The organism is Nocardia sp. NPDC060249, assembly GCF_042728755.1.
GTDB lineage: Bacteria > Actinomycetota > Actinomycetes > Mycobacteriales > Mycobacteriaceae > Nocardia.
Window position 1 is genome coordinate 57,672 of record NZ_JBHXAQ010000014.1, and the last position, 56,650, is coordinate 114,321.

Sequence of the window (56,650 nt, forward strand, 5' to 3'; positions counted from 1 at the left end):
ACGAACTGTCGCTCGACATTACCCCGAACCAGGCCCGCACCGGCTGGGCCGTGGGCTGGAAGAAGCCGCAATTCTGGGGCAAGGCCGCACTCGAGCAGGAGAAGGCCGACGGCCCGCGCCGTACGCTGATGGGGCTGAAGGCACTGGATCGCGGTGTGCTGCGCCAGGGCCAGACCGTGCTCCGCGACGGCGAGCCGGTCGGCGAGACCACCTCGGGGACGTTCTCACCGTCGCTGAAGGCCGGTATCGCGCTGGCGCTGCTCGACACCGACGCCAAGCTCGAACCCGGCGACGAGGTGGAGGTCGACGTGCGCGGGCGCAAGCTGCGCGCCGCGGTCGTCAAGCCGCCGTTCGTCGACACCAAGACCAAGTAACTCCCCCGTAGTGGGGGCGAGACAGCACCGAATCGTCCCGGATAGGATTCCCACCATGACAGTCGCCGCACAGTTCACCCGTATCCCGCACCCCGCGCCCACCCCGGCGCAGCAGCGGGACGAGGTACTGGCGGCCCCCGGTTTCGGACGATTCTTCACCGATCACATGGTGTCGATCGACTACGCCGACGGCCGGTGGGGCAACGCGCGCGTCGAACCGTACGGCCCGCTCTCGATGGACCCGGCGACCATGGTGTTCCACTACGGTCAGGCGATCTTCGAAGGACTCAAGGCCTACCGCCAGCCCGGCGGCGAGATCGCGACGTTCCGCATCGATGCCAACGCCGCGCGGTTCCGTCGCTCGGCCGCGCGCATGGCAATGGCGGAACTGCCCGAGGAACTGTTCGTCGAATCCGTGCGCCAGCTGCTCGACGTCGACGCCGACTGGGTGCCCGCGGCCGGTGGCGAGGACTCGCTGTACCTGCGGCCGTTCATGTTCTCCACCGAGGCCGGACTGGGCGTGAAGCCCGCGTCGGCCTACAAGTACCTGCTGCTCGCTTCGCCCGCCGGGGCCTACTTCCCGCGCGGTGTGAAGCCGGTGCGGGTGTGGCTGTCGACCGAGTACGTGCGCGCGGCTCCCGGCGGCACCGGCGAGGCGAAGGTGGCGGGCAACTACGCCTCGTCGCTGCTCGCGCAGGCGCAGGCCACCGACCAGGGCTGTGACCAGGTGGTCTGGCTGGACGCCTGCGAGCGTCGCTACGTCGAGGAGATGGGCACCAACAACCTGTTCTTCGTCTTCGGCACCGGCTCGGAAGCGCGGCTGGTGACCCCCGAGCTGTCGGGTTCGCTGCTGCCCGGTATCACCCGCGACTCGCTGCTCACCCTGGCCGCCGACTCCGGCTACCCGGTGCAGGAGCGCAAGATCTCGGTGGAGGAATGGCGCAAGGGCGCCGAATCCGGGGAGATCAGTGAGGTTTTCGCCTGCGGGACGGCGGCGGTGATCACGCCGGTCGGCTGGGTGAAGTCCGGTGACGGGGAATTCGCCATCGGTGGTGGGGAACCCGGTGAGGTGACGATGGCGCTGCGCGACACGTTGACCGGGATCCAGCGTGGAACCTTCGCTGATACGCACGGGTGGATGCGGGCACTGTAAGCGCCACGAAGTATGGAGAGCGGGTCCCTCGTGCAGGGGCCCGCTCTTTCGCTGTCAGCCCGGCATCAAGGCTTGCCACTCGCCGAGGGATTTCGGGCGTAGCACGTAGTTGGTGTCGCGGACCGAAGACAGTGCGGCGCTGGGGGCTTCGGAGTACCAGTGCCCGGGGTAGACGACCGGGTTGCCGTCGAGGGCGGCGAGTTGGCGCAGGCTGCGGAACATCTCGTCGGTGTCGCCGCCGGGGAAGTCGGTGCGGCCGCAGCCGTCGATGAACAGGGTGTCGCCGGAGATGAGGCGGCCGTCGAACAGGAAGCACTGGCTGCCCGGGGTGTGGCCGGGCGTGTGGAGTAACTCGATGTCGAAGGCGCCGACCTTCACCTTGTCGCCGTGGTCGTGGCCGGTCAGTTCGCTGGGGGCGATGCCGGTGGTCTGGGCGACCCAGTCCAGTTCGAGCTTGTTGACATGGACCGGGACGCTGGTCTTCTCGAGCAGTTCGGCCACGCCGCCGAGGGTGAAACCGAGCATGGTGCCACCGACATGGTCGGGATGATGGTGGGTGGCGAGCACGCCGGACACGCGCATCCCGTCGGCCGCCGCGACGTCGACCAGGTCGGCCGCCTGGTAGGCGGGGTCGACCAGGAGGGTCTCGCCGGTCTCGCGGTCGCCGATCAGATACGCGAAGTTGCGCATCTGCGTGGCGATCGGATCGCCGACGGCGTAATCCCGGCCGGACAGCAGCTGGCGGAAATAGAGGCGCTCGGATGACATGCGGTCCACTGTATTGCCACCGGTGTGCTGGCGACGCACCCGAGTACCGTTGACCGGACGGTCTGTGGGAGCACACAATCGCCGATATCTTGGACTTGTGACCAGTACGAGTTTGCGGTAACCGAGCGTTTCGCTATAACGCCAGTGAGAAGCCCACTGCGGCAATCGAAACCGTGATCTCTACTACTGCGCCGAGAATATCGCCGGACAAACCTTCGAAACGGCGGACACAGTGCCGGGTGACCGCGACGGCCGACGCGAGGGCGGCGACCATGACAACGGGGCCGAGCCAGAGGTTGTCTGGAACCGCCCACACCGCGGCGCCGACAGCGAGCGCGGGCCAGATCAGCACGGCGGCGCGCGGCTGGGTGCCCGCGACCAACGCGCCGAAACCGGCGTCGGGGGCGGCGGGGATGCCGAGGCGGCAGGCGGGCACGACGGCGACTCGGCCCGCGGCGACGGCGAGGACGAGCGCGAGCCAGCGGTGCTGATCGGCCAGGGTGGCGAACGCGACCGACTGGATGGCGATGGCGAAAACGAGCGCGGCGACGCCGAACGGGCCCGCACCGCCGGACTTCATGATCTCGCGGGCACGCTGGGGTGGGCCGTAGCTACCGAGGCCGTCGACGGTGTCGGCCAAGCCGTCGAGATGCATGCCCCGGGTGAGCAGCGCCAGGAGGCCGACGACGAGCAGACCGGCGAGAAGCGCGGTCAGACCCGCGCTGACCAGCAGCCAGAGGACAGCAGCCGTGACAGCCCCGAGCGTGAGACCGATCAACGGGGCGAGCGTGATCGCGTGGCCGGCGGTGCGTCGGTCGACCACTGCCGGGCCGGTGACCGGGATGACAGTCAGCCAGGAGACGGCCAGCCGCAGGGCGTTCACGAGAAAGTCCATCGGTTGACGGTGGGGGCACGCACCGCGTGACAACCGTCGGCCGCGGTGCTGCGCTGCCGGGTCGGTCCGGCCGCGTTGGGGTCGCTCACTTGCCCAGGTCGACAGTGTCCGATTCCTCGGCCGAAGTACTCACGCCCGCGTCGGCGAAGGTCGACATCTCGGCGAGGGTGGCGACGGCGGCCCGCAGGATCGGCAGGACGGTCAGGGCGCCGGAGCCTTCCCCGAGGCGCATCTCGAGGTCGACCAGCGGGGTCAGCCGCAGGTGCTTCAAGGCCAGGTCGTGGGCCGGCTCGGTGGAGCGGTGCGCCGGCAGCCACCAGGCTTTCGCACCCGCGGCGATGTCCTCGGCGACCAAGGCCGCGGCGGTGACCACGACGCCGTCGAGCAGCACGGGCGTGCGACGGACGGCCGCCTGGGCGAGGAAACCGGTCATGGCGGCGAAGTCGGCGCCCGCGGCGACGCGGAGCAGGTCGACAGGGTCGGTGGCGACCGGGCGGGCGCGGCGCATGCCGTCGCGGATGGCGGCGACCTTGCGGATCCAGCCCTGGTCGTCGACGCCGGTGCCGCGGCCGACCGCGGCGACGGGTTCGGTGCCGGTGAGGACGGCGATGAGGACGGTGGCGGGGGTGGTGTTGCCGATGCCCATGTCACCGGCGATGAGCAGGTCGGCGCCCGCGTCGATTTCCTCGTCGGCGATCGCGCGACCCGCGGCCAGCGCGGCGGTGACCTCGGCATCGGTGAGGGCGTCCTCGCGGTCGATGGAACCGCTCGAGCGGCGCACCTTGTGCTGGGACACCGAGGGTTCGGTGTCGCCGTCGACGGCGATATCGACGACCCGCACGGTCGCGCCCGCCACGGCGGCCAGCGCGTTCACGGCAGCGCCGCCCGCCAGGAAGTTGGCCACCATCTGCGCGGTGACCTCGCTCGGGTACGCCGAGACGCCGTGCTTCGCCACGCCGTGATCACCCGCGAACAGCACCACCCTGGCGCGTTCGAACTGCTGGGGCGGGCACACGCCCTGGCAGGCGGCGACCCAGTTGCCGAGTTCCTCGAGCCGTCCCAGCGATCCGGCCGGTTTGGTGAGCTGCGTCTGGCGCTGCTCGGCCGCCACGCGCACCTGCGCGTCCGGGGCCGCGACCGGGTCGAATCCGTGCGTCACTGGCAAGCCTTTCGGAGGTGGTACGGGGTGTTCGACGCTCATCTTGCCCGGATCACGGCGCGCGGCGCCGACCGACCCGGCTCATTTCAATCGAACCGGCAGCCCGGCGACGATGAGATACGCCTCGTCGCACACCTGCGCGAGACGCTGGTTGAGCGTGCCGATCTCGTCGCGGAACAGTCGCCCCGAGCGGGTCGCGGGGATGACACCCATCCCGACCTCGGGAGAGACGATCACCAGCCGCTGCCGATACGCCGCGACGGCCGCGACGAGCTCGTCGCAGTCCGGGGCCACGGTGCCGCGCGGAGCATCCCACGCCCCGCGGGCATCGAGGCGGGCAGTGATCCAGGTGCCGATGTCATCGAGCAGTGTCGCCGGAGTCTCGGCGGCGAGAACCGTTGCGGGCTCGGTGTTCTCGACAGTGGTCCAGTGCGCGGGACGACGATCGCGGTGGACGGCGATCCGGTCGGCGAAGTCGAGATCGGCGGCGTCGAGAACAGCGGTAGCCAGATAGCGAACCGCGGGCGCGTCGGTCAGCAGGCCCTCGGCGAAGGCCGACTTGCCGGACCGCGCACCGCCGAGAACGAGGATGCGAGTGGACACCCGAGCACCGTAGCCGCCCAGTGATGTCGCGGGAACATCAGGCGGACAGAGCTTCCAGGATCATCGGGCGGGCGGTAGCGAGGGACTGTTGCCAGTACGGCCAGGTGTGGGTGCCGTTGGTGAAGTCGACGCGGGCGGGGATGCCGAGGGCGGCGGTGCGGTCGCGGAAGGTGCTCGCGGTGATCACGGCGAATGCCTCGATCCCCGCCGCGTTGATCGTGTTGCCGACGCCGCTCGGGAGGTCGAGGGGGCCGGGGACACCGTTGCCGCTGGTCACGTACAGCGGCAGACCGCGCAGCAGTTCGGCCTGGACGGTGGCGTCGTTGCGATTCCACGCGGGATCGCCCGCGGCGCCCCACATGTCATCGATGTTGAAGCGACCCTCATCCAGCATGGCCGCGCGCATCACCTGGTTCCACATCGGGGCCGCCGGGTTGAGGAACCCGGAGAACGATCCGGCGAACCGGAACTGGTCGCGATGGTGCGCGGCCAGTGTCATGGCGGCATTGCCACCCATGGAGACGCCGACGATGCCGTTGTTCGTGCGGGAGACGCCGTACCCGGCCAGGAAGTCGGGCAATTCGCGGGTGAGGAACGTTTCCCACTTGTAGGTGGTCGGTTGGCCGTTGGTGCTGCTCGGCCGGTACCAGTCGGTGTAGAAGCTGGAGTTGCCGCCGACCGGGAACACCAAAGTGACGTCGTCCCCGGCGAATTGGCGCAACGCGTCGGTGTCGGTGGTCCACTGGCTGTGGTCGGCGGGGGCGCGCAGACCGTCGAGCAGATACAGCGCGGAACTGCCGCCGCGCGCCGCCCACTGCACCTGGACCTTGATCGGACCCATGCTCGACGGGACGATCAGATCCTCGAAACCGCCCGCGGGCGTGCGCGTCACCGCTGCCGCGGTCGGCACGGCGACGGCCACGGACGGGCCGGCCGACGACACGACCACCGCCGCCGCGACGATGGTGAGAGCTCTGCTCAGCCGACGAAAACTACCCCACCCAGCATCAAACACCCTGCTAGCCGACCAGTTTGCGCCGATCGAGTCAAGCCGATTGTGCGGCTTCACAGCATCGCGGCAGTGCCGCGCCGCACCGCTCCAACTCGCCGACGCGGACCTCGGCACCGGTCGCTTCGCACAGCGGAATCCCGCGACGCAGTGAACGACGGCTCACCCGGTCGCGCCGAAGCGGCGGCGGTATTCGGTGGGAGCGAGGCCGACCTGTCGTTGGAAGTGGTGGCGCAAAAGGGCGCCGGAGCCGAAGCCGGACTCGTCGGCGATCCGCTCCAGGGCCATGTCGGTGGTTTCGAGCAGGTGCTTGGCGAACAGGACGCGCTGGGTGGTGAGCCATTTGACCGGGGTGGTGCCGGTCTCGGCGGCGAAGCGGCGGGCGAAGGTGCGGGTGGACATGCTGGAGCGGGCCGCGAGTTCGTCGACGGTGTGCGGCAGGGCGAGGTTCTCGGTGAGCCACGCCAGGGTGGTGGACAGGCCGATCGAACTGCACTCGGGGACCGGCTGCTCGATGAACTGGCGCTGGCCGCCGTCGCGCTGCGGCGGGACGACCATGCGGCGCGCGATGCCGTTGGCGGCGGCGGTGCCGATCTCGCGGCGGACCAGGTGCAGGCAGGCGTCGATGCCCGCGGCGGTGCCCGCGCTGGTGATCAGGTTGCCCTCGTCGACGAACAGGACGTCGGGGTCGACGGTCGCGTCGGGGAACATTGCGGCGAGCCTGTCGACATAACGCCAGTGGGTGGTGCACTTGCGGCCGTCGAGCAGACCGGCCGCGCCGACCAGGAAGGCGCCCGAGCAGACGGTGAGGACGGTCGCGCCCGCGTCGGCGGCCCCGCGCACCGCCTCGAGCACCCGGTCGTCGTACTGGTCGATCGGGGAGGCCGGGATGGCGACCAGGTCGGCCTTCGCGAGTTGGTCGAGACCGAACTCCGGGGTGACGGAGATGCCGGGAGTGGTGGAGCGCAGTGGTGTGCCCGGGTCGGCGCCGCAGACCCGGAAGTCGAAGCCGGGCAGGCCGTCCGCGGTGCGGTCCAGGCCGAAAACCTCACAGACGACACCGAATTCGAACATCGCGAGCCGGTCGCTGAGGACCACGGCAACCTTCGAGAGCATGCCTCATCGTAGCTGGCTGGATCTTTACGCACAATGACAGAACAGCCACTTTCGGCTGAAAATCATCGAGCGCAAAATTACTGCCATGCTTACTTTCCTGATCGTCCTCGCCGCCATCATCGGACTCGCCGTACTGATCGGTCGCGGCACCGCCGGATCCACCGGGATCGTCGACCGCGACGCCCAGCGCATGGACACCGAACTCAAGGCCATCGCGGGCTACGCCGACTACATCCGCCCGAGCCATCACTGAAAAGACGAATGCCGCCCCATCCGGAGGGATGAGACGGCATTCGGGAGTCCGGTCGAACTCAGACCGCGTCGCCGGGGCCTACCCGCGGCTTCGGGGCGCGCATCTTGCGGATCTGTGAGGCGCGAACGAAGGCGTACCAGCCGAGCTTGAAGCCGGTGTCGGTGGTGTCGGGGAACCGTTCGATCACCCGGTTGCTGACGATCTTGCCGAGGACGAAGCCCTCGATGATCATGAAGACCATCATCACCAGCATGGCCAGGGTGACGATGGTCTGCAGGCCGGGGGCCACGAACATCGACAGGATCAGCACCAGCGCCATCGGCATGAACAGGCCGACGAGGTTGCGGCGGGCGTCCACCAGGTCGCGCACATACGCGCGGACCGGGCCCTGATCGCGGGGCAGCAGGTACTTGTCCTCGCCGGCGAGCATGCGGGCACGGCGGTCCTGCACGGCGGCGCGGCGGTCGGCGGCGGCGGCCTTGCGGTCCTGTTTGGTGCCCTTGACGGCCTTGCGGCGCGCGCGGGCTTCCTTGGCGGTCAGCGGGGCGGGCGCGATCGGACCGCGCCGCTTGCCTTCTGCCTCACGCCTTTTCGGCGTCGGCCTGCCCTTACCGGGGGTGGTCGACGCGGTAGCGGCGGCCTGTTCGGGGTCGGACACCGACGGGTCGACGGACTCGTCGATGGTGCTGGACTCGTCACGACGAAACAATTTCACGTTCACCAGGCTATTCGATGATGCCGACCATCGGGAAATGCGGTCCGCTCAGCGGTGGGCCCGGTCTCATCCGGGGCCGCGCTGCGACACAGATCACGCCGTCACAGGGCGTACTGTGGGCACAAGCACCCAGGTGGCGTCTACTGGTTGCGCCGAGGGTGGCAAAATAGGAATAAGCAGTTGCTGCGACAGCGTTGAAATCAGTCGTGCGCTGTGCACCTGAGGTCCGTTGACGGGCTGAGTCGAACTAGGAGTGTCCATGACTGTGCAGAACGAGACCGCCACCGAGACCCACGGTGCGACGCTGACCGACGCTGCCGCCATCAAGGCGAAGGCGCTGCTCGACCAGGAGGGCCGCGACGATCTGGCCCTGCGGATCGCCGTGCAGCCCGGTGGCTGTGCCGGCCTGCGCTACCAGCTGTTCTTCGACGACCGCATCCTCGACGGTGACATCGTCGTCGAGTTCTCCGGCGTGAAGCTGGCCGTCGACCGCATGAGCGCCCCGTACATCGACGGCGCCTCGATCGACTTCGTCGACACCATCGAGAAGCAGGGCTTCACCATCGACAACCCCAACGCCACCGGCTCCTGCGCCTGCGGCGACAGCTTTAATTAGCGGCTGGCGCCGCGGGTTTTCGGCCTCGTCACCCCGAATCCGAGGGGCGATACTGCGCCTGCGGCGTTCCGTCTCGCCCCTCGGATCCGGGGCGGCCGAAAACGTGGTGGTTGCGTGGGGAGTGCGTAGGTGGTTGCCGAAGGCGCGGCGATTCACTCGTGAGGGTGGTCGTGGGGTCGGGAGATGTGTAGTTGCGGGGGAGTAGCGATTCACTCGCGGGGTGGTCGCTTTCGACGCGGTTGCGTTGAGGTGAACCACAGGGGTGTGGCGCTTGCTACCGTTGAAGTCCGGGATCTGGTGGTCCCGGGCTTTCTCTGTTTCCCCGTCTAGCGTCGAAGGGGCCCTGCCTCGTGTCTGTTGCCGTGTCCGCATCCATCGCCACCGACCACCTCATGCGCTTCCCCGGCCGGTTCGCCGATGCGCTGCTCGCCGATCAACTCGATCATGTGTCCTTGAGCTTTCTCGTCGACGATCTGCAGATCCGTCGCGGCGGAGTGGCGGGCAACATCGCCTACGCGATGGGTCTGCTGAAGCAGCGTCCGGTGCTCGTCGGTGCCGTGGGCGCCGACTTCGCCGAGTACCGCCAGTGGCTGGAGGCCAGCGGCGTCGACTGCTCGGCGGTGCACGTGTCCGCGACATCGCACACCGCCCGGTTCGTGTGCACCACCGATGAGACGATGGCGCAGATCGCGTCGTTCTACCCGGGTGCGATGAGCGAGGCGCGCGATATCGACATCGCCGCGATCGCCGCCGCCCACGATGTCGACCTGGTGCTGGTCGGGGCGAACGACCCTGACGCGATGGTCGCGCACACCCGCCAGGCCAAGGCACAGGGCATCGCCTACGCCGCCGACCCGTCCCAGCAGCTGGCCCGCCTCGACGGCGAGCAGGCCACCGAACTGGTCGACGGCGCCGCCTACCTGTTCACCAACAAGTACGAGTGGGCCCTGCTGCAGCAGAAGACCGGCCTGAGCGAAGCCGACATCACCGCCAAGGTCGGCATCCGGGTCACCACGCTGGGCTCCGAAGGTGTACTCGTCGTCGACGCCGACGGCACCGAGGTCCGCGTCGGCGTGGTGCCCGAGGTGGCCAAGGTCGACCCGACCGGTGTCGGCGACGGTTTCCGCGCCGGCTTCCTCACCGCCCACCGCGCCGGCCTGACCCTGGAACGCGCCGCCCAGCTCGGCTCCCTGATCGCCGTCCTCATCCTGGAGACCACCGGCACCCAGGAGTGGACCCTCAACACCGACGACGCCCTCGAGCGCCTCACCAAGGCCTACGGCACCGACGCCGCCGACGAGCTGGCCTTCCTGCTCTGACTTACGGAACACGAACGCCCCCTGGATCTTTCGAACCAGGGGGCGTTTTCCGTGGGTTACAGAGAGACGGGGTAGGTCGGTTCTTGGATTTCCGGCTTGATGCGGTCTTCGACGAAGATGCCGTGCCAGACCATGAAGACCAGGACGGTCCAGAGGCGGCGGCTGTGGTCGGAGACGCCTGCTTTGTGGTCGCGGAGCATCTGGAGGACGGCCGGCTTGTGCAGCAGGTGGCCGGTCTGGGACTCGGCGATCTGGGTTTCGGCCCAGTCGTAGAGTTCGGTGCCGCGCAGCCAGTGACGCAACGGGACCGGGAAGCCGAGCTTGGCGCGATGGAGGACGTGGTCGGGGACGATGCCGTCCAGGGCCTGGCGCAGCGCGTACTTCGAAGTTTCCCTGGTGATCTTCTGGTCGAACGGGATGCCCTCGGCGACGCGCATGACCTCGTTGTCCAGGAACGGCACGCGCAGTTCGAGGGAGTTGGCCATGGTCATCTTGTCGGCCTTGACCAGGATGTCGCCGCGCAGCCAGGTGAACAGGTCGAGATGCTGCATGCGCGCGACCGGGTCCCAGCCCGCGGACTGCGCGTAGATCGGCGCGGTGACGTCCTGGTGGGTCCACTCGGGACGGAAGTCGCGCAGGACCGCGCGCAGCTGGGCGTCGTTGAAGCTGCGGGCGTTGCCGTAGTAGCGGTCTTCGAGGCGCAGGGAGCCGCGCTGCAGCAGCGACTTGCCGCGCTTACCGTCGGGGATCTTGTCACCGAGCTTGCCGAGCAGCTTGCGCGCACCGGCGGGCAGGTATTCGAAAGGCTTGAGCGACAACGGTTCCCGGTAGATCGTGTAGCCGCCGAAGAGCTCGTCGGCCCCTTCGCCGGAGAGCACGACCTTGACGTGCTTGCGGGCTTCCTTGGCCACGAAGTACAGCGGGACGAGGGCCGGGTCGGCGACCGGATCGTCGAGGTACCAGACGATCTCGGGGATCGCGGCGGCGAATTCGGCGGGGGAGACCACCTTGACGATGTGGCGGGCGCCGATCAGCTCGGCGCTCTCGGCGGCGACGTCGACCTCGGAGTACCCCTCGCGCTCGAACCCGGTGGTGAAGGTGATCAGCTTCGGGTTGTGGCGCATGGCCAGCGCGGCGATGGCGGTGGAGTCGATGCCGCCCGACAGGAACGAACCGACGGTGACATCGGCGCGCATGTGCTTGGCGACCGAGTCCTCCAGCGCCGCGGCGATCTCGGCGTAGCGGGCCTTCTCCGAGCCCGCCACGAACGGGCGAACCCGGAAGTCGGGGCGGAAGTAGCGGGTCGTGACCGGCTCCTGGCCGACCTTCACCGTGGCGTAGTTGCCGGACTCGAGGCGGCGGATGTTCTGGTGCAGCGACTCGGGCTCGGGCACGTACTGCAGCACCGTGTAGTGCTCGAGCGCGCGCGGGTCCAGCTCGTCGGACAGCTCCAGCGGGCTCAGCAGTTCGAGCAGGCTCTTCTTCTCGCTGGCGAAGGCGGTGCCCCCGGGGCCGGTCGCGATGAACAGCGGCTTGATGCCGAACGGATCGCGCGCCAGGAACAGTTCCGAGGTCTCGGTGTCCCAGATCGCGAAGGCGAACATGCCGCGCAGCTTGCGCACGGCTTCGGGGCCCCAGAAGTGGAAGGCGGCCACGATGGCCTCGCCGTCACCGTCGGTGGCGAAGATCTTGCCCTCGCCGAACTCGGCGCCGTGCTCGGCCGCCAGTTGTTCGCGCAGCTCGAGGTAGTTGTAGATCTCGCCGTTGAAGGTCATCGCGTAGCGCTGCGGGTTGTCCGCCGGGCCCCAGCGCAGCGGCTGGTGCGAGTGCTCGATATCGATGATGGACAGGCGGTTGAACCCGAAGATCATGTGATCGTCGTGCCAGGTGCCCTTCTCGTCCGGGCCACGATGCCGCTGGCAGTGCAGCGCGTCGTACACCTGATCGACCACCGCGGTCGTCGCCGTATCAGCTGTCAGGAATCCGAGCAGTCCGCACACGGTGTCGACAACCTTCTCTCGTTCGATGATGGGGTGGCCACACACGGGCCCAAACGCTGTGTCCGAGTATGCCGCACACCTGCCCGACACGCCGCGCTCGCCCGCTCGCGCGAGGGACACAGCGACCGGCCGATGATCAAACCGCAGGTCGCGATGATCGGTGCGGTCACGGCGGAGTGTCGAAAGTGACCCCGCGACAAGACAGTGCCCGCTTTGGTCTACGCTGCGTAGTACTCAGGTCCTTCTCAGGTGTGCAGGCGTCACAGCGGCGATACTTCGAGAGGCCTGAAACTGCTTTGAAGAGGTGTCGGAACGGGCGAATCGCCGCCCGGACGACGCAATGTGTCGGAATGTGTGGCGACCAGGAAGGCGTGAGCGTGGCGCACAAGGCGAGCGAAGAGATCGGGGCACGACCCGAGAAGGGCCGGCAGGGCCGGGTCCTTCGGCGGGCCGGGCTGGCGGTGTCCTTGGGGATCACCGCGATGCTCGTCTCGGGCTGCTCGATCGACAATGTTTGGCTCCGGTTCGGCTGGCCGTCGGGTATCACCCCGCAGGCCACCCGGATGCGTGAGCTGTGGACCTGGTCGGTGCTGGCCGCGCTCGCCATGGGCGTGCTGGTCTGGGGTCTGACCTTCTGGACGGTCATCTTCCACCGCAAGCGCAAGAACTCCCCGGAGTTCCCGCGCCAGACCGGCTACAACGTGTCGCTCGAGCTGACCTACACGGCGATCCCGTTCGTGATCATCGCGGTGCTGTTCTACTTCACCGTGGTCGTGCAGAACTACGTGCACGAGAAGACCGACAACCCGGATGTCACCGTCGACGTGACCGCCTTCCAGTGGAACTGGAAGTTCGGCTACCGCAACATCAACAACGTCGGCGGGCTCACCTGGAACGGCATCGACACGGAGAAGGAGCTGCTGAACGAAGAGCAGCTCGCCGAATACCGTGAGCTGAAGAACGACAAGGGTCACCCGCAGCCGGGCCCCCTGCACGGCAAGCCGGCCAACGACATCCTCTCGTACCTGCACTACGACAAGGTCGAGACCTTCGGCTCCAGCGAAGAGATTCCGGTCCTGGTGCTGCCGACCGGTAAGCGCATCGAGTTCCAGCTCGCCGCCGCCGACGTGATCCACGCCTTCTGGGTGCCGGAGTTCATGTTCAAGCGCGACGTGATGCCGAACCCGAAGGAAAACCAGTCCGACAACGTCTTCCAGATCTCCGAGATCGAGAAGGAAGGCGCGTTCGTCGGCCGCTGCGCCGAGATGTGCGGCACCTACCACTCGATGATGAACTTCGAGGTCCGCGCGGTTTCGCCGGAGAAGTACGCCAAGTACATGCAGGCGCGCATCGACGGCAAGACCAACGGTGAGGCGCTGGCATCGATCGGCGAGTCGCCGGTGGCCACCTCCACGTACCCCTTCAACACCAAGCGTGATGCCAAGAGCGCTTCGGTGAACGAGAGCAAGTGAGGATTCTGATATGAGGATCGAAGCGCGGATCTTCGAACTGCTCACGGCGTTCTTCATCCTGGTGGGCATCGTCTACGGCTTCTTCACCGCCCAGTCGCGCACCGGTATCGAGTGGGCGGGCACCACCGCGATCGTGCTGACCGCGGGCCTGTCGCTGATCATCGGCACCTACTTCCGGTTCGTCGCGCGGCGCATCGACCTGCGTCCCGAGGACTACGAAGAGGCCGAGATCGTCGACGGCGCCGGTGACCTGGGCTTCTTCTCGCCCGGTAGCTTCTGGCCCATCCTGCTCGCGGCTGCCGGTTCGGTGACCGCGCTGGGCCTGGCGTTCTTCCAGTTCTGGCTGATCGGCCTCGGCGTGGTGCTCGTGCTCGCCGCCGCCGCCGGCCTGGTCTTCGAGTACTACCTGGGTGCCGAGAAGCACTGATCCACCAGAACACGGTCGTCGCGACGCCCTCGTAGTCGAGGGAATCGCGGCGGCCGTTGTCGTTGTCCCGAAAAACGACCGAGCCGGCCGTGCGACCGCACGACCGGCTCGGGGCATCGAATGCCTCAGTGCGCGAACACCAGTCCTTCCTCCTCCGGCCCTTCCACCTTGCGCGGACCGGACAGTTGCACGATCCGGCGCGGCAGCGCCGCGGCGACCACCGCGCCGATGAGGGCGGTCGCGCCACCGATCAGGAAGGCGATCGTGAAGCCGCGGTCCAGATAGAACACCGCGCCCTGCGTCATCTCCGGCGGGATCGGCGCGATGTAGGAGTTGTTCATGATCGTGAACGCGATGACCGGCAGGACGGCGGGGAACACGCTCTGCGAGACGCCGACGATGCTCGCGGTGCCCGCCTGCAACTGCGGCGGCACCGCCTCGATCAGCAGATTCGGGATGGCGGCGTAGGCCATGCCCATGCCGGTGCCGAAGATGCCCGCGAACACGATCAGCAGCGGCTTGCTGTCGTGCACGGCGGCGGTCAGCACGAATCCGGCGGCCATCAGCAGCATGCCGCAGGTCATCAGGATGCGGGGGCGGACATCGCGGCGGCCGACGAGCACGCCGACGAGCACACCGCCGACCACCACCATCAGCCCCACCGGCGCCTGGAAGATCGCGAAACCCTCCGCGGTGACGCCGAATCCGTAGTCGAGCCCGAACACGGCGGGCGTCATGGCCAGCATCGGCAGCAGGATGGTGAACAGCCCGCTGGCGCCGTAGCAGAGTCCGGCGCCGATGGTGGTCAGCAGCACCGAGCGACGGCCGAGCACGTCGAGGTCGATCAGCGGTTCCCGGATCATTCGCGCGCTCACCAGCCACGCCAGCAGCAGCACCACGCCACCGGCGAGGTAGGCCATGGTCGTGCTGTCACGCCACCCCCAGGTCGGCCCGAAGCTGACCGCGACGAGGATGCCGGCGATGCCGCCGCCGAGCAGAATCGCCCCGAGCGGATCGATCCGTGAGCGCAGCCGCACCGACGATTCGGCCGTCGTGAAAAAGATCAGCGCGCCCAGCACGGCGAGACCGATGACGAAGAACCAGAAGATGCTGCGGAACCCGTGGTTGTCGATCAGCCACCCGGTGAGGAACGGCGCGGGGATCGCGATCAATCCCATGCCGCTGGTCGCGATGCTCACCGCCAGCGCGATCGTCTTCGCCGGGAACACGTCCCGGATCAGCGAATAGCTCAGGAACAGACAGGGAATGAGCAGGCCGGTCAGCGCGCGGCCCGCGATCAGGACCGCGTAGCTGCCCGCGACCGCCGACAGCAGCGATCCCGCCGCTGCCACGGCCACACAACCGAGGAGGGCTTTGCGCTTGCCGTACATGTCCGCCAGCTTGCCGATCAGCGGCGCGGTGACGGCGCCGACCAGCAGAAACGACGTCAGCAGCCAGGCACCCTGGGTGGTTCGGTAGTGCGCGGCGATCGACGGCAGGGCCGTCGAGATCATCATGTAGCTCACCGCGAGCATCTCCAGCAGGAGCACGATCGAGGCGAGCGAGAAGATCAGGCGTGGGGTCCAGCGGTCTGCGCCGGGTGCCGGAGTGGGAGCGACCATCAGAGGTCCTTTCGAGGATGGGGCCCGCATTCGACGAACGATCGAAATGCGTAACCGACATCACACTTTCTCCGGGTGAGCCGTAGAGCCGACTATCCCATCCACTGGGAGATGGATATGCCCGATAGTCGGATGGCCGCTGTCGAACCCGACATGACCAGCGGGTTCGGCGTGTAACACAGTGCGTGCAGACGCGCAGCCGGGCGTAACGCCGAACCCTCCTCAGACGCTGTAGCGCAGGCCCTGCTCCGAGCGGCAGATGTCGTCGATGCCGGCGACGATCTCGCGCAGCTGCTCCGAGGGCAGGGCCGACGGGCGCAGGCGGCAGGTGAAGGTGATCAGGCCGTAGTCGGCGGGCGTGAGGCCGCGGGCGGCGGCTTCGGCGCGCAGGTACTCCGAGCGCACGCCGTAGGTCATCGCGGAGATGACGGTGAAGCAGCCCGAGCGTTCGCGGTGCGCCGAGAACAGGTCGTGCAGGCCGTAGAAGACCGAACCGTAGTTGGCCAGCGGGGCGAACACGCCGACGCGGTAGGCGGGACCGCGCTCGGAGGAATTGATGACGGTGTCGGCCAGGTACTCGGCGTCGCGCATGGTGAGGACCTTCGGCGCGAACATCAGCGCGCCCGCTGCCGCGTTGCGCACCGGCATGCCCGCGCGCCCGCCCGCGGCGGAAGCGATGGCGCCCAACGACTTGCGGGTCCGCGTGCCGACCTCACGCCGGGCCCGCAGGCCGCGAGTGGGGGCGGTGGGGTACAGGCTCGACCACTGGCCGAAACGGACGGCGCCGAGGGTCACCTGGCCGGTGCCGACCGGGCGCGCCACCTTCAGCGGGGCGGTGTCGACCCAGCGGCCGACCTGTAGGGCCGCGCTGCCGGGGTTGGTGATCTCGTTGGTCGCGTGCTCGACGAAGGAGTCGAAGTCGAGGAACCGGTCGGCGTCGGTGGTGAGCATGGTGTGGTCTTTGTCGACCTCGACCACGTCCAGGGTGAGGGCGGTGATGATGCCCGCGCGACCGCCCGCGCCGAGGATGCGGTGGAACCGCTCGGTGTGGTGACCGCGCCCGCAGGTGCCGATCCGGCCGTCGGGGTCGACGTATTCGAGGTCGACGATCTGGTCGATGAACATGCCGTAGCGGTGCGAGGCGGTGCTCACCCCGCCGACGGAGGCGAAGCCGCCCGCGGTGATGTCGCGATGATCGCCGACCACCGGTAGGCCGAGACCGTGCGCGCCGAGGCGGCGGTCGATCTCGGACAGCTTCGCGCCCGCCTGCACGCGCACGGTGCGCCGGCCCAGGTTGATGTCGAGGACCGAGTTCATCTTGCGCAGCGAGAGCGCCCCGCGCTGATCGGTCAGACCATAGGACTCTTCGGTCTGTTCACCGCCGCGCACCGTCAACCGTTCCGACCGACCGCGCGAATCACGCACAGTGCGAACGACATCCGCCGTATCGGTGGGGAGATATTCTTCGGAGATGACGGTATGCGGCGTGCCCATGACCGCATAGCTAACCACAGGTGGGCGGTTCGTGCGCAGGGTACTTCGCACCTATTTCCGCGTGGGCGCGAGTTGCTTGGTGAACAGGACTTTTCCGGTCGCGTCGCACAAGTTGACGGTCATTTCTCCGGTGCGGCCGTCGATTCTCACCTCGCCGAAGTGCTGGTACTCCGGATCCATCGGGGAGGTGTTCGCGGTGGGCGGCGCGTGGACGTAGACCGCCTCGGGTCCGAACGTGGGATCGAGGGGGTTGGGGCCGAACGCGCCCGCGTTGAGCGGGCCCGAGACGAACTCCCAGAACTCGTCGAAATCGGTGAAGGCGGCGCGGGTGGGGGAGTAGTGGTGCGCGGCGGTGTAGTGGACATCCGCGGTGAGCCAGACGACGTCGCTGACCTTGTTCGCCTTGATCGCCGAGAGCACCTGGGCGATCTCGGTCTCGCGGCCCGAGGGTGCGCCGGGGGCGGCGTTGGCGGGGCCTTCGAAGGCGGTCTTGCCATCGGGGACGACCACGCCCAGTGGCAGGTCGGCGGCGACGATCTTCCAGGTGGCCCTGGAGTTCTTCAACCCCTCGGTGAGCCAGGCGATCTGGGCGGCGCCGAGGATCTGGCCCTGGGGCGCGGTATTGGCGGTGTTGGCGTCCTTGTAGGCGCGCATGTCCAGGACGAACACGTCGAGCAGCGGGCCGTAGGAGATCTTGCGGTAGAGCCGGCCATCGACGGCTTCCTTGGGCTCCAAGGGCATCCACTCGTGGAAGGCCTGCCAGGAACGCGTCGCGAGAGTGTCCATGCTGCGCTCGGTGTAGCCCTTGTCGGCGGCGACCGTGCCGCCGGGGGACCAGTTGTTGGTGGTCTCGTGGTCGTCCCACTGGACGATCTGGGCGACGGCGGCGTTGAACCGGCGGTAGTTGTCGTCGGTGAGGTTGTAGGCGTAGTTGCCGCGGAACTGGTCGAGGGTTTCCGCGGGGGCGTTCTTCGCTTCGGCGGTGATGTTGCGCCAGATCCGGCCGTCGGGCAGCGTCACCGATTCTTTCAGCGCGTTGTCGGCGTAGACGCAGTCGCCGGAATGCAGGAACAGGTGCGGGTCGCGAGCGGCCATGGCGGAGAACACCTTCATGCCGCCGAGGTCGGGGTTGATCCCGAAACCCTGGCCCGCGACATCACCGGACCACAGCAGCGAGATGTCGGCGGGCGCGGTCGGCGCCGTGCGGAACACACCGGTGAGCGCCTCCGAGCTCGCGCCGCCTTCCCCGTCGAGGCGCACCCGGTAGTGCACGAGCTGCCCGGCGGGCAGACCGTTCACCCGCACCCGCCCGGTGCCGTCGGTCGCGGGGGTGAGCAGCGGCCCGGTGAATCGCTTGACGTCCGTGAACTTCTCGCTCGCCGACGTCTCCACCACCAGCGTCGCCGGTGTGTCCGACCGAGCCCAGATCAACGCGCCATCGCTACGCGGGTCCCCGACCGCGACCCCGTGCGTGAGCGAAGGCCTGGCTCGCACCAGTGCGGGCCCGTCATCCCCGCAGGCCACCAGAGCGGGAGCAGTCACCACACCGAGAGCGGTGGCGCGCAGCAGCGTGCGCCGAGACATCGCGAAATCCGAAACAGCCATGAATCTCACGGTGCGCCACCGGTCGGAACACGCGGTCGTTAGCAAGGCAACGGAACATGAACGATGCCGTACGACGGGCCGAACGAGGGTGACGCCGCTACAGACCCGCGGCGGCGGCGGTTTCGGGGTACCAGCGGGTGCATTCGGCGCGGAGGGGGACCTCGGTGTGCAGTTGGCACAGCACTGCCAGGCCGCCGAGGAAGGAGCGCAGGATGGGGGTGTGGGCGGGGGGCATGGTGAGTTGGCGCAGGATGTTCGTCAGGCGCAGGTCGGTGGCGAGGCGCACTTGCTCGCGGAGCCAGTCGGCCGAGAGGGGGTAGGTGGGGGCGAGGAGGGCTTCGCGGACCGGTTGGAGGCGGGCGGCGACGGTGGCGATGTCGAGGTCGCGGCCGGGGGCGACGAAGCCGTGGCGGCGCATGGCGGCCTCGAGGTCGGCGGGGGAGTCGGCGATGACGGCGGCGCCGACGTCGCTCGCGACGTCGAGGAAGGTGCCGGGCCACGCAGTGCAGGCGCCGAAGTCGACGACGCCGAGCCTGCCGTCGGGCATCCGAAGGAAATTGCCCGGGTGCGGGTCGCCATAGACGAGGGCGGCGCGGGCGGGGGCGGAGAACAGGAAGCGCATGATCAGCACGCCGAGCCGATCGAGTTCGTTCGCGTTGCCGCGAATGATCAACCGGGACAGCGGAACACCGTCGAGCCATTCGGTGACCAGCACGTCGCCGCGCTGAGCGATCACCCGGCTCACCACCACGTCGGGGTCATCGGCGAAGGCGGCGGTGAAGGCACGCTGGTTGACGGCCTCGCGGGCGTAGTCGAGTTCGTCGCGGATCTCGTTGCACAGCGCCTCCACCACCGGCCGGGTGTCGGCGCCGGGCAGCAGCGCGGTGAACAGCGGTGTCGCGCGACGCAGGGCTTGCAGGTCGGCCAGGACCGCGCGGCGGGAACCGGGGTACATGACCTTGACCGCGACCTGAGTCCCGTCGTGCCAGCGGGCGCGATGGACCTGGCCGACCGAGGCGGCGGCGGAGGCTCGGTCGTCGAATTCGAGGAACAGTGAGCGCCAGTGCGGCCCGAGATGGGTGGCGAGCTCGGCGTGGACCGCGCCGGGGAGCATGGCGGGTGCCGAATCGTGCAGTCGGGCAAGCGCTTGGCGGTACGGCTCGGCCAGGTCAGGGGCAAGGCCGAGTTCGAGCAGGCCGAGGAGCTGGCCCAATTTCGCGACGCAGCCCTTGAGCTCACCGAGCACCTGGAACAGGTGTTCGGCGGTGCGAACACGGATGTCGCGGTCCACGGCGGCGGGGTCGCGACCCGCGGCGCGCCTGCCGAGGCCCGCGATGCGGCGGCCCGCATAGGCCACCGGCACCGCGGCCAAGCGGGCGCCGCGCACTACCCGGCCGGTGGGTGGATTGCCGTCACGAGGGGACGCACGCCGGGCGAACGGCATGACGCGAGCCTCGTCGGATTCGCCTCCGGCCATGTCCACCTCGCTGTCCCCGACGCCCGCCACCGGTGGTGGCCGCCGGCCTGTGCCCGGCAAAGGTTACCAATCGGGCGCGAAGGTGTCCGGGCAACGGCGCACGCGTGCGCGAAGGTTCGATCCGGGCAGCATCGATGGGCGTCGGCTCGTCGTGTGGCGCACCAGGTTTCGGGTCAGCCGGCCTTGGTCTCGGGGATGCGGGTGGCGTCGATCTGGTTGTCGGTGGGCGCGACGCCCTTCTTGAGGCTGTGCGCGTACACGTCGACATATTCCTGGCCGGTGAGCCGCATCAGCTCGTACATCACCTCGTCGGTGACGGCGCGTTCGACGAAGCGGTTGCCGCTCATGCCCTCGTAGCGCGAGAAATCAAGCGGCGCACCGAACTTCAGCGTGACCTTCTGGCGACGCCACTTGAACGGTCCGGGCGGGCTCACCTTGTCGGTGCCGATCACCGCGACCGGGATCACCGGGACGCCGGTCTCGAGCGCCAGGCGCGCCATGCCGGTCTTGCCCTTGTAGAGGCGGCCGTCGGGGGAGCGGGTGCCCTCGGGGTACAGGCCGACGAGGCGACCTTCGTCGAGGAGCTTGGTGGCGGCGGTGAGCGCGTCGTCGGCGGCCGAGGCGCCGCTGCGGTCGATCGGATACTGGCCGGTGCCGCTGAAGAAGAACTTCTGCAGGCGTCCCTTGAAGCCAGGGGTGGTGAAGTACTCCGCCTTGGCCAGGTAGTTGATCCGGCGCGGGCTCAGCAGCGGCGCGAACAGCCAGTCGGAGAACGACAGATGGTTACCCGCCATGATCGCGGGCCCGTCCGTCGGAACGTTCTCGACGCCCTCGACCACGGGCCGGTTGTATAGATGCATGAACGGTCCCGGGAAGACGAACTTGAGCAGCCAGTAGAACATGGCGTCCTTTCTTCGGGACCGGGATCGTGGTGTGCAGCCTCGTCGGAGAACGACTTTACCGCTGGTCGCAGGTCACAACCAACCCAGGACGGTAGCCGCTGCGCATGGATGTGACGCTCATCTCGCGATGTGGCCGACGACCGGTGTGTCGAGCGCGGCCCTCGCCAAGCCCGCTGCCCCGATCATGCCGGCGGCCTCCCCGAGCTGGGTGGTGCGCAGGCGCGCCAGCGGCCGATGCCCGGCTCCGGTGACCGCGCTCGCGTAGTGTTCGCGAGCCTCGTCGAGGAACAACGGCGCCGAACTGCTCACCCCGCCCGCGATCACCACCAGGTCGGGATCGAACAGATCGCTGACGAAGGCGAGGCCGAGCCCGAGCCACCGGGCGAAGTCGGCCATCACCCGGACCGCGAGTGGATCGCCGTCCTGTGCGGCGCCCGCGACCCGGCGGCCGGTGAGCGAGCCGGGGTCGCGCAGCACGTCGCGGGCCAGCACCGAACGCACGGGGTCGGTGGCGAGCATTTCGATGGCGGTGTCGGCCAGCGCCGTTCCGCTGCAGTAGCGCTCCCAGCAGCCGTGTTTGCCGCAGGGACAGGCGCGGCCCTCGGGGACGACCTGCAGGTGGCCGAGTTCGGGGGCGATGCCGTGGCTGCCGCGATAGAGCCGGCCGTCGATGAGCAGCGCGGCCCCGATACCGGTGCCGATCGCGACGAGCACCACCGTCTGCCCGCCCGCCGCCGCGCCGAAGCGGTACTCGGCCCAGCCCGCGGCGTTCGCGTCGTGTTCGAGGATCACCGGCAGGCCGAGGCGCGCGGTGAGCCGTTGGGCGACCGGGGCGTTCTGCCACGGCAGGTGCGGGGCGAACAGGACCGTCGATTGATCGCTCGAGATGAAACCGGCGACGGCCAGGCCGACCGCCGCGATCGGGTGCCGCCGGGCCAGCTCGCGCACCGAGCGGTCGATCGCGTCCTCGAGCGCGCGCGCCGAATGCGGGGTCGGCGCCTGCACGGTGTCGAGGACCTCGCCGTCGGCGTCGACCACCGAGGCGCGAATGTTCGTGCCGCCCACATCGATGCCGACGGTGAGCAGGTGCTGAGGGTCGATCCCGCTGGTCATCCCCGGATCGTCACCGGAATGTCGACATATCGCGAACGCGGCGCGGCGGCCGAGCAATCCTCGGCGGTGCGACGGCGGCGCCGGTTCGGATTGTCGGCCGTCGGCGGCGCGGTGGTGGCGAAAGCGTCCGCGCCCGACCCGTTCCCGTCGGCGTGGTCCGGTTCGGGGGTGATGTGCGGTGTGCGCGTGGTCCGGGGCGCGTTGTATTCGTCGACCCGGCGCGGGCGAGGGACGCCGGACTGGTCCGGGCGCGGGCCGGCCCAGCGCGGGCTGGAACCCGGATCCTGCAGACCCGTGACACCGTTCGGGCGTGGGGGCTGACCCGCGGGCTCGGGCGCGGCGGGGTGGTCGTCGGCCGGATTCGGGTGTCCCGCAGCGTGCTCGGCCCATTCCGGCGGCAGGACCGGTTCGACGGGGATGCCCGCGAGGGCTTCGCGCAGGACCGTCACCATGGAGGTGCCGTGTTCGGCGAGGGCCGCGACGACGTCGTGGTGGTCGCCGCGCAGCAGGGCCGCGGCCGCGCAGACCGGGCACCAGGCGCAGCCGCCCAGGTCGGCTCGACCGTCGGCGGCGGTGCGGCGCAGCACGGGTTCGACCCGGGCGAGGAGAACTTCGGAGAGTAGGCGCAGCTCCTCGGTGAACTCGGCGAAGCCGTCGTGGCCGTGGCGCTCGGACTGGGAGTCAGTGCTCATCTGCGGTGGCCTTCGTGTAGTTCGGATCGGCGGGCCACACCCGCGGATCGGGCCGGAAGCGGACCACGAGGTGACCGGTGTCGAGTTCGGCGCCCGCTACCGTGCAGCGTCGCAGCACCGGCGCGAGCCGTACGCGTGTGCGTACTCCGTCGGCTCCCACGATCAGATCGTCCTCCACTCGGCCCAGCCGCAAGGTGCCGGGATCGACTATCGGCAGCCGCATCCGCATCGCGTACACGGAGTCGACACCGGAGCCGGACTCCCATCGAACCATCGGTTCGCCCGATTCGGCGCTCTGAGCGTGTGGGGCGGGCAGCGTGTCGACCGGATGCGAGAACGCCGCCAGTGAATTCACCCCCACCGGTTCGGCGCCGGCGTGCTGGGCGATCAGGATCGGGACATCGGTGAGTTGCTCGTGCAGCCGGGCCACCACTTCGAGTTGCTCGGCGCGGCGGTTCAGATACCAGTGCACGGCCGGGTGGGCGTTGTCGCCGGGCGGTGGCACCGGAGCCAGCACCTTGTTCACCACCACCGCGTCCATCCGCAGGCCGAGCAGCGCGGCCGCCGAACGCACCCGCCGCGCCTCCGCGACGGCGACCTGTTCGGGGCCGGTGATCAGGCGGGCGCTGGTGCGGGTGCGGTCGGCGAGGAGATCGCGGACCTGGGTCACCGCGACCACGACCCGTTCCACCGCGGCCGCGAGCACCGCCTTGCGCAGATCCAGTCCGATCGCGCTCATCGTGCGGGCATGCTTGGGCCAGAGGCGTTCCAGGTAGTTGAGCATCGTGTCGGGGGCGGTGACGATGCGCAGCATGTCGGCCGAGGGCGGGCAATCGACGACGATGACGTCCCAGTCGTTCTCCTCGGCGTACTGGGCGATCTCGACCAGCATCAGCAGTTCCTGCACACCGGGCAGCCCGGTCAGCTCGGCCGGGTCCAGCGCGGCCAGATCGAAGCCGTGCTCGTGGCCGCCGCCGGTGGCCAGCATCGCCACCACATCGCGGAAACGGTCCTCGAGCAGAGCGAGCGAGTCGATCTCGATCACCTCGATACCGGGCGCCACCCTGGCCACCCCGGCGACGGTGCCCGGATCGTGCGGGAAACGGAAACCGAGCGCGTCGCCGAGGGAATGGGCCTGATCCAGCGAGGCGATCAGCACACGCTGACCCGAGCGGGCATAGGTCATGCTCGTCGCGCAGGCCAGCGTCGTCTTCCCGACACCACCCTTGCCGACGAACAGTTCGACGCGGGTACCGCCCGGGCCGCTCAGCCTTCGACCCGCTTCTTGAGCTCGTTGAGCGCGGTGTCGGTGATGACTTTCTCGGCTTTGCGTTTGAACATGCCGATCATCGGGATGTTCAGGTCGACGGTGAGTTCGTAGACCACCTCGGTGCCGCCGCCGGGCCGGTCGTGCAGTTCGTAGCTGCCGTCCTGGGCCTTCTGCAGGTCACCGTTGAGCAGGCGCCAGCTCACGGCCCTGCCGTCGGCACGCCAGGTGTAGGACAGCACATAGGTGTCCTTCACGACGCCCGCGTCGAGCACGAACCGGGCGGTGGCGGCGCGTCCCTGCGCGTCACGCTCGATGACCTCGACCGACTTCGCGGCGGCCACCCACTCGGGATAGGACTCCAGATCCGCGATAACGGCCATCACCTGCTGGGACGGTGCGTCGATGAGAATCGATCTCTGAGTCCGGTCGGCCATGGCAGCCACGCCCTCTTTCTGTATCTATGGCGGCCGGGGCCGCGGTTCTCGGCGCTGAACTCCACCCTGCCTACGGGCACTCCTTCGTCGCGCCCTTCGGTCAGTCCATCGGCGCAGGCGCGCCGAGAACGTGCATCAGGTCGAGACGAAGGCGGCGGGCGCGACACCCGCGGGGCGGCCTGCCTCGAGGCGTGCCTTGAGTTCGAAGGCCATGTTGCGGCCTGCGACCCGGCGGGCTCGGTTGGCCGCGGCCAGTGCGCGCGCCGACTTCGATTCGGTCGCGGTGGGCTCGGCGTGCAGGAAGTAGTGCAGGATCGCGCCCTCGGGGACGGCCTCCAGCCATACCTCCATGGTGCCGGTCAGCGCGCCCTCCACTGTCCAGCGGATACCTTTGTCGCCACGATCCTCGCGCACGTCGAGGCGCAGGTCGGGCCACCAGCGGCGCCAGTTGTTCGCGGCGCCGAGCACCTCGGCGATCGCGGCACCGGGTGCGGCGAGGAAGGTCTGATCTGCGACCTGGATACTGCTCACCCGGCTGAGCGTAGTGGACGCCACACCGGGCCCGGCCACGGTGTCACCGCAGCAGTTCCCGCAAGCGGGCGCCCTGGCGGTCCCAATGCCAGTTCCGCTCCACCCAGGCCCGGCCCGCGGCGCCCATCTCGGCCGCCTTGTCCCGGTCGGTGAGCAGCTCGACGATGGCATCGCTGATCTGCGAGACCGACCGGCCGTGCACCACGATGCCGGTCTCGCCCTCGCGCACCGTCTCGGGGGCGCCACCGGAATCACCCGCCACCACCGGCACCCCGGTCGCCGACGCCTCGAGGAAGACGATCCCGAGACCCTCCACGTCCAGGCCCGCCCCGCGGGTGCGGCACGGCATCGCGAACACATCGGCGATCGTGTGATGGGCGGCCAGCTCGCCCGAGGGCACTCGCCCGGTGAACACCACACTGTCCTGGACGCCGAGTGCCTCGGCCAGCGCGCGCAGGCGCGTCTCGTACGGTCCACCGCCGGCGATCACCAGCACCGCGCCGTCGACGCGCTCACGGATCTCGTTCATCGCCACGATCAGCATGTCCTGACCCTTGCGCGGGACCAGCCGCGACAGGCACAGCACCGTCGGGCGCTCGCCGAGGCCGTAGCGGGCGCGCAGCTCTGCCCGCGCGGCCGGGTCCGGCCGGAATTCGGTGGGGTCGACGCCCGGCGGCAGATGCTCGAGTGCCGCGCGCGGACCGAAGGCCGAGGCGAAACGGCCGCGGGTGTACTTGCTGACGTAGGTCACCACATCGGTGTGCTCGCCGATCGACCGCAGGACCTGCCGCGAACCGGGCAGCATCGACCAGCCGACCTCGTGACCGTGGGTACTGGCCAGGATGCGCTCCGCGCCCGCGCGCCGCAGCATCGGCGCCATCGCCGCCAGGGGAGCGGCCGCGCCGAACCACACGGTGTCGCAGTCGTGTTCGCGCAGCAGCGCGCTCGCCCGCCTGATGACCGCGGGGGTCGGCAGCATCAGCGTCGTCGGATGACGCACCACCCCGAACTTCTGCGCGGCGTCGAACTTCTCGTGGCTGTCACCGCGCCAGCGCGGGGCGTACACCACCAGGTCCTCGGGCGGTAGCTGATTCGACAACGCCTGCAGATAGGACTGGATTCCGCCCGGCCGAGGCGGGAAATCGTTGGTAACCAGCAGAGTTCGGGCCATAAGAGAACAACCTAATCGGTCGGCTGACAGGTGGGCGGACGTGGTCAGGGGTACCTGCGCCTGCGCCCGTCATGCGGCGCGGCCGCGCAACCAGGCCCGCCACCCCTCCAGCAACTCGGCGCGCGAGGCCCCGAGCACGGCGGTGAACGCCGCATCCTGCGCCGCCGGGGACTGCGGGCCGGTGGCCAGGCGCTTGTACAACGTGGTGAGGGCGGTGGTGCCGTAGCGGTCGGCGAGGAACGCGCAGGTGCTCCACGCGCTTTCGTAGGCGTAGGCCGCGTCGACACCGGTGAAATCGGCATCGGCGACGAGTTCGGTGGGCAGGGCGCCGCCGCGCAACCGGGTGGTCAGCGTGGGCGCGATCTGGGAGAACGTCGTCTGCTGATCGCGCTGAGCGACATACTCCGCGAAGCCTTCCAGCATCCACAACGGCGCGCCGTCGGTGGTGTCGGCTCGGGTGGCGAGGTGGGTGAGTTCGTGGCGCAGCAGCGTGGCCATGCCCTCGTTGCCGACTCGCCTGCGGGCGTCGGGGTTGAACACGATGCGCTGGTCGGTGGGCTGGGTGCCGGGGGTGTAGGACCCGGTGAGCGACACGGCGGCCACGTCGGCGCCGGTGGCGCCCGCGGACCTGGTCAGCGCCGTGAATTCGGCCGGAGTGCTCGCCACGACCACCACGGGCGCGCGATTCCACGCGGTGCCCCACACCGCGCTCACCTCCGACACGGCTCGGCCCAGTTGTTGTTCGAGGACATCGAGGTCGGCGCGATGGCTGGGGTGGGCCACCAGCAGCGCCTCGGCCGCGGCGCCGTCGGCGACTTCACGCACCAGGATCGGGCCATAGGGTTGCAGCTCGCGGCGCACCGGACTCAAGCGCGGATTGTCGATGCCCTCGGAGGTGTCGAGGACTTCGGCCTCGTCGGTGGCCAGCTGCAACGAACCCGCGTTGCGCGGCACCAGGATCAGTGCCACGCACGCCCCGGTCAGCAGCGTGACCGAGGCGAGCGTGATGCAGAATTCCAGGCGGCCGTTCGACGAGAACCACGAACGCAGGCCCGAGCGGGGGGACGGATCGGTCACCGGTCCTGCTCAGTATCGCCGAGCCGAGTGGTACGGGGTGGTGTTGATCGGCGCGACAGCGACCGGCACACCGAATGTGGAGGCGTGCACCATCATTCCGTTGCCCGCGTAGATGCCGACGTGGGTGATGTCGGGATAGAACAGGATCACGTCGCCGGGCAGCAGTTCGTCCTTGGACACCGGCGTGCCGTAGCCCGCCTGCTGGGAACTGGTGCGCGGCACGTTCTTGCCGACCTGCTTGAACGCCCACTGCACGAGACCGGAGCAGTCGAACTGATCGGGTCCGGTGGCGCCCCAGACGTACGGATCGCCGACGCGGGTGAGGGCGGCGGCCAGCGCGCTGGTGCCGCTGCCGGGGACCAGGCCCGCGAGCAGCGAATCACGGTCGAAGCCAGGGGGGAACGGTGAGCCGGCCAGCGTGGACTTGTCGCGAGCCGAGAGCTGGCTCCACGCCTCGACCACCGAGGTGGTCGAGGTGGCGAGATCCTGGCGTTTGCGTTCGACATCGGCGCGCACGGCGTCGGCGGCGGTGGTCGCGGCGTGCGCGGCCTCGGCGGCGGTGCGGGCGACGGTGTCGGCCGCGGTGGCGGCATCGGCGGCCTGCTTGAACTGGCGGACCGTGTCGGCGGTCTGCTGGGCGAGCACATCCAGCGTCGACACCTTGTCCAGCAACTGCTGGGGTGAACCGCTCGACAGCACGGCGAACATGCTGTTGGTGCGCACGCCGGTATAGGCGGCCACGGCGGTGCGGTCGATCATCGGCTGGAACTTGCGCACCTCGGCGCGGGCGGCCTCGACGACCGCGGAGGTGGCGGCGACCTTGTCGTCGGCTTCGCGTTGCAGCGCGAGCTTGGCGTCGAGATCGTCTTGGGCGGTGAGGGCCAGCTGGTTGAGCTGCTCGGACAGGCGCGAGAGCTCGACCATCCGGGAGATCGCGTCGGTCGCGGTGGTCGGCAGGGCCACGGGGTCGGCGCCGGAGGGACCGGCGGTGTAGATCGCGCACACCAGGATCGCGGCGGACAGGGTTCCGGCGAAACCACGCGTGGCGTGCGAATTCCGGTGGTGTGCAGTCACAGTGGCCCGTGCCCCGTTCTCTCGTTGTCCGCCGATACAGCGCACTACCTGAGCGCGATCTCCTCGTCAGCCGAGAAGGTCTCGATCAGGTTACGGAACTGTATGCAGTCGTGTCCAGTAAAGGTACGTGCGCCGTCCAACCCAGTGGACGGCGCACGTACCCGGACGTTCGGTGCCGTGACGATGCGCACTTCCCCGCGAAATGCGCATCACGCGGCAAGTCGATCAGAAGCGTCGAGCGCCCGCGAACGGCATCGACGACAGCGACGCGATCTGCACGGGGGTGCCCGCGGTGGAGGCGTGCACGACGTTGCCGTCACCGGCGTACAGGCCGGAGTGGCCGCCGCCGTAGAACGACACCATGTCGCCGGGCTGCAGGGCATCGATGGAGACCGGGGTGCCCGCACCCAGCTGGGCGTCGCTGGTGCGCGGAATGTCCATGCCGGCCTGGGCGTAGGCCCACTGGACCAGACCCGAGCAGTCGAAGGCGTTCGGGCCCGCGGCGCCGTAGACGTAGGGCGAGCCGATCTTGCTCAGCGCGGCATCGAGGGCGATGTCGGCGGCGGTGGCGCGCGGTGCGGTGAAAATCTGCGGTGCGGCCGGGATCTCGATACCGGGGACGCCCTGGGGCAGCGGAATCTCGTTCGGAACCTCGAAAGTGCCGATGCCGGGCACGGTCACCGGGGTGGCCGATGCCGGGGCGGCCGGCAGGAGGAACGCGCCGATGGTGGCAGCGCCGACGGCTCCGACGGCAACGGCACGCTGCGCCTGACGCTTGACGGTGTTGTTCGCCATGATGCGGAACTTCCAATCTGCCCCACGACGCCGTGTCCGTGTGACGCGGCGGGCTTCGTCTCGTCGGCCGTTTCCGGTCAGCGGGACTCCGTGAGGTCTCAAAAAGGTTACGAAGACATCACGGGGGTTTGTAAAGTCGGACATCGGTCCAAAGGGGGTTTCCGGTGATATCACCGAAGAATGTGTGCGAGCTGGATCACACCCGATCACGAAACGATAACGCCAGGTCGCGCCGACCGAGATTTCCGAGTGCTACCGGCGCGTCGCCAATAGTGTCCGCGCGGCGATTTCCGCGCCTCGAGTCGGTGAATCCGCAGGTCGCGCGTATCTGGAGCGGTCCTTGCCTCCCTGGCGAGCGGTTCGCCTCGCGGGCGGCGCGCCGTAAGCTGCGGCGCGCGCAGATCGGTAAGGCTGATTACCCGTTGAAATCTGATGAATTCATGTGAATTCGATAAGTATGTGAGCCCGGTCACAATTCAGTTTGATCTTGGGCATTTTGTTCGCACCAGAACGAAAGTCTCGCGCTGAATTACCGGCTCCGAAGATCACGGCCCCGCGTCGCGCCGGGTCGCGGGACGGGGCGCCGGGTGGTATCCGGCCCTTCACCGCTTGGCGGGAAAGTTGTTGTGGCGGTTAGGGTACGGCCGAATGTTCGCAGTTCGAAGGGGGCGCGGGTGGCCGACGACCAGGTGTTGACCGACATGCTGACCATGCTCGATCGCAGTCCGGAGGTGCTCGCGCTGCGCGTGTGCGTCATCGAGCTGCTGATCGAGCGGGAGCGTTATGCCGACGCGCTGGCCCACTGTGGCACCGCGCTCGGCCACGAACCGGGGAATGCCCAGGTCCTGGGGTTGATGATGCGGTGCACGACGGCGTTGTCCGGTTCTCCCGCCGCCGCCTCGGTCCCGGAGACAGCCGCCCCTGCGCCCAGCTCGGCCGCCACGGCGCAGCCGGACTTCGACTGGGCCGCCGCCGAGGACGAGGTCGGCGACATCATCGAACCGGCGTTCGTGCGCGGCGTCCCCACCGAGTTCGTCACCGACGACGACGCCGCCACCGTCGAACGCCCGGCTCTGCGCCTGGCCGACGTCGGCGGGATGGTCGAGGTGAAGCGGCAACTGGAACTGACCCTGCTCGGCCCGCTGCGCAATCCCGAGCTGGCCAAGGCGTTCGGCACCTCGGCGCGTGGCGGCCTGCTCCTCTACGGCCCGCCCGGCTGCGGCAAGACCTTCCTCGCCTCGGCGGTGGCGGGCGAACTCGGTGCCGGCTTCTACCCGATCGAGATCACCGACATCCTCGACATCTACACCGGCGCCAGCGAACGCAATGTGCACAGCATCTTCGAGATGGCCCGGCGCAACGCTCCCTGTGTGCTGTTCCTCGACGAGGTCGACGCGCTCGGCCACAAACGCAGCCGGATGCACGCGTCGACGACCATGCGCACGGTCGTGAACCAGCTGCTCACCGACATGGATTCGGCCACCCACAGCAACGAGGGGGTGTTCGTGCTCGGCGCGACCAACCATCCGTGGGATGTCGACGTCGCACTGCGCAGGCCGGGCCGCTTCGACCGGATGATCTTCGTCGGCCTGCCCGACCTCGCCGCCCGCACCTCGATCCTGCACTACCACCTGCGCGACCGTCCCGTGGCAGGCATCGACCTCAACACCCTCGCGGCCGACACCGACGGCTTCTCCGGCGCCGACCTCGCCCACGTCTGCACCTCGGCCACCCAGCTGGCCCTGGCCGACTCGATGCGCTCGGGACAGGTGCGCCCGATCGGCATGGCGGACGTGCGGGCGGCGCTGGCCCAGATCCGGCCGAGCACCGGCGCCTGGTTCGAATCCGCGCGCAATGTGGTCGAATTCGCCAACGGCGACGGCAGCTATGACGACCTCGCGACCTACCTCAGGCGGAGGAAGCGGCGCTGAGCGCGCAGAGACGAGTTCGACGCGGCGAGCTTGTCGGACCCCCGTCCTACGCTGCTGGCCGTGCCCGATCCCGCTCCGCTCCCGGCCGCCGCACGGCAGCTGGCCTTCGATGAGCTCGACACCCCGCTGTATGCCACCACTTTCGTCGTCGTGGACCTCGAAACGACCGGGACCAGCGCTGATCGGGACGCGATCACCGAGATCGGGGCGGTGAAGGTGCGTGGGGGCGAGGTGCTGGGGGAGTTCGCGACACTGGTGAATCCGGGGTACGCGATTCCGCCCGCCATCGTGCAGATCACCGGGATCACCACGGCGATGGTGTACGAGGCGCCGCGGATCGAGGGGGTGCTGCCGGGGTTCTTCGAGTTCGCCGCCGGGGCAGTGCTGGTGGCGCACAACGCGCGCTTCGACACCGCGTTCCTCAAAGCGGCCGCGGCCCGTCAGGACATCGCGTGGCCCAATCCGCAGGTGCTGTGCACTGTGAAGCTGGCGCGGCGGGTGCTCACGCGCGACGAGGCCCCGTCGGCGCGGCTCGGGGTGCTGGCACAGATCCTCGGTGCGTCGACGACACCGACGCACCGCGCGCTCGACGACGCCCGCGCCACCGTCGACGTGCTGCACGCGCTGATCGGGCGGGTCGGCAATCAGGGTGTGCACAGCCTGACCGAGCTGCTCGACTATCTGCCCGGTGTCACCGGAACCCAGCGCGCCAAGCGCACTTTCGCGACCGATCTGCCCGCCGCGCCCGGCGTCTATCTGTTCCGCGGACCGTCCGATGAAGTCCTCTATATAGGGACGTCGGTGAATCTGCGCCGTCGCGTACGCAATTACTTCACCGGCTCGGAGACCCGAGGCCGGATGAAAGAGATGGTGGCACTGGCTGTTCGGGTCGACCATGTGGTGTGCGCGCACGGCCTCGAAGCCGGGGTGCGCGAGCTGCGATTGCTCGCCGCGCACGCGCCGCCGTACAACCGTCGCTCGAAGTTCCCCCGGCGTGGGTGGTGGCTCACCCTCAGCGATGAGGCCTTCCCCCGACTGACCGCGGTGCGCACCCCGACCCGCACCGCGGTGGGGCCGTTCACTTCTCGGGCCGACGCCGTCGACGTGGCGTCGACGATCGCCGAATTCGCCGGACTGCGAACCTGCGCCACCCGCCTCACCCGCACGGCGAAACACACCTGTCCGCCCGCGGTGGTCGGCGGCTGTCCCGCCGCGCGCCACGACGGTGACCTCGACGCGGCGAGCTACGCGTCGGCCGCCGAGGCGGTCCGTGACCTGTTCACCGGCCGTGCCGACACTCTGCTCCGCGCGATGCTCGACCGCATCGAAACCTATTCGGCTGCTCAGCATTTCGAAGCCGCGGCCCGCCTCCGGGACCGCACCGTCACCGTCGTCACCACGCTGCACCGCACCCAGCGCCTGGCCGCCCTGGCTCGCCTCGCCGAACTGATCATCGCCCTGCCCGACGGCGCGGGCGGCTGGGAATTCTCCGTCGTCCGCTACGGCCGTCTCGCCGCCGCGGGCACCGCTGCCCGCGGCACCCCGCCGATGGCCGTTGTCGATCAGATCGTCGCCGCCGCGGAAACAGTGATCCCCGACCTGGGTACCGCGTCGCCGGGTAGCGGGACGCAGCGTACGGCGGGCGAGTCCGCTCGAGTGAATTCGCCGGAAGCGGCCTTCGTCCTCGAGGGCGTGATCGTCGACCTCGACGACCGCATCCCACCGCTGCGCGGAGCCCCACCGGAGGAAGTCGGCGTCATCGCTCGCCGGCTCGCCGAACCCGGCGCACGGATCGTGCGGACCAGCGACGGGTACCACGAACCGCTGCACGGTGCGGCGCGCTGGGTGGGGTGGGCGCAGCTCGCGCGCACGGCCGCGACCACCCGGAGCGAACAGGACGAGTATCTGGCCGAACGCTGACGACGGCGGCGGCCGAACGGCCGGGAAGTCCGTCCTGGATCATGGACGTCGACTCCGTGCACCGTGGCGGGGCCCGAGGACGAGGAGTAGCGGCGGATGTTCGTGAAGGTGTGCGGTCTGACCACCGAGGAACAGATCGACTGGGCGATCGAGCTCGGGTACTCCGCGATCGGCGTCATGGTGACGACGAAGAGCAAGCGGTACCGCACCCCCGAACAAGCACGCGCGCTCGCCGGCTACGCCCGCGGCCGCATCACCACCTTCGCCGTCGCCCTCGAGGCGAGCGAGGTCGCCGAGGTGGCGGACGCGTTCGACGTCGTGCAGCTCTACCGGTGGACCGACCTGCCGAACCTGGCCTTCTGCTCCTCTGACCCGCCGGAACCGGGTCAGACCAGCGAATACTTCTTCTACGACGCCAGCGCGGGCTCCGGTGTGTTCGAGGAATTCCCCGACTGGGTCCGCGCGCAACCCGGCCGGGTGGTGCTGGCGGGCGGCCTCGACCCGGACAACGTCGCCGACGTCATCGACCGGCATCGGCCCTATGGCGTCGACGTCTCCAGTTCGGTGGAATCGGCACCCGGGGTGAAGAACTATGATCTGATGCGACGGTTCAAAGCGGCCACCGAGCGGCCCGAAGTTCTAGAGTGATCCCATGATTACCGCGATCGTGATGATCCAGGCGCAGAACTCTCGCATCCCCGAGACCGCGCAGGCCCTCGCCGACACCGAAGGAGTCGCCGAGGTGTACTCCTGCGCCGGCGACGTGGACCTGATCGCGATCGTGCGCGTGCGCGACCACGCGCGCATCGCCGAAGTGGTCACCGCGGGCATCGACAAGGTGGAGGGCGTCATCCGCACCACCACCCACATCGCCTTCAAGTCCTATTCCAGCGCCGACGTGGAAGCCGGATTCTCGCTGGGGGAGTGACCCTTCGGGGTCAGCTCTCGTCGAGCGCCTGGGTGAGTTCGGCCCAGCTCTGCAGCAGTTTCGCCGCCGCCCCGCTGTCCACCGCGGCGGCGGCGCGCTCGAGCCCACCGGCCAGTGCCGCGTCCAGGTCGGAATCGACATCGCCGACCCCCCGGGAGAGGTCGTAGGCCACGATCGCCGCGGCCGAGTTCAACAGCACCGCGTCACGCACCGGCCCGGCCGTTCCCGCGAAGACATCGCGCGCGACCTGGGCGTTGACCACGGCGTCCCCGCCGCGCAGTTCGTCCAGATCCACGCGGCCGATGCCGAGCCGCGTCGGATCGATCACCGTCTGCCGGATCCGCCCGCCACTGACCACCCACACGTCGGTCAGATCCGAGGTGGTGATCTCGTCGAGCCCGTCGCGCCCACGCACCACCAGCGCACTCGCGTCACGCGCCGCGAACACTCCCGCGATCACAGGCGCGAGATCGGCGAACGCGCACCCGATCAGCCCGGCGCGCGGCTGCGCCGGATTGGTCAGCGGCCCCAGCACGTTGAACACGGTCGGAATGCCGATCTCCTTGCGCGCCGCCCCGGCGAAACGCAGCCCGGAGTGGAACAGCGGCGCGAAACAGAACCCGATCCCCGCCTCGCGCACCGACCGCGCCACCGACTCGGGCCCGAGCGCGAGCTTCACGCCCAGCGCTTCGAGCACGTCGGCGCCACCGGCCTTCGACGATGCCGCCCGGTTCCCGTGCTTGACCACCGGTACCCCGGCCGCGGCCACGACCACCGAGGACATGGTCGAGATGTTCACCGACCCCGAACGGTCGCCGCCGGTACCGACGACATCGACCGCGTCGCCGTCGACGTGGACCAGCCGCGCGTGCCCCAGCATCCCGGCCACCATGCCCGCCAGTTCGGTGGGCGTGGGGCCCTTGATCTTCATGGCCACGCCGAAGGCCGCGATCTGGGCGGCGGTGGCGTTGTCGGTGAAGATCTCGTCGATCACCCAGGTGGTGTCGTCCGCGGCCAGGTCGCCACCGTCGGCGAGGGTTCCGAGCACCTGGGCCCAGCTGCGCACGCTCATCTGCTCTGCTTCTCCTTCGACGACACCGTTGCGCCACTGTAGATCGGGCGCGCGGAGGTGGCGCAAGGTCTTTTGCGCCGTTCGGGCCAGTTTAAGGGGCGCTACGCGGGGGCTGCAGGGCGTCCCAGCCGTCGGCGACCCCGTCGTGGCGCTGGGCGAGTCCGGCCATCCGCGACCGTTCCTGCGAGCAGGTCAGCGGATCGAGCCGTTGCACCCGCTGCAAGACGACCGGAACCAGGTCGCCGGAACCCGCCGTCCCCCCGGCACGTTCGTAGCCGTCGTACCCGGCGATCTCGCACGCGGCCGCTATCCGCTCGGCCGGCAGCCGCAGATGGTGACGCAATACCGCGTCGGCCTCCCGATCCAGCTCGCTCGCCCGATCCAGCGCGGTCGAACACGCCTCGACATCGTCGAAACTCGACGCGACCACCACGAGATCGTCGCGCCCGGGGTCCAACACCCGCGCCGAACCACCGAACAGCCGCCGCCACATCCGCACCACGACCATCGCCGCCTCCTCGAGTCTCAGCCTATCCACATCCAACGCTGTCACAATGAGTTGTCGCGCGGTCGTCGCCAACACGCCGACGGAAGTCGTAGACCCCCTCTGTGCGTGGGTTTTCCGACTTGCGCCACAAACTTTCGTACCCGGGTACATGTGTCGTACTACGAAGAGTCATACTTACCCCGTGACGACCGCAGTAGGCACCCCAGGATCGGCCATTACTCAGCGTGTGCATTCGCTGAACCGGCCCAACATGGTCAGCGTCGGAACCATCATCTGGCTGTCGAGCGAGCTGATGTTCTTCGCCGGCCTGTTCGCCATGTATTTCGTTGCTCGCGCGCAGGCGCACGGGCACTGGCCCCCGGAGCCGACCGAGCTGAACATGAAGCTCGCGATTCCGGTGACGGCCGTGCTGATCGCTTCCTCGTTCACCTGCCAGATGGGTGTGTTCGCCGCGGAGAAGGGCGACGTGTTCGGCCTCCGTCGCTGGTACACGATCACCCTGCTGATGGGCGCGTTCTTCGTCGCCGGGCAGGGCTACGAGTACTACCACCTGGTGGAGGAGGGAACTTCGATCGCCGGCAGCTCGTACGGCTCGGTTTTCTACATCACCACCGGCTTCCACGGTCTGCACGTGATCGGCGGTCTGATCGCGTTCGTGTTCCTGCTCGTCCGCACCACGCTGAGCAAGTTCACGCCCGCCCAGGCCACCGCCGCGATCGTGGTGTCCTACTACTGGCACTTCGTCGACATCGTCTGGATCGGGCTGTTCGCCACGATCTACTTCGTCCGTTAGCGCGCGGCGCACACAGCTTTTGCACAAGTCGGTTCCGTCTACTCCAAAGGGACACAGATGAGTTCATCTCCCCCGTCGGCCCCAGAGCCCGCCGGCCCCGGCACCGGGCAGGCCGCTCAGGCCGCCAAGCAGGCGCGTAAGCAGCGCCGCGCCCGTCGTCGTATCGCGGGTGCTCTCGCGCTGATGATCGGCTTGGTCGGAGCCGGCTTCCTGGCTACCGCGCTCACCCCCGAGCCGCAGGTCGCGACCGCGCACGAGGACCAGTCCGCGCTCATCCGCGAGGGCAAGCAGCTCTACGACACCTCCTGCGTCACGTGCCACGGCGCGAACCTGCAGGGTGTCGCCGACCGTGGTCCGAGCCTGATCGGCGTCGGCGAGGCCGCGGTCTACTTCCAGGTCTCCTCCGGTCGTATGCCGATGGCCATGAACGGCGCGCAGGCCCTGCGCAAGCCGGAGAAGTTCGACGCGCACCAGACCGACGCGATCGGCGCCTACGTCGCCGCCAACGGCGGTGGCCCCTCGGTGATCCGTGACGCCAACGGCGAGATCGCCCAGGAGTCGCTGCGCGGCGACGACATCGCCCGCGGCTCGGAGCTGTTCCGCATGAACTGCGCCTCCTGCCACAACTTCACCGGTCGTGGTGGCGCGCTGTCCGGCGGCAAGTTCGCGCCGCCGCTGGCCGAGGCCAGTGAGCAGCAGATCTACCAGGCGATGGTCACCGGCCCGCAGAACATGCCCAAGTTCTCCGACCGGCAGCTGACCTCGGAGGAGAAGCGCGACATCGTCGCCTACGTCAAGAACTCCGCCGAGGAGAAGTCGCCCGGCGGCTGGGATCTCGGCGGGTTCGGTCCGGCGACCGAAGGTTTGGCGATCTGGGTCATCGGCATCACCGCCGTGGTCGGCGCCGCCATGTGGATCGGATCCCGATCATGAGTGGACAGGAGCACAGCGAGATGGGTCGCGAACCCACCGAAGACGAACTGGACGCGATGTCGCGTGACGAGCTGGTCGAGCTCGGCACCAATCGCGACGACGTCGATGTCGTCTACCGCAACGAGCGGTGGCCGGTGCCGGGCACCAAGGCCGAGAAGCGCGCCGAACGTGCGGTCACGTTCTGGTTCGCCGTCTCCGGTCTGGCCGCCGCCGCGCTCATCGGTGTCTTCCTGTTCTGGCCGTGGGAGTGGAAGGGCTACGGCGACGAGGGCCACAGCGCCTACTCGCTGTTCACCCCGCTCGTCGGCCTGACCTTCGGCATCTCGGTGCTGGTCATCGGTATCGCGGTGGTGCTGATCCGCAAGCGGTTCATCCCCGCCGAGATCTCGATCCAGCAGCGCCACGACGGACCGTCGGACGAGGTCGAGCGTCGCACCCTGGCGGCCGAGCTGCAGGACGCGCTCGACACCTCCACCCTCGGTCGTCGCAAGATGATGCTCGGTACCGCGGGCGCCGGTGTCGGTGTGCTCGGTATCGGCGCACTGCTGGTGTTCGTCGGCGGCATGGTGAAGAACCCGTGGGCCAAGGGCGACAAGTCGCCGCTGTGGGTCTCGGGCTGGACCCCGGACTACCCGGGTGAGACCATCTACATCCGCCGCGACACCGGTCGCCCGGAAGACATCGTTCTCGTGCGCCCGGAAGATCTCGACGCCGGCTCGATGGAGACCGTGTTCCCGTGGAAAGAGAAGTGGCGCGGGGATTCGCACGAGACGCTGCAGTCGCTGCGCGGCATCCGTAACGCGGTGATGATGATCCGCCTGCGCACCGAAGACGCCGAGAAGGCGATCAAGCGCAAGGGCCAGGAGAGCTTCAACTTCGGCGACTACTTCGCCTACTCGAAGATCTGCACCCATCTCGGCTGCCCCACCTCGCTGTTCGAGCAGCAGACCAACCGGATCCTGTGCCCCTGCCACCAGTCGCAGTTCCTCGCGACCGAGTGGGCAAAGCCGGTCTTCGGTCCTGCCGCCCGCGCACTGCCTCAGCTGCCGATCACCGTCAACTCCGAGGGCTTCCTGGTCGCCGCGGGCGACTTCATCGAGCCGCTCGGCCCGGCCTTCTGGGAGCGTCGTTCATGAGCCAGGTAAACGAGATGGACGAGCGGTATCGCGCCGCCGCGTTCGTCAAGCGGTCGATCAACAAGGTCTTCCCGACCCACTGGTCGTTCCTGCTGGGTGAGATCGCGCTCTACGCGTTCATCATCCTGCTGCTGTCGGGTGTGTACCTCACGCTGTTCTTCGACCCCTCGATGACCCACGTGGTCTACGACGGCGCCTACCAGCCGCTGCGCGGCGTCGGCATGTCGCGGGCCTACGAGACCGCGCTGAACATCTCCTTCGAGGTGCGCGGCGGTCTGTTCGTCCGGCAGATCCACCACTGGGCGGCCCTGCTGTTCGCGGCGTCGATCATCATCCACCTGTTCCGCATCTTCTTCACCGGCGCGTTCCGCAAGCCGCGTGAGGCGAACTGGGTGATCGGCTCGCTGCTGCTGATCCTGGCGATGTTCGAGGGCTTCTTCGGCTACTCGCTGCCCGACGACCTGCTCTCCGGTACCGGTCTGCGGGCCGCGTTCTCGGGTATCACCATCGGTGTCCCGGTCGTCGGTACCTGGCTGCACTGGCTGATGTTCGGCGGCGACTTCCCCGGCGACATCATCATCCCGCGCCTCTACATCGCGCACGTGCTGCTGCTGCCGGGCATCATCCTGGCGCTGATCGGCGCGCACGTCGCGCTGGTCTGGTACCAGAAGCACACCCAGTTCCCCGGACCGGCCCGCACCGAGCACAACGTCGTCGGCGCGCGCATCATCCCGGTGTTCGCCGCCGACCAGGGCGCGTTCTTCGCGTTCACCCTCGGCATCGTCGGCATCATGGGTGGTGTCCTGCAGATCAACCCGATCTGGAACCTCGGTCCGTACAACCCGTCGCAGGTGTCGGCGGGTTCACAGCCCGACTTCTACATGATGTGGACCGACGGTATGGCGCGTCTGATGCCGCCGTGGGAGCTCTACCTGGGTCGGTACACGATCCCGGCGGTGTTCTGGGTCGCGCTCATCATGGGCCTGGTGTTCACGCTGCTGATCGCCTACCCGTGGATCGAGAAGCGCCTCACCAACGACCACTCGGCGCATCACAACCTGCTCCAGCGTCCGCGCGACGTGCCGGTGCGTACCGCGATCGGCGCCATGTCCATCGCGTTCTACGTGGTGCTCACGCTGTCGTGTGTCAACGACATCATCGCGCTGAAGTTCGACATCTCGCTGAACGCGACCACCTGGATCGGCCGTATCGGCGTGCTGTTGCTGCCGCCGATCGCGTACTTCGTGACCTACCGGTTCTGCATCGGTTTGCAGCGCAGTGACCGGGCGGTGCTCGAGCACGGTATCGAGACCGGTGTGATCAAGCGACTGCCGCACGGCGAGTACATCGAGATCCACCAGCCGCTGGGTGGGGTCGACGCACACGGCCACGCCATCCCGCTGGAATACCAGGGCGCCCCGGTGCCCAAGAAGATGAACAAGCTGGGTTCGGCGGGCAAGCCCGGCACCGGTAGCTTCCTGTGGGCCGACCCCAAGGCCGAGGGCGAGTCCTGGGCCGAGATCGAGGAGAACGAGGAGCACCGGATGCTCACCGTTCTCGCCGAGCAGCAGGCGATCGCGAACAACAGCGAGCCGTTCGGTCACTGATCGAACCGCACGAACAACGCAGGCCCCGAGTCGCATTCGACTCGGGGCCTTCGTTGTGTCGTACCGGCGTCGTGGCCTACAGGCGCGGGGTGCGCCGGTAGGTCTCGATGGCCTCGAACTTGGCCAGATTGTGGCGGGCGTCGGCGAGTGCGTCGTGCGCGTCGTCGGGGATCGGCGGCAGGTCGGGGCTGCCGTGCGCGGCCCAGTGCTGGCGCAGTTCGTTGGTGAAGCGGGGCATGCCCTTGGGCAGCGCCGTCATGTCGCCCCACAGCTGGCACAGCGCCACGTGGTCGTAGGCGGAAACCCAGGCCCACAGCTCCGGCTGCACACTCGGGCGCGGCAGGAAGAACTTGTACAGGTCGTCGCGGATCTGTTCCCTGGTGCGATACAGCGGCGACCCGTCGGCCGGCAGCTTCGGCAGCACATGCTTGCGCACCCACGGCCCGGCCCGCTTCGCATCGAATTCGGTGGAGACCGCGTAGTACTCGCGCCCGTCCTCACAGACGACACCGATCGAGATCAGGTCGATCGTCGAGCCGTCCTCGATGAATTCCGAATCGTAGAAATATCGCAGGGAGATCGCCTCTTCGTGCCGGTGGGTTGCTCGTGGGGCTCCGGCGCGGCGGGCGATGGACCCCACGATGGGTCGACGAAACCCTATGTGGGCACTGTGCGGGTGTTTCGCACGGGTCGGCGGTGGCTTCGCGGGCACGCCGGATAGTCGCCCGTGCGCGGGAGTCGTATTCTGATCTGGTGACCTGGACCGTCGACGTACCCATTGACCGCCTGCCGGAACTGCCACCGCTGCCCGACGAGCTGCGCGGTCGCCTCGATGCCGCGCTGGCCAGGCCCGCTCTGCAGCAGCCGTCCTGGGACGCCGACGAGGCCGCCACCATGCGCACCGTGCTGGAGAGCGTGCCACCGATCTGCCTGCCCGCCGAGGTGGAGGATCTCAAGGCGCAGCTGGCCGCTGTCGCGCGCGGTGAGGCGTTCCTCATGCAGGGCGGTGACTGCGCGGAGACCTTCGCCGACAACACCGAGCCCCACATCCGCGGCAATATCCGCACGCTGCTGCAGATGGCCGTGGTGCTCACCTACGGCGCGAGCATGCCGGTGGTGAAGGTGGCGCGGATCGCGGGCCAGTACGCCAAGCCGCGCTCGTCCGACACCGACGCGCTGGGCCTGAAGTCCTACCGCGGCGACATGGTGAACTCGCTCGTCGCCGACGAGGCCGTGCGCCGCCACGACCCGTCGCGCCTGGTCCGTGCCTACGCCAATGCCAGCGCCGCGATGAACCTGGTCCGTGCCCTGACCAGCGCGGGCACCGCCGACCTGCACCGTCTGCACGACTGGAACCGCGATTTCGTGGCCCAGTCACCCGCGGGCGCGCGCTACGAGACCCTCGCCGAGGAGATCGATCGCGGGCTGCGCTTCATGGCCGCCTGTCAGGTGAACGACCCGAGCCTGAAGACCGCGCGCATCTACGCCTCGCACGAGGCGCTCGTGCTCGACTACGAGCGCGCGATGCTGCGGCTGAGCGAGTCCGAATCCGGCGAGCCGCTGCTCTACGACCTGTCCGCGCACTTCCTGTGGATCGGTGAGCGCACCCGTCAGCTCGACGGCGCCCACATCGCGCTGGCCGAACTCCTCGCGAACCCGATCGGCCTCAAGATCGGGCCCACCACCACCCCGGAACTCGCCGTGGAATACGTCGAGCGGCTCGACCCGAACAACGAGCCGGGCCGGCTCACCCTGGTGGCCCGCATGGGCAACGGCAAGGTGCGCGAGGTGCTGCCCCCGATCATCGAGAAGGTGCAGGCCACCGGCCACCAGGTGATCTGGCAGTGCGACCCCATGCACGGCAACACCCACGAGTCGTCCACCGGTTTCAAGACCCGTCACTTCGACCGCATCGTCGACGAGGTCCAGGGCTTCTTCGAGGTGCACCACGCCCTCGGCACCCACCCCGGCGGTCTGCACATCGAGCTGACCGGCGAGAACGTCACCGAGTGCCTCGGCGGCGCCCAGGACATCTCCGATCTCGACCTCGGCGGCCGCTACGAAACCGCCTGCGACCCACGCCTGAACACCCAGCAGTCCCTGGAACTGTCGTTCTTGGTCGCGGAAATGCTGCGCTGAATCAGCGGGACGAGCCCGGGGCGGTCAGCGGGGACCGCGCCCGGGCTTATCTTTGTCCTTCTCGGGATCCTTGCCCCTTCAAGGCAGGGCGGTGAGCGTTACGACGCTGCCCGCCTCCACATTCGAGTTGAAGCCGGGTACCTGGCCGATGACCAGGGAACTGTCCGAATCGGTGAGGGATTTAACCTCGACCCGTAGACCGAGCTGTTGCAGTTTGGACCGGGCATTGCCGACGCTTTGACCCATCACATTGGGGACCTTGACCGCATTCGACACGATCAGCGTCACGGTATCGCCCGATTGCAGGGTGGTGCCGACGGCCGGCTCGGTGGCGATGGCCTTGTCGCCCTCGACGCTCTTGTCGAACTGTACGCGTGTCTCGCGAACGACCAGGCCCGCGGTGGTCAGCGCACTCGCTGCCTCCTCGGCGGTCTTGCCGCGGACATCGGGCACGTTCACCGGCTGAGAACCCTTGCTGCGGTACACCTTCACCTGCGCGCCCATCGGCAGGATCGTGCCCGGCGCGGGTTCCACCTTGGCCAGCGAACCCTTGGGTGCGGTACTGGCCGCCTCGCCGCTGTCGATCGGCTGCAAACCGGCATCGCGGATCGCCTGGTTGGTGGAGCTGAGCTGGTCGCCGGGCTTGATATCGGGCACCCGCGGTTTGCCGTTGGAGATCAGCACCGCGACCGTCGAACTCTTGGTCACCCGCGACCCGGCCGAGGGATCGGAGCCGACGACCCCGCCCACCGGGACCGTGTCGGAGGCCTTCTGCCGCAACTCCGTCTCGAACCCGGCTTCCTGCAGGACCGCGACGGCCCGCTCGGAGTCCATGCCCGCGATCGGCGGCACCGCGGAGTAGCGGCCGACGCCGAGCCACCAGCCGCCGATGCCGACCAGCAGGGTCAGCGCGGTGACGATACCCACCCACACCAAACCTGTTCGGCGCGAATGATCGTCGCTACCGCCGAACGCGCTCGCCGCCGGTGCGGGGGCGTACTCCTCCGGGCGTGGGCGCGGTGCGGTGACCACCCTGGTGTGGTGCGGTTCGGGCGCGGGGGAGTGGTGCGCGGCCATCGGCGGCGGGGTGGCCGGGCGCTCGCCGGGATGATGCGCGGCGCCGGTCTGATAGCTCTCGCTGAGATGTTCGGCCGAATCGCGGGGTGCGGGCACCCGGTACGGCGGCAGATTCAGTTCCATCGCGATGGTCTGCAGTTTCGCCGCCATCTCGTTGGCGTCGGCGAAGCGCCGCGCGGGGTCGCGGGAGGTGGCCTTGGCGACCAGCGCGTCGAATTCGGGCGGCACGCCACCGATGAAGTTGCTCGGTGCGGGCACATCGTTTTCGACCCGCTGGTACGCCACCGACAGCGAGTTGTCGCCGGTGAACGGCACCCGCCCGGTGAGCAGTTCGAAGATCAGGACGCCGAAGGAGTACACGTCGCTGCGGGCATCGGCGGTACCGGTGGTGACCTGCTCGGGGGAGAGGTAGGCGGCCGTGCCGAGGATGACGCTCGCGGAGGTGGTGTTGGCCGCGGCCACGGCGCGGACCAGGCCGAAGTCGGCGATCTTCACCTCACCCGCGTCGGAGATCAGCACATTTTCCGGCTTCACGTCGCGGTGGACCAGGCCCGCGTCGTGGGCGGTGCCGATCGCGCGCAGCACCGGCTCGGCCACGGCGCGCACCGCGTGGGGCGGCATCGGCCCGCGTTCGCGCAGCAGCTCACGCAGCGTGCCGCCCTCGACCAATTCCATGATCAGGAACGGGTACTCGCCGTCGATGCCCTGGTCGTACACTGCGACCAGGGACGGATGCTTGAGCTTGGCCACCGCCCGCGCCTCGAACTCGAAACGGCTGAGGAACTGCGGGTCACCGGCGAACTTGGGGTCCATCACCTTGATCGCCACGGGGCGATCGAGCCGGGTGTCGGTCCCACGGAAGACCATCGACATCCCGCCGCGAGCGATCGGCGCATCGATGCGATAGCGCCCTTCCAGCATCTGGCCGATCAAGTGATGTCCTCCGGCATTCAACCGGCCGCCGTGTGCGGCCACCACGATGGTAACCGGGCGGTGTGGGCATGCCAGACGATGCGTGCGCGCCGACACGTACTACCGTTGTGCGAGTGAGTGCCTTCCCCTGCAGCGACGACGTGCTGCCCGACACCGAAACCATCGTCTCGCTTCCCGAGGCGGCCGACATACTCGGCGTCCCGGTCACCTCGGTGCACCAGCTGCTGCGTGACCACCAGATCCTCGCGATCCGCCGCGACGGCGTCGCAGGCATTCCGTCCCGCTTCTTCGATTCCGAGGACGAGATCGTCCGCATGCTTCCCGGCGTGATCACCGTGATGCGCGACGCCAAGTACACCGACGAGGACATCCTCGGCTGGCTCTACACCGATGACCCCTCCCTGCCCGGTCGCCCCGTCGACGCCCTGCACGGCCAGCTGGCCCGCGAGGTGGTCCGCCGCGCCCACGCCGAACCCTTCTGAACACTGTTCCGGATCGAACGGGTTCACCAGGGCGGCGCCGGAACCCTTGAAGTGCTCGGTATTTCGGGTTGCGACGGTGTGCCCGTGTGCCAAGGCTGTTGCCGCGATGAGACCGTCACCGACATCGATGGAGCGGGGATCAGCGCAACGCTCAACCACAATTCGTTGGTGCGGTTGCGCGCGAACCAGTCGAGAACCGCGGGGTTCGGTGTCCGCCGCATCAGTTCGGAGACAACGTTGGCGTCGATGAGGAAACTCAGCGTCTAGCGGTGGCCGGTGGATGGGGTCAAGCCCCTGGCGGCGACCAGGATCCGGCGACGGCGAGGGACCGTGGCCCGGGTGGTGAAGACCTGGTAGTCGGCCGCTTCGATGCGGTCGAGGATTTCGGCGTAGAGGATGGCGGCGGTGGTGATCGCCGGGCGCACTCGAGGGGCTAGCAGGGCGATGCCGGGGACGGCTTGCCGGTAGATGTCGCGGTTGACGGCGATCAGGTGGGCCAGCGCGCGCCGCAGTGGTGCGTCGGTGTGGCCCCGCTGGTGGCAGGCGCGCAGGTGGGCTTCGTCCACGCCGAACGCCGTCAGCTCGTCGGTGGGCAGGTAGACCCGGTCGCGGTCGAGGTCTTCGGCGACATCGCGCAGGAAATTGGTGAGCTGGAAGGCCTCGCCGAGAGCCGCGGCGGCCGGCTCGGCCTCGGTGACGGGGACGACGGTGCCGAGGACCGGCAGCAGCTGCAGGCCGATGGCCGCGGCGGACCCACGCATGTACTCGCGGAGCTCGCTCATCGTGGCGTAGCGGGTGCGGTGGGTGGCCGTACCGGGGACGTCCATGCGCATGGCGTCGAGGAATGTCCAGATGTGGGTGTGCGCGATGTCGTACCGGATGATGGTGTCCGCGGCCGCGGTGATGACCTGGTGGCGGCGCGGGTCGGGGGTGCCGAGATCGCCGCGTTCGAGGGCCAGGCGCAGTTGCTTCTCGACGAGGTCGAGGTGCTGGGCGGGGGAGATGTCGACGGCCTGCGCTGGTTCGTTCGGTCCGTGCCGCTGTGAGGTTTCGGTGAGCTGCGCCGAGGCGCGTCGACCGGCGAGGAGGTGGGCTGGGGCAAGGCTGGGCCGGGCGTCGTCACGGGGGTCGAGGACGCGGGCGGTGTTGCCGGCATGGTCGACGAGGTCGTCGACCATCCGGGCGAACGCGTACAGCGCGTGTACGGCCCGTCGGCGTTCCGGTGAGAGCAGCGTGGTGGCCAGGTAGTAGGTGCGACCGTGCTCGGCGGCGATCCGTCGGCAACTCGCGTAGGCGGCATCCAGATCGCCGGTCGGCGGTCGGGCGTCTCCTGGCACATCCACGCTGTCGCGTCGAAGCCCCCGCGCGCGACGACTCATGCTCGAACTGGCGGCGCCGATTCCGTGGCAACGGCCTTCGAACTGGCCGAACGCAGATGCAGCGGATCGACGGTGCGCAGCGACACCGCCGCGACCACGGCGGCGAAGGTCGCCAGCGCGACATGCCAGAAGTTGTAGAGGCCGATCGACCCGTCGGGCTGGAACACCAGCATCAGCCACGTGCAGATCCCGACCAGCCACATCAACGTGCGGGTCGACATCGCGAAGCCGGCGGCCAGCGCGAGCGGCCACGAGTAGTACCAGGGCAGCGCGGCGGGGGAGAGCAGCACGATCGCGACGAACGCGATGATGATGCCCATCACGGCCTCACGCTCACTGTGCCGGAACCGCCACCAGGTCGCCACGAGCAACGCGACCATCGCGATCTGGCACAGCAGGCGGGTCACATCCAGCACGGAGTCGAAATCGAGTGGGGTCACCCAGGTGACCATGTGCGCGAGAATCGTCGGCAGCGAAAGCCAGTTGATGATCTTGTTCGAACCCTGCAACGCGGTGACCCAGCCGAAGCCGACCCCCGCGATCACCGACGCCGCGCCGAACACCAGCGCGAACACACCGACCCCGATACCGGCGATCTTGGCGAAGACGAACAGCGGGTGCGGCATATCCGCGGACGGTCTGGCGGCGTCGGGGTGTTTCTGTTCTTCGGCGAGCGCGGCGTCGGAATCCACCGCGGCCCGGCGCTCGGCGGCGCGCCGTTCCTTCTCGTGCAGAATCCAGATCCACACCAGGAACGGCAGTGCCACCCCGGCCGTCGCCTTGATCGCGACGCCGATGGCGACCACCACGATGCCCGCCACATGATGGCGTTCGAGCACGAGCGCGACGCCCGCGCACATCAGCCCGACCATCAGCATCTCGTTGTGCACGCCACCGATCAGGTGCACCAGCACCAGCGGGTTGAGCACCGCCAGCCACAGCGCGACCGTCGGCTTTCCGCCCAGATGCTTGGTGAGGTACGGCACCGCCCACATCATCAGCGCCAGTCCGGGCAGCATGACGACGCGCAGCGCGATGGTTCCGGCGATGACATTCTCACCGGTGAGCGAGGTGATCGCCCGGCCCATCAACAAGAACACGGGCCCGTACGGCGCGGTGGTGGTGGTCCAGACCGGGCTCACGTTGTCCAGCAGCACACCGGGGTTGGCGACGGGACCCACCTGATAGGGATCGAAACCGTCACGCAACAGGGCACCCTGGGCGAGGTAGGAGTAGGAGTCGCGGCTGAACATCGGTGCCGCGAACAGCAGGGGCGTGATCCAGATCCCGACGATCGCCCGCAATTCGTTGAGCGTGACCGCCGAGTCGCCCTTGCCGAGGGTGGTGCGGCCCAGCCGTACCCACGCCGTGATCATCAGCAGCACGCCGATCCAGATCACGATCGTCGACAGCACGTAACCGTGGCCGAACCGCAGCCATGACAGGTGCAGCGCCTCGAGTAGCGGATCGCGCTTGCGAACAGCACCCGCACCGAAGCCACCGAAGGTGATCATCATGGCGCCGAAGAAACCCATCAGTGCCGCGTGGCCTTCGGGGCTCCTGGCGAATTCGCCTGCGGTGCGCAGCCAGGTCCGGACGCCCGGGTCGCTCCCGGCGGGTAGGTGACGCTGGCGCTCGAGTGTGCGCGTGTTGTCCATGGTGCCTACGGTCGTCTCGGAGGGCGGCATGTTCGGTCGGTCCCCCCGGATGGTCGGCGGTCGCAACCGCGAGCTGATAAGTCGGCCGTCAGTTTACGGCTTCAAGTGGGAACACTAACCCGGTGGTCGGTACCGGCGTGTGCCCGGCTGCCGGTGATTCGTGCCGCGGCCAGCTTGCCGGACAGCAGTGTGGTGGGCACACCCACCCCCGGAGTGGTGCCGCAACCTGCGAGAACGACGTTGTCCACACCCCTTGGCAGATTGCGTGGCCGGAAGGGTCCGGTTTGCCGGAATACGTGGGCGAGGGAGAACGGCGTGCCCGCGATCATGCCCTGGGCGGCCCACGTGGCGGGTGTGTCGAGGTGGTCGACGCGGAAATGTTCGGCGATGCCGGTGTAGCCGCGCTGCTCCAGTACCGCGAGCAGCTCGCGCAGGTAGGCCGGGGCCAGTCGGTCCCAGTCGAGCGGGGCGGCGGTCAGGTTGGGGCACGGCGCGAGTACCGACAGCGGTTCGACGCGCCCGGTCGCCCGGTCGATGAACTGGTCGGCGTCGGTGAGCGCGGGCCGCGTGAGCAGCAGCGACGGATCGCTCATGAGCCGTCCGCGGCCCTTGCGCGCGGCGATCTCGGCGAAGGTCTGTGCCCAGGCGGCGCCGAACTCGATGGTGTGGTGGGCTTGCACGGGCCAGCGCGCGGCGACCTCGGCGGGGACGGTGCCGTGGGCGACGACGGCCGACGGTGAGGCGCGCAGGCCCCGGCGGTGACGCAGGCCGAATGTCGGCAGCGAGCCGAGGTCGGCGGTGAGGACCACCGCGTCGCAGGGGTACGTGCGCCCGTCGGCGGTGCGCACCGCTTCGGCGCGTCGGCCACGGGCAGCGCCAGGGCGGCGCTGCCCGTTCGAGATCCGGTCGCCCCCGGTGCTGGTCCGATAGTCGATGCCGTCGACCTCGGCATTCAGGACGAGCTGACCGCCCGCGGCCGTGAACGCCTCGGCCAGCGCCGCCGTGATCGCGCGCATCCCGCCTTCGGGGAAGTAGACGCCCAGGCAGGTGTCCATGTTCGGGATCGCGCCGTAGACGGCGAGCGCGTCATCGGGCGACATGCCCGCGTACAGCGCCTGGAAGGTGAACAGCCTGGTCAGTCGTTCGTCGCGCAGGTAGGACCGGACGCGGGGTCCGAGTTTCCCGAAGCCGCCGAGCTTGGCGAGCGCGGTGAGCGCGGCCCTGGCGCGTGGCGTGCGCACCATGTCGAGCGGCGAATCGAAATCGGCGTTCATGAACTCGTCGAACTCGGCGTCGTAGACGCGGCCGAGCCAGTCGCGCAGCCGGCGGTAGTTGCGCGCTTCGGCGGGCCCGCAAGCGCTGTCGACCTCGGCGGCCATCCGGTCGGCGTCGTCGAAGACGCGGATGTCGCTGCCGTCGGCGAAGCGTGCGTGGTAGGCGGGAGCGAGGCGGTGGATGCGCAGGCCGACGGTGGCTCTGGTGTGCCCGACGGCGGCCAGGGCGTCGTCGATCAGCTCCGGCAAGGTGAGTACCGTTGCGCCGCTGTCGATCTCGTAGTCGTCGAACCGGTATCGACCCACCCGGCCGCCCGGATGATCGGCCCGTTCCAGCACCGTCACCGCGCGCCCCGCGCCCCGCAGGTGCAGCGCTGCCGCGAGACCGGCCAGCCCGGCTCCGACTACGACGACATGATTCGCTTGTGCCACAACACTTTTCCTATCAGGCCGCGCGGCGAGTGGCAGCCAGCGCCATGGCGTGGAGCAACTGCTTGGCCGCCGGTGTCGCGGAGCTGGTCGCGATCGCGGCGAGCCCGGTGTCGGTGAGCTCGGTGATCCGGCGCTCCACCTCGTCGACCGCGCCCAGGTCGGTGAGCACGGTGCGCAGCCGGTCGACGGCGGCATCGTCGAGGTCGGTGCCGAGTCCGGTCCGGATCAGGGCGGCCGCGGCCGGATCGGCCCGGCGCAGCGCCTCCGCGATGAGCACGGTCCGCTTGCCTTCGCGCAGGTCGTCGCCCGACGGTTTCCCGGTCACCGCCGGGTCGCCGAACACGCCGAGCAGGTCGTCACGCAGCTGGAACGCGATCCCCACGTCGGTTCCGTAGATTCGCAGCGCGTCCACCAGTTCCTCGTCGGCCCCCGCCAGCGCCGCACCCAGGTGCAACGGCCGTTCGATCGTGTACGCGGCGGTTTTGTACCGGTTGATCCGCAACGCGGCCTCGACCGACTCGTCGCCGCCCGCCTCGCCGTTGATGTCGAGGAGTTGCCCACCGAGTACCTCGGTCCGCATCCGGGCCCACACCGGCGCGAACCGGGCCAGCGCCCGCGGGCTCAACCCGGCCTCGTGCACCAGATCGTCGGCCCAGGCCAGCGCGAGATCGCCGATCAGAATCGCGACCGCCGAGCCGTACGCGGCGCCGTCGCCGGGCCAGCCCGCCGCCGCGTGCCGGTCCTCGAACTCGATGTGCACGGTCGGGAACCCGCGTCGAGTGCGCGAGGAGTCGATGATGTCGTCGTGCACGAGCGCGCACGCCTGCACCAGTTCCAGGGCCGAACAGGCGGTGAGCACCGCGGCGGCATCCGGTCCCGCGGGATCGCCACCGGCACCCAGCCAGCCGGTCCACGCGAATCCCGGTCGGGTCCGCTTGCCGCCACGAACCACGAACTGCCCGAGCGCTTCGACGGCGTCGAGGAAGACGGGCCCCAGCGGTTCGACGATCTCACGCCGGGTGGCGAAGAAGCTGGTCAGCACCCGTTCGACAGCGGCGACGAAGGCCGGTGTGCCCGGGGTCAGCGCGACGAGATCGACCGAGGTCAGAGCGTCGGCGGCGGACCGGGATAGCGGGGTACCGATTCCGGCGGACAGGGCGGCCTCCAGGGGCGAAGTGGGCGAACAGCGGGACCGGTTGGGCACTCGGTGGTGCGGTCACCAGCGTTGTGTCGAACGATACGCGGGCGGACCGGGTGCGCTCTCGGCGCACACGGCCGCTGCGACGCAGCCCACATCCGCGGTTTCGGTGATTGCGCGGCCCGCGAGCACGTCCAGCGGCCTTGACGCATAGTTCGGTGTTCGGCGCCCGGTTTCCCAGTCGGTGCCGGGGCGTCATCGCTGCCCACTAGACTGAGCCGGTGGATTTCGACAATGGACGGGGAAGTTCGACCCCAGATCGACCCGCCCAGCGGCCGTCGATCGTCTCGAACACCCCTTCGGTGGTGCAGAGTCTGCGCACCCATTCGGGCAACGGCGTGCCGTTCTCGGTGGAGTTCAACCCGCCGCGAGACGAAGCGGGCGAGGCTCGGCTGTGGCGCGCGGTCCGCGAGTTCGAACGCATGCATCCCGCCTTCGTGTCGATGACCTACGGCGCGGGCGGCTCCACCCGCGACCGCACCGTGCGCATCACCGGTGCGCTCGCGCAGGAAACCACCCTGCTCCCGGTCGCTCACCTCACCGCGGTCGGGCACAGCATCGCCGAACTGCGCTCCCTGATCGGCTCCTACGCCGACTCCGGCATCTGCAATGTCCTGGTCCTGCGCGGCGACCCGCCCGGTGACCCGCTGGGCGAATGGGCCAAGCACCCCGGCGGGGTCGAGTACGCCGAGGAACTGGTCCGCATCGTGCGCGATCTCGGCGACTTCCACGTCGGCGTCGCCTCGTTCCCCCAGGGCCACCACCGCTCGCCCGACCTCGATCACGACACCCACCACCTGGCGGCGAAACTCCGTGCGGGAGCGGAGTATTCGATCACCCAGATGTTCTTCGACGTCGAGCACTACCTGCGTCTGCGCGACCGCGTGATCGCCATGGACCCCATCGAGGGCGCCAAGCCGATCATCCCCGAGCTGATGCCCATCACCTCTCTGCGCACGGTGGCCCGCGCCGAAGAACTCAGCGGCCGTCCCGTCCCCGCCGACGTCGTGGCCCGCCTCACCCGCGCGGCGGGCACCGGCCCGGAAGAAGACCGCGCCGCAGTCCGCGCCGAAGGCATCCAGATCGCCACCGAAATGGCCCAGCGCCTCACCGAAGAAGGCGCCCCCTGTCTGCACTTCATCACCTTGAACTTCGCCAAAGCCACCAGCGAAGTCCTCACCAACCTCGGCTACGGAGTAACGGCGGCCCCGCTCAGCGCGTGACGGTGAGGTCGTTCCAGGTGCGTTCCCAGTTGCGGGTCATCGCGGGGTAGACGATGCCGTAGCGGAAGGGCTTGATCAGGGCCATGTAGAGGCGGCCGAACCGGCCGTTGGGCTTCACCAGGACGGCCATCTGCAGGTGGTAGCCGGTGGCGCCGGGGGCCCAGCCGAGGTGCATGATGCCGTGCATTGTGCGGTTGGCGATTTCGGCGGCGTATTCGTTGTCGAGGACGTAGAGGGCGGTGAGCGGGCCGTCTTCGGCGGGGACGTCGGTGCCGCGGAGGTCGGCGGGCAGTCGCTCGCGCAGGGAGGGGACGCGGGTGCCGGTGCCCGCGTCGTCGCGGTCCCAGCCGAACAGTTCGCCCAGCTTCCAGCGGATCGTGAACAGCAGGCCGCTGATGCCGGTGGACTCGGCGGCGCGTTCGGCGCGGAGGGCGGCGAGCAGGGCGGGGAAGTCGTCGGGGCCGCCGCCGGGGGTGCGGAATTTCCAGACGTCCTCGACGTCGAAGTCGGGGGCGATGTCGTGGATGCGCCAGGGTTGGCCGGTGTGGGCCGATTCGGGTAGTCGCATAGCTGGAACCTCCATGTGTACGGCGGCGTATAAAGTCAGACTACCGCTGTTATACGCATGCGTATAGAAGAGGAGGTGTGACAAATGCGGCTCGACGGGCGAAGGGGGCCGCAGAACGAGTCCACGGCCCCACTCGGGGAGCGTGCTAACCGTGGCGGACGGGTTTGACGAATGCGGTGGCGGCCAAGGCCAGGACGAGCAAGACCGCGCACAGGTAGCTCGACACTTCGATGCCCGCGGCCATGGCGGCGCGCGCCGCGTCCGCGACGGGCAGCGTCTGCGGGTTTCCGGCGAGCGCTCCGATCGCCGCCCCCGCGCTGTCGGTCACGGTCGACTCCAGTTGCCGCACCTCGGATTCGGGCAATCCGGTGTCGGTGAGGCGGTCGCGTAGGTCGGTGCCGACGGTGCTGAAGTACACGGTGGTGAGGACGGCGATACCCAATGCCGAGCCGAGTTCTCGTGCCGCGCTTTGAATCCCCGAGCCCTGGCCCGCGCTCTCGCCCGGCACGTCGGCGAGCACGATGTTGGTGACCTGGGCGGTGGCGAAGCCGACGCCGATGCCGTAGACGAACAGCGCGAGCGCGATCGGCCACCAGTTGCTGTCCGCCGCGGCGCACGCGCCGAGCAGAGCGAGCCCGGCCGCCTCGAGCAGCAACCCGATCCTGACCTGTCCCAGGGCCGACACCGAGGCGGTCAGTGCGAAGCTCGCGCCACTGGCGACGAAACTGCCTATCGCGAGCGGCACCAGGGCGAGCCCGGCCTGGAACGCGGTGTAGTCGAGGGTGAATTGCAGCCACAGCGGCAGGACCGCGATGATGCCGAACTCGCCGAGTCCGACGATCACCGTCACCACGTTGCCGGTGCGGAACGAATCGATCGAGAACAGTCGCACATCGACGAGCGGCTCCCCGCCGGCGCGCCCGAGCATCGCCTGCCTGCGCCAGAACAACCAGAGCGCGAGTGCCGCGCCTGCGAAGGCGATCAGAACCGGCGAAGGCCCACTGCGCCAGACGAAGTCACCGATCCGCAGCGGCTCGGTGACGCTCAGCCATCCGTAGTGCCGCCCTTCGATCATCGCGAAGGCGAGCAAGCCGAGGCCGAGCGCGGACAGGGCCGCGCCGAGCCAGTCGACACGGCCGACATTGTTCGGCGTCGAGGGGAGGTAGGCCAGCACGGCCACCATGATCAGCGCGACCGCCGGGATGTTGACGCCGAAGGCCCACCGCCAGGAGAAGTCGGCGAGCCAGCCGCCGAGAAGGGGGCCCACTGCCGCGGCCGCGCCGATCGTCGAGCCCCAGATCGCGAAGGCTTGACCCCTGGCCTTTCCGGTGAACGCCGCGTTCACCAGGGCCAGCGAGGTCGGCAGGATCATCGCCCCGCCGATGCCCTGGAGGAAACGGGCCGCGATGAGCAGGCCGCCGCTGGGTGCGAGCGCGGCGAGCAAGCTGGTGACGCCGAAGACGATCAACCCGATCAGGAACAGTCTGCGCGCGCCGGAGAGGTCGCTGAGTCGACCGGCCACCAGCAGCAGCGCCGCGAAGACGATCGCGTAGGACTCCTGGATCCACTGCGCCTGAATCGAGGTGATCGCCAGATCGTCGACGATCGGCGCGAGGATCACGTTCACGATCGTCAGGTCGACCACGATCAACGCGACGCCGAGCGAGACGGCGATCAGCCCCAGCCACCGGCGCAGCGAGGGAGTCTCGGTTTCTGTCCGCACAATACCTCCGTCATAAAGTTACTTTACGATGAAGGTAAATGGCGGGCGGTAGGTTGTCAATCGGGCGGTCGACGAGAGGACGAGATGGTGGAGCAGACATCCGGCGATGTCGCGATGCGGCGGCAGCGGCTCGCCGCGGGGCTCATCGACTACGGTGCGAGCTTCACCGAACTGGGTCGCCGATTCGCGGACACTCTCGGCGTCCACTCCACCGACGCGTTCGCGCTGATGGAGATCGCCGCCGCCGAACAGGCCGCCGAGCCGCTGTCTCCCGCGCAGCTGAGCAAGCGGATCACCCTGACATCGGGGGCGATGACAACCCTGCTCAACCGGCTGGAGCAGGCCGGATACATCACCCGCAGCCGCGAGCACACCGATCGGCGGGTCGTGACATTGCGGTGCAGCGAGCACGCCCGAGAACTCGCCGATGAGTTCTTCCGCCCGATCAACGCCGCGCAGGACGCGATCCTGGCCGACTTCGAGCCCGCCCAGCTCGCGCAGTTCGAGGGATTGCTCGCGCGATTGCGGACCGCGATGGACCTCGGACAGCCGAAGGGCGCCCCGTAGTCGAGTCGACTCGTCGGGGCGCCCCAGGGTGGTCGGTGCGGCTCAGGCGGCGCGGGCCGCTCGCAAGCCCCACGCGTCGGCCAGCAAGCGGTGTGATTCGAGCCGGTCGGCGTGGTCGTGGGTGATGGTGGTGATGAGCAATTCGTCCGCGCCGGTGACCCGTTGGAGGGCGGCGAGCCGCTCGACCACGGTGGTGGGCGAGCCGACGATCTGGGAGGCCAGCCGGTCGTCGACGAGGCGGAGCTGATCGGAGGTGAGCGGGGACGCTGTCGCGGGATCGGGGTATTCGGCCGCGCCGCCGCTGCGGATGCTGTGGACCCAATGTCCATAGGTGCTCGCGTGGTGGCGGGCGGTGTCGTCGTCGGCCGCGGTGACCACGTCCGCCGAGACGATGACGTGCGGTTCGGCCAGCTGCGCCGAGGGCCGGAACGCCGCCCGGTACGCCTCGACCGCGTCCAGCGCGGACCCCGGCGCCACGTGGTAGGCCGCCGCGAACGGCAACCCCGACTTGCCCGCCAGTTCGGCGCTCTCGCCCGCCGAACTGCCGAACAGCCACAGCTCGGTATCGATCCCCTCGCCGGGAACGGCGTGCAGCTCGACACCGCTCGCGGTGAAGTAGCGCCCGTCGAGGAGCGCTTGAACCTCGGCCACCTGGTCCGCGAAGTCCGGCGACTCCGCACCGGGCTGCTGCAGCGCCTCGGCCGAGGCCAGGAACTTCGTGCGGTCGGTGACCCGGCGTGGATCGAAGGGCGGCGGCACCACGACACCGTCGCGCACCTCGGTCCGCCCGGTGACCGTGTCCAGAACCGGATGCCCGCCCTTGGTGGTCGTGGCCGCGGCGCCGAACTGGCTGCGCCGATGCCCCGACCGGCCAAGACCCAGATCGAGCCGTCCCGGATACAGCGCGTCGACGGTGCCGAACGCCTCCACGATCGAGGCGGAGGTGTGATGGCCCACCTGCACCGCGCCGGTCCCCACCCGGATCCGCGAGGTCGCCGCGGCGACCAACCCGAGCAGCGTCAGCGACGAGGAACTCGCCACCGACACGAAATGGTGTTCGGCCAGCCAGTATCGGCGATACCCCCACTGCTCGGCCTGCCGGGCGAGGTCGACGGTATTGCGCAGTGCCTGTGCGGCGCTGGAGCCTTCGCTGATCGGGGACAGATCGAGAATCGACAGCGGAACGCTCATAGCTTCGGATCCTGTTCTCCCGCTTCGATCGCCACGCGTAGCCGGTTCTCGCGTGGTGCGACAGGGCAGGTGGCGAAGTCGGTGAACGCGCACGGCAGGTTCACCGCACGGTTGAAGTCGAGGGTGACGGTGCCGTCGGCCTCGACCGCGCCGACCGCGAGCGAGCGGGCGGCCGGGTAGGTGGTGACGCCGCTGGTGGCGTCGGTGAACAGCACCTTCAGGTCGTCGGGGGTGCCGAAGGCCAGCAGCGCCTCGTGGCTGTCGCCGATGCGGAACTCGATGATTCCCGCCGCGCTGTGGTGGTGCTCGAGTCCGTCGACCACGGCCCCGGTGGTGACGGTGCGTGTTTCCCCGAACGCGGTGAAACGCCCGGTCACGACCCAGCGAGGGTCGGCCGGATAGGCCGCGACCCCGGTGAACGCGGTCAGGGTCGGCGCGGCCGGATCGTGCACACGCACCGCGTACTGCCCGGAGCGCCGGATCACCTCGAGGACCCTGTCCTCGTTGAGCACGCTCACCCCCGGCGCGCCCTCCACGGGCGTCACGATCTGCACGCCGCCGATCCGCTCGCCGTCCACATCGAGCCGGTCGGCGGGCTGCGCGGTGATGAACACCTTCTCGTCGGTGACCCACCAGGTGCCGGGGACGCCGTCCAGGCGCTCCGGGCTGTCGGTGAGCCAGTGCAGCCCCGCCAGGCTGAGCCAGCCGAGGGGATCGCGCAGGCCGTCCTCGCGGGCGTGATGCCAGCGCGCCCAGTCGTCGGCGAATGTCGTGGTGGGGGTCGGGTTCTCGACGGTGATCGTCATGACGCGCGTGCTCCTTCGGCGACGGTGTGGTGGTGG

54 protein-coding genes (2 of these 54 only partly in view) are annotated in these 56,650 nt (G+C 69.0%); 19 read left to right on the forward strand and 35 right to left on the reverse strand.

The features are described 5' to 3' along the window. Positions 1-374, forward strand: partial view of a glycine cleavage system aminomethyltransferase GcvT gene (gene gcvT, locus ACFWFP_RS30600; protein ID WP_379300821.1) — the final stretch only. The gene continues 727 nt to the left of window position 1, outside the view; 374 of the gene's 1,101 nt are visible here — the last part of the coding sequence; its start codon lies beyond the left edge, outside the window; its stop codon occupies positions 372-374. 55 nt (positions 375-429) lie between these two features. Next, positions 430-1,527: a branched-chain amino acid aminotransferase gene (locus ACFWFP_RS30605; protein WP_379300823.1), complete on the forward strand. Its 1,098-nt coding sequence runs from the start codon at positions 430-432 to the stop codon at positions 1,525-1,527. A 54-nt stretch (positions 1,528-1,581) separates the two neighbouring features. Here the strand turns inward: ACFWFP_RS30605 and ACFWFP_RS30610 are convergent, their stop codons facing one another. From ACFWFP_RS30610 to ACFWFP_RS30635, 6 genes are all read right to left on the reverse strand, one after another. Continuing rightward, positions 1,582-2,295 carry an MBL fold metallo-hydrolase gene (locus tag ACFWFP_RS30610; RefSeq protein ID WP_379300825.1) on the reverse strand — a complete coding sequence of 238 codons (714 nt, stop codon included), beginning with the start codon at positions 2,293-2,295 and terminating at the stop codon, positions 1,582-1,584. A gap of 133 nt (positions 2,296-2,428) precedes the next feature. After that, on the reverse strand, positions 2,429-3,190 hold the full coding sequence (locus ACFWFP_RS30615) for an adenosylcobinamide-GDP ribazoletransferase (RefSeq protein WP_379300827.1): 762 nt from the start codon (positions 3,188-3,190) through the stop codon (positions 2,429-2,431). An 85-nt stretch (positions 3,191-3,275) separates the two neighbouring features. After that, positions 3,276-4,391, reverse strand: a complete 1,116-nt coding sequence (gene cobT, locus ACFWFP_RS30620; protein ID WP_379300829.1) for a nicotinate-nucleotide--dimethylbenzimidazole phosphoribosyltransferase — start codon at positions 4,389-4,391, stop codon at positions 3,276-3,278. Between the two features lie 39 nt (positions 4,392-4,430). Continuing rightward, positions 4,431-4,952 (reverse strand): bifunctional adenosylcobinamide kinase/adenosylcobinamide-phosphate guanylyltransferase, encoded by a 522-nt coding sequence (locus ACFWFP_RS30625; protein ID WP_379300831.1) that lies wholly within the window; start codon positions 4,950-4,952, stop codon positions 4,431-4,433. Between the two features lie 37 nt (positions 4,953-4,989). Beyond that, positions 4,990-5,967: an alpha/beta hydrolase gene (locus tag ACFWFP_RS30630; protein WP_379300833.1), complete on the reverse strand. Its 978-nt coding sequence runs from the start codon at positions 5,965-5,967 to the stop codon at positions 4,990-4,992. Positions 5,968-6,123: 156 nt separating this feature from the next. After that, complete coding sequence (locus ACFWFP_RS30635; RefSeq protein WP_379300835.1) at positions 6,124-7,077, reverse strand: helix-turn-helix domain-containing protein; 954 nt, start codon at positions 7,075-7,077, stop codon at positions 6,124-6,126. A gap of 85 nt (positions 7,078-7,162) precedes the next feature. Here ACFWFP_RS30635 and ACFWFP_RS30640 point away from each other — a divergent pair, with 85 nt between their 5' ends. After that, positions 7,163-7,330, forward strand: coding sequence for a hypothetical protein (locus tag ACFWFP_RS30640; RefSeq protein ID WP_379300837.1), 168 nt, complete (start codon positions 7,163-7,165; stop codon positions 7,328-7,330). Between the two features lie 58 nt (positions 7,331-7,388). Here the strand turns inward: ACFWFP_RS30640 and ACFWFP_RS30645 are convergent, their stop codons facing one another. Beyond that, entirely contained in the window at positions 7,389-7,988 is a 600-nt protein-coding gene (locus ACFWFP_RS30645; RefSeq protein ID WP_379300926.1) for a DUF3043 domain-containing protein, read from the reverse strand. A gap of 316 nt (positions 7,989-8,304) precedes the next feature. Here ACFWFP_RS30645 and ACFWFP_RS30650 point away from each other — a divergent pair, with 316 nt between their 5' ends. After that, complete coding sequence (locus tag ACFWFP_RS30650; RefSeq protein ID WP_067459056.1) at positions 8,305-8,661, forward strand: iron-sulfur cluster assembly accessory protein; 357 nt, start codon at positions 8,305-8,307, stop codon at positions 8,659-8,661. 392 nt (positions 8,662-9,053) lie between these two features. After that, a complete protein-coding gene (locus tag ACFWFP_RS30655; protein ID WP_379300928.1) occupies positions 9,054-9,980 on the forward strand; it encodes a carbohydrate kinase family protein in 927 nt (308 codons plus the stop codon). Positions 9,981-10,036: 56 nt separating this feature from the next. Here the strand turns inward: ACFWFP_RS30655 and asnB are convergent, their stop codons facing one another. Further along, complete coding sequence (asnB, locus tag ACFWFP_RS30660; protein ID WP_379300930.1) at positions 10,037-11,980, reverse strand: asparagine synthase (glutamine-hydrolyzing); 1,944 nt, start codon at positions 11,978-11,980, stop codon at positions 10,037-10,039. A gap of 482 nt (positions 11,981-12,462) precedes the next feature. On the opposite strand from asnB, the gene ACFWFP_RS30665 reads away from it, so the two are divergent. Next, positions 12,463-13,452: a cytochrome c oxidase subunit II gene (locus tag ACFWFP_RS30665; protein ID WP_379300932.1), complete on the forward strand. Its 990-nt coding sequence runs from the start codon at positions 12,463-12,465 to the stop codon at positions 13,450-13,452. A gap of 10 nt (positions 13,453-13,462) precedes the next feature. Next, positions 13,463-13,879: a cytochrome c oxidase subunit 4 gene (locus tag ACFWFP_RS30670; protein WP_101463622.1), complete on the forward strand. Its 417-nt coding sequence runs from the start codon at positions 13,463-13,465 to the stop codon at positions 13,877-13,879. A 125-nt stretch (positions 13,880-14,004) separates the two neighbouring features. Here the strand turns inward: ACFWFP_RS30670 and ACFWFP_RS30675 are convergent, their stop codons facing one another. The 14 genes from ACFWFP_RS30675 to ACFWFP_RS30740 form a co-directional block, all read right to left on the reverse strand. Beyond that, positions 14,005-15,501 (reverse strand): MFS transporter, encoded by a 1,497-nt coding sequence (locus ACFWFP_RS30675; RefSeq protein ID WP_379300839.1) that lies wholly within the window; start codon positions 15,499-15,501, stop codon positions 14,005-14,007. Positions 15,502-15,723: 222 nt separating this feature from the next. Then, positions 15,724-16,995 (reverse strand): FAD-binding oxidoreductase, encoded by a 1,272-nt coding sequence (locus ACFWFP_RS30680; protein ID WP_379300841.1) that lies wholly within the window; start codon positions 16,993-16,995, stop codon positions 15,724-15,726. 51 nt (positions 16,996-17,046) lie between these two features. Beyond that, on the reverse strand, positions 17,047-18,600 hold the full coding sequence (locus ACFWFP_RS30685; RefSeq protein WP_379300843.1) for an alkaline phosphatase D family protein: 1,554 nt from the start codon (positions 18,598-18,600) through the stop codon (positions 17,047-17,049). Between the two features lie 97 nt (positions 18,601-18,697). After that, on the reverse strand, positions 18,698-20,077 hold the full coding sequence (locus ACFWFP_RS30690; RefSeq protein ID WP_379300845.1) for an ABC1 kinase family protein: 1,380 nt from the start codon (positions 20,075-20,077) through the stop codon (positions 18,698-18,700). A gap of 173 nt (positions 20,078-20,250) precedes the next feature. Beyond that, entirely contained in the window at positions 20,251-20,979 is a 729-nt protein-coding gene (locus ACFWFP_RS30695) for a lysophospholipid acyltransferase family protein (protein ID WP_379300847.1), read from the reverse strand. Between the two features lie 117 nt (positions 20,980-21,096). Next, positions 21,097-22,092: an ROK family protein gene (locus ACFWFP_RS30700; protein ID WP_379300849.1), complete on the reverse strand. Its 996-nt coding sequence runs from the start codon at positions 22,090-22,092 to the stop codon at positions 21,097-21,099. Continuing rightward, entirely contained in the window at positions 22,089-22,784 is a 696-nt protein-coding gene (locus ACFWFP_RS30705; RefSeq protein WP_379300851.1) for a hypothetical protein, read from the reverse strand. Before ACFWFP_RS30705 ends, ACFWFP_RS30700 begins: the two co-directional genes overlap by 4 nt. Next, a complete protein-coding gene (locus tag ACFWFP_RS30710; protein WP_379300934.1) occupies positions 22,774-24,054 on the reverse strand; it encodes an ArsA family ATPase in 1,281 nt (426 codons plus the stop codon). Before ACFWFP_RS30710 ends, ACFWFP_RS30705 begins: the two co-directional genes overlap by 11 nt. Next, positions 24,051-24,488, reverse strand: a complete 438-nt coding sequence (locus tag ACFWFP_RS30715; RefSeq protein ID WP_379300853.1) for an SRPBCC family protein — start codon at positions 24,486-24,488, stop codon at positions 24,051-24,053. Before ACFWFP_RS30715 ends, ACFWFP_RS30710 begins: the two co-directional genes overlap by 4 nt. Before the next feature lie 135 nt (positions 24,489-24,623). Continuing rightward, positions 24,624-25,019 (reverse strand): polyketide cyclase / dehydrase and lipid transport, encoded by a 396-nt coding sequence (locus ACFWFP_RS30720; protein WP_379300855.1) that lies wholly within the window; start codon positions 25,017-25,019, stop codon positions 24,624-24,626. Positions 25,020-25,062: 43 nt separating this feature from the next. After that, entirely contained in the window at positions 25,063-26,190 is a 1,128-nt protein-coding gene (locus ACFWFP_RS30725) for a glycosyltransferase family 4 protein (protein ID WP_379300857.1), read from the reverse strand. A gap of 69 nt (positions 26,191-26,259) precedes the next feature. Next, the gene (locus tag ACFWFP_RS30730) at positions 26,260-27,267 is read right to left on the reverse strand and encodes a peptidase MA family metallohydrolase (RefSeq protein WP_379300859.1); all 1,008 of its coding nucleotides are present in this window, start codon (positions 27,265-27,267) and stop codon (positions 26,260-26,262) included. A gap of 9 nt (positions 27,268-27,276) precedes the next feature. After that, positions 27,277-28,341 (reverse strand): NlpC/P60 family protein, encoded by a 1,065-nt coding sequence (locus tag ACFWFP_RS30735; protein ID WP_379300861.1) that lies wholly within the window; start codon positions 28,339-28,341, stop codon positions 27,277-27,279. A gap of 225 nt (positions 28,342-28,566) precedes the next feature. Continuing rightward, positions 28,567-29,136 carry a C40 family peptidase gene (locus ACFWFP_RS30740; protein WP_379300863.1) on the reverse strand — a complete coding sequence of 190 codons (570 nt, stop codon included), beginning with the start codon at positions 29,134-29,136 and terminating at the stop codon, positions 28,567-28,569. Between the two features lie 674 nt (positions 29,137-29,810). Between ACFWFP_RS30740 and ACFWFP_RS30745 the strand changes: the two genes are divergently transcribed. The 4 genes from ACFWFP_RS30745 to ACFWFP_RS30760 all read left to right on the forward strand — a co-directional run bounded on the left by ACFWFP_RS30745 (position 29,811) and on the right by ACFWFP_RS30760 (position 33,915). Continuing rightward, positions 29,811-31,067 (forward strand): ATP-binding protein, encoded by a 1,257-nt coding sequence (locus ACFWFP_RS30745; RefSeq protein WP_379300865.1) that lies wholly within the window; start codon positions 29,811-29,813, stop codon positions 31,065-31,067. 60 nt (positions 31,068-31,127) lie between these two features. After that, positions 31,128-32,987, forward strand: a complete 1,860-nt coding sequence (locus ACFWFP_RS30750; RefSeq protein WP_379300867.1) for a DEDD exonuclease domain-containing protein — start codon at positions 31,128-31,130, stop codon at positions 32,985-32,987. A 96-nt stretch (positions 32,988-33,083) separates the two neighbouring features. Further along, positions 33,084-33,635 (forward strand): phosphoribosylanthranilate isomerase, encoded by a 552-nt coding sequence (locus ACFWFP_RS30755; protein ID WP_379300869.1) that lies wholly within the window; start codon positions 33,084-33,086, stop codon positions 33,633-33,635. 4 nt (positions 33,636-33,639) lie between these two features. After that, the gene (locus tag ACFWFP_RS30760) at positions 33,640-33,915 is read left to right on the forward strand and encodes an Lrp/AsnC family transcriptional regulator (protein WP_379300871.1); all 276 of its coding nucleotides are present in this window, start codon (positions 33,640-33,642) and stop codon (positions 33,913-33,915) included. Between the two features lie 10 nt (positions 33,916-33,925). Here ACFWFP_RS30760 and trpD read toward each other — a convergent pair whose 3' ends face one another. Further along, a complete protein-coding gene (trpD, locus tag ACFWFP_RS30765; RefSeq protein ID WP_379300873.1) occupies positions 33,926-34,987 on the reverse strand; it encodes an anthranilate phosphoribosyltransferase in 1,062 nt (353 codons plus the stop codon). Between the two features lie 91 nt (positions 34,988-35,078). Then, positions 35,079-35,495 carry a hypothetical protein gene (locus ACFWFP_RS30770; protein ID WP_379300936.1) on the reverse strand — a complete coding sequence of 139 codons (417 nt, stop codon included), beginning with the start codon at positions 35,493-35,495 and terminating at the stop codon, positions 35,079-35,081. 181 nt (positions 35,496-35,676) lie between these two features. Between ACFWFP_RS30770 and ACFWFP_RS30775 the strand changes: the two genes are divergently transcribed. From ACFWFP_RS30775 to ACFWFP_RS30790, 4 genes are read left to right on the forward strand one after another with little or no spacing between them, the layout of a single operon-like run. Then, the gene (locus tag ACFWFP_RS30775) at positions 35,677-36,288 is read left to right on the forward strand and encodes a heme-copper oxidase subunit III (RefSeq protein ID WP_358071502.1); all 612 of its coding nucleotides are present in this window, start codon (positions 35,677-35,679) and stop codon (positions 36,286-36,288) included. Between the two features lie 57 nt (positions 36,289-36,345). Beyond that, positions 36,346-37,221, forward strand: a complete 876-nt coding sequence (locus ACFWFP_RS30780) for a c-type cytochrome (protein WP_379300875.1) — start codon at positions 36,346-36,348, stop codon at positions 37,219-37,221. Further along, complete coding sequence (locus ACFWFP_RS30785) at positions 37,218-38,357, forward strand: ubiquinol-cytochrome c reductase iron-sulfur subunit (RefSeq protein WP_379300877.1); 1,140 nt, start codon at positions 37,218-37,220, stop codon at positions 38,355-38,357. The genes ACFWFP_RS30780 and ACFWFP_RS30785 overlap by 4 nt, the downstream gene beginning before the upstream one ends. Beyond that, positions 38,354-39,964, forward strand: coding sequence for a cytochrome bc complex cytochrome b subunit (locus tag ACFWFP_RS30790; protein ID WP_379300879.1), 1,611 nt, complete (start codon positions 38,354-38,356; stop codon positions 39,962-39,964). The genes ACFWFP_RS30785 and ACFWFP_RS30790 overlap by 4 nt, the downstream gene beginning before the upstream one ends. A 76-nt stretch (positions 39,965-40,040) precedes the next feature. Here ACFWFP_RS30790 and ACFWFP_RS30795 read toward each other — a convergent pair whose 3' ends face one another. Then, positions 40,041-40,538, reverse strand: coding sequence for a polyadenylate-specific 3'-exoribonuclease AS (locus tag ACFWFP_RS30795; RefSeq protein WP_379300938.1), 498 nt, complete (start codon positions 40,536-40,538; stop codon positions 40,041-40,043). A 179-nt stretch (positions 40,539-40,717) separates the two neighbouring features. Between ACFWFP_RS30795 and ACFWFP_RS30800 the strand changes: the two genes are divergently transcribed. Next, positions 40,718-42,103 carry a class II 3-deoxy-7-phosphoheptulonate synthase gene (locus ACFWFP_RS30800; RefSeq protein WP_379300881.1) on the forward strand — a complete coding sequence of 462 codons (1,386 nt, stop codon included), beginning with the start codon at positions 40,718-40,720 and terminating at the stop codon, positions 42,101-42,103. Positions 42,104-42,181: 78 nt separating this feature from the next. Here ACFWFP_RS30800 and pknB read toward each other — a convergent pair whose 3' ends face one another. Then, complete coding sequence (gene pknB, locus ACFWFP_RS30805) at positions 42,182-44,101, reverse strand: Stk1 family PASTA domain-containing Ser/Thr kinase (RefSeq protein ID WP_379300940.1); 1,920 nt, start codon at positions 44,099-44,101, stop codon at positions 42,182-42,184. 125 nt (positions 44,102-44,226) lie between these two features. On the opposite strand from pknB, the gene ACFWFP_RS30810 reads away from it, so the two are divergent. Beyond that, positions 44,227-44,595 (forward strand): Rv2175c family DNA-binding protein, encoded by a 369-nt coding sequence (locus tag ACFWFP_RS30810; protein WP_379300883.1) that lies wholly within the window; start codon positions 44,227-44,229, stop codon positions 44,593-44,595. A gap of 263 nt (positions 44,596-44,858) precedes the next feature. Here the strand turns inward: ACFWFP_RS30810 and ACFWFP_RS30815 are convergent, their stop codons facing one another. From ACFWFP_RS30815 to ACFWFP_RS30830, 4 genes are all read right to left on the reverse strand, one after another. After that, positions 44,859-45,938 (reverse strand): phytoene/squalene synthase family protein, encoded by a 1,080-nt coding sequence (locus ACFWFP_RS30815; protein WP_379300885.1) that lies wholly within the window; start codon positions 45,936-45,938, stop codon positions 44,859-44,861. A gap of 32 nt (positions 45,939-45,970) precedes the next feature. Continuing rightward, entirely contained in the window at positions 45,971-47,632 is a 1,662-nt protein-coding gene (locus ACFWFP_RS30820) for an alpha-(1->6)-mannopyranosyltransferase A (RefSeq protein ID WP_379300887.1), read from the reverse strand. 101 nt (positions 47,633-47,733) lie between these two features. Then, entirely contained in the window at positions 47,734-49,338 is a 1,605-nt protein-coding gene (gene crtI / locus ACFWFP_RS30825; protein ID WP_379300889.1) for a phytoene desaturase family protein, read from the reverse strand. A 13-nt stretch (positions 49,339-49,351) separates the two neighbouring features. Further along, entirely contained in the window at positions 49,352-50,506 is a 1,155-nt protein-coding gene (locus tag ACFWFP_RS30830) for a polyprenyl synthetase family protein (RefSeq protein WP_379300942.1), read from the reverse strand. Positions 50,507-50,757: 251 nt separating this feature from the next. On the opposite strand from ACFWFP_RS30830, the gene ACFWFP_RS30835 reads away from it, so the two are divergent. Further along, a complete protein-coding gene (locus tag ACFWFP_RS30835) occupies positions 50,758-51,759 on the forward strand; it encodes a methylenetetrahydrofolate reductase (protein WP_379300891.1) in 1,002 nt (333 codons plus the stop codon). Here ACFWFP_RS30835 and ACFWFP_RS30840 read toward each other — a convergent pair. Together ACFWFP_RS30840 and ACFWFP_RS30845 are read right to left on the reverse strand one after the other, a co-directional pair. After that, on the reverse strand, positions 51,749-52,327 hold the full coding sequence (locus ACFWFP_RS30840; protein WP_379300893.1) for a DUF2867 domain-containing protein: 579 nt from the start codon (positions 52,325-52,327) through the stop codon (positions 51,749-51,751). The genes ACFWFP_RS30835 and ACFWFP_RS30840 overlap by 11 nt on opposite strands. 145 nt (positions 52,328-52,472) lie before the next feature. After that, entirely contained in the window at positions 52,473-54,050 is a 1,578-nt protein-coding gene (locus tag ACFWFP_RS30845) for an MFS transporter (RefSeq protein WP_379300895.1), read from the reverse strand. 84 nt (positions 54,051-54,134) lie between these two features. Here ACFWFP_RS30845 and ACFWFP_RS30850 point away from each other — a divergent pair, with 84 nt between their 5' ends. Then, positions 54,135-54,617, forward strand: coding sequence for a MarR family winged helix-turn-helix transcriptional regulator (locus tag ACFWFP_RS30850; RefSeq protein WP_379300897.1), 483 nt, complete (start codon positions 54,135-54,137; stop codon positions 54,615-54,617). A 42-nt stretch (positions 54,618-54,659) separates the two neighbouring features. Here ACFWFP_RS30850 and ACFWFP_RS30855 read toward each other — a convergent pair whose 3' ends face one another. The 3 genes in view from ACFWFP_RS30855 to ACFWFP_RS30865 are tightly spaced (each overlapping or abutting the next) and all read right to left on the reverse strand, a layout consistent with a single transcriptional unit that may run on beyond the window. After that, complete coding sequence (locus ACFWFP_RS30855) at positions 54,660-55,808, reverse strand: LLM class flavin-dependent oxidoreductase (RefSeq protein WP_379300898.1); 1,149 nt, start codon at positions 55,806-55,808, stop codon at positions 54,660-54,662. Continuing rightward, positions 55,805-56,614 (reverse strand): DUF1684 domain-containing protein, encoded by an 810-nt coding sequence (locus ACFWFP_RS30860; RefSeq protein WP_379300900.1) that lies wholly within the window; start codon positions 56,612-56,614, stop codon positions 55,805-55,807. The genes ACFWFP_RS30855 and ACFWFP_RS30860 overlap by 4 nt, the downstream gene beginning before the upstream one ends. Beyond that, a protein-coding gene (locus ACFWFP_RS30865) for an NtaA/DmoA family FMN-dependent monooxygenase (RefSeq protein WP_379300902.1) crosses the window boundary here: on the reverse strand, positions 56,611-56,650 show its end. The gene runs 1,328 nt beyond the window's last position; 40 of the gene's 1,368 nt are visible here — the last part of the coding sequence; the start codon falls outside the window, past its right edge — the gene reads right to left on this strand; its stop codon occupies positions 56,611-56,613. Before ACFWFP_RS30865 ends, ACFWFP_RS30860 begins: the two co-directional genes overlap by 4 nt.

Bases quoted from the DNA above. Each gene is read 5' to 3' on its own strand.
- ACFWFP_RS30695 (WP_379300847.1), bottom strand. From the start codon at position 20,979: ATGTTCTACTGGCTGCTCAAGTTCGTCTTCCCGGGACCGTTCATGCAT.
- ACFWFP_RS30725 (WP_379300857.1), bottom strand. From the start codon at position 26,190: ATGGCCCGAACTCTGCTGGTTACCAACGATTTCCCGCCTCGGCCGGGC.
- ACFWFP_RS30685 (WP_379300843.1), bottom strand. From the start codon at position 18,600: ATGGCTGTTTCGGATTTCGCGATGTCTCGGCGCACGCTGCTGCGCGCC.
- ACFWFP_RS30635 (WP_379300835.1), bottom strand. From the start codon at position 7,077: ATGCTCTCGAAGGTTGCCGTGGTCCTCAGCGACCGGCTCGCGATGTTC.
- ACFWFP_RS30760 (WP_379300871.1), top strand. From the start codon at position 33,640: ATGATTACCGCGATCGTGATGATCCAGGCGCAGAACTCTCGCATCCCC.
- ACFWFP_RS30680 (WP_379300841.1), bottom strand. From the start codon at position 16,995: ATGGGCACGCCGCATACCGTCATCTCCGAAGAATATCTCCCCACCGAT.
- ACFWFP_RS30705 (WP_379300851.1), bottom strand. From the start codon at position 22,784: ATGAGCACTGACTCCCAGTCCGAGCGCCACGGCCACGACGGCTTCGCC.
- ACFWFP_RS30740 (WP_379300863.1), bottom strand. From the start codon at position 29,136: ATGGCGAACAACACCGTCAAGCGTCAGGCGCAGCGTGCCGTTGCCGTC.
- ACFWFP_RS30650 (WP_067459056.1), top strand. From the start codon at position 8,305: ATGACTGTGCAGAACGAGACCGCCACCGAGACCCACGGTGCGACGCTG.
- ACFWFP_RS30860 (WP_379300900.1), bottom strand. From the start codon at position 56,614: ATGACGATCACCGTCGAGAACCCGACCCCCACCACGACATTCGCCGAC.
- ACFWFP_RS30670 (WP_101463622.1), top strand. From the start codon at position 13,463: ATGAGGATCGAAGCGCGGATCTTCGAACTGCTCACGGCGTTCTTCATC.
- ACFWFP_RS30610 (WP_379300825.1), bottom strand. From the start codon at position 2,295: ATGTCATCCGAGCGCCTCTATTTCCGCCAGCTGCTGTCCGGCCGGGAT.
- ACFWFP_RS30715 (WP_379300853.1), bottom strand. From the start codon at position 24,488: ATGGCCGACCGGACTCAGAGATCGATTCTCATCGACGCACCGTCCCAG.
- ACFWFP_RS30785 (WP_379300877.1), top strand. From the start codon at position 37,218: ATGAGTGGACAGGAGCACAGCGAGATGGGTCGCGAACCCACCGAAGAC.
- ACFWFP_RS30855 (WP_379300898.1), bottom strand. From the start codon at position 55,808: ATGAGCGTTCCGCTGTCGATTCTCGATCTGTCCCCGATCAGCGAAGGC.
- ACFWFP_RS30820 (WP_379300887.1), bottom strand. From the start codon at position 47,632: ATGGACAACACGCGCACACTCGAGCGCCAGCGTCACCTACCCGCCGGG.
- pknB (WP_379300940.1), bottom strand. From the start codon at position 44,101: ATGCTGGAAGGGCGCTATCGCATCGATGCGCCGATCGCTCGCGGCGGG.
- cobT (WP_379300829.1), bottom strand. From the start codon at position 4,391: ATGAGCGTCGAACACCCCGTACCACCTCCGAAAGGCTTGCCAGTGACG.
- ACFWFP_RS30755 (WP_379300869.1), top strand. From the start codon at position 33,084: ATGTTCGTGAAGGTGTGCGGTCTGACCACCGAGGAACAGATCGACTGG.
- ACFWFP_RS30790 (WP_379300879.1), top strand. From the start codon at position 38,354: ATGAGCCAGGTAAACGAGATGGACGAGCGGTATCGCGCCGCCGCGTTC.
- ACFWFP_RS30770 (WP_379300936.1), bottom strand. From the start codon at position 35,495: ATGGTCGTGGTGCGGATGTGGCGGCGGCTGTTCGGTGGTTCGGCGCGG.
- ACFWFP_RS30840 (WP_379300893.1), bottom strand. From the start codon at position 52,327: ATGCGACTACCCGAATCGGCCCACACCGGCCAACCCTGGCGCATCCAC.
- ACFWFP_RS30615 (WP_379300827.1), bottom strand. From the start codon at position 3,190: ATGGACTTTCTCGTGAACGCCCTGCGGCTGGCCGTCTCCTGGCTGACT.
- ACFWFP_RS30850 (WP_379300897.1), top strand. From the start codon at position 54,135: ATGGTGGAGCAGACATCCGGCGATGTCGCGATGCGGCGGCAGCGGCTC.
- ACFWFP_RS30655 (WP_379300928.1), top strand. From the start codon at position 9,054: ATGCGCTTCCCCGGCCGGTTCGCCGATGCGCTGCTCGCCGATCAACTC.
- ACFWFP_RS30690 (WP_379300845.1), bottom strand. From the start codon at position 20,077: ATGGCCGGAGGCGAATCCGACGAGGCTCGCGTCATGCCGTTCGCCCGG.
- trpD (WP_379300873.1), bottom strand. From the start codon at position 34,987: ATGAGCGTGCGCAGCTGGGCCCAGGTGCTCGGAACCCTCGCCGACGGT.
- ACFWFP_RS30665 (WP_379300932.1), top strand. From the start codon at position 12,463: ATGCTCGTCTCGGGCTGCTCGATCGACAATGTTTGGCTCCGGTTCGGC.
- ACFWFP_RS30700 (WP_379300849.1), bottom strand. From the start codon at position 22,092: ATGACCAGCGGGATCGACCCTCAGCACCTGCTCACCGTCGGCATCGAT.
- ACFWFP_RS30640 (WP_379300837.1), top strand. From the start codon at position 7,163: ATGCTTACTTTCCTGATCGTCCTCGCCGCCATCATCGGACTCGCCGTA.
- ACFWFP_RS30675 (WP_379300839.1), bottom strand. From the start codon at position 15,501: ATGGTCGCTCCCACTCCGGCACCCGGCGCAGACCGCTGGACCCCACGC.
- ACFWFP_RS30780 (WP_379300875.1), top strand. From the start codon at position 36,346: ATGAGTTCATCTCCCCCGTCGGCCCCAGAGCCCGCCGGCCCCGGCACC.
- ACFWFP_RS30605 (WP_379300823.1), top strand. From the start codon at position 430: ATGACAGTCGCCGCACAGTTCACCCGTATCCCGCACCCCGCGCCCACC.